A 57,671-nucleotide genomic window follows, 5' to 3' on the forward strand; every position below is an offset into this window, starting at 1 on the left:
GTGGTTCGTCGCTATCAGCGAGAGCATCCTCCAGCGGGCCGACCATTAGCGTGAGTGGAGTGCGGAATTCGTGCGAGACATTAGAGAAAAACGCGGTCTTGGCGCGATCAATCTCGGCTAGCTCCTCCGCCTTGCGTTGCTCATGCTGGTAGGCCACGACGTTGGCGACTGCTGTGCTTACCGCATTCGACAGCAATGCGTAGAAGTCCGAATATTCGGTATCGAGCGCACGCCGTGCACTGACCCCTGCAATGAGGAAGCCGAATGGTCTCTCAGAGCCGACTACCATGATTGGCAGCATCAGTGCGCTCGAAGGTGCCTCAGGATAGGGACCCGACGGTTCATCGCCGAATCGTTCCTGAAGGTTATTTACTGTGGTAATGGTTGATGACTGCATTGCCTTATCAAAAGGCCAGCCCTCGGTATTGCCCAATTCAACATTACCCAGATCAATCAATTGGGGGGCCATTCTTGAGTCACTGGAGAGTCCGGCAATCCCCATCCGTTGCAGCTTATTGCCATTCAGTTGATAAAACATAACGAATGGCAGATCGAGTTCCATCGACTCATAACGCTGTGTCAGCGCTTCGCACAATTCTTCGATAGACAGGCTTTTTGCAATCGCGGCCGACACATCACGTAGCACCGCTGTACGACGCGCGCCGAGGACTTTATCGGTCGTTTCTGAAATCGGGTGAAAGACACCGCCCACTTCGCCCGACTCCACACCGATAGGTGAAAAAGAGAACGTCATAAACGCCTCTTCCAAATAGCCGTAGCGATCAAGAAACATTCGCTGGTCGCGAATGTACGTGCCTTCACCCTCATGTGCGCGATCAAATGCATCGCCAACGACAGGTAATGCGGTAGCCCAACAGATCTTAAAGTTTTGGCCGATGGCTTCAGGATGCTTGGGGCCGCAAATCGGACGATAAGCGTCGTTGTAGATTTGAATATCCTCCGGTCCCCAAGCAATCAGGATCGGGAAGGTCGAGGACAAGCACAAGCTGACCGCCGTACGCAGACTTTGTGGCCATTCCTCGATAGGGCCCAATGGAGTCTTTGACCAATCTTTTGATCGAATAAGATCGCCCGCTTCACCGCCGCCACTTAACCAATTCATTTTTTGTTGTTCACTCACAAGTTCACTCCGGCTGGACTCTTTATGGGCATCGTCAAGTTTCCAGATATTTCTTGAGCAATGCGCTTATTTTATGTGTGTTAATGGCTTCATCACGTGTTCGATAAAACCTGGTTGTAGAGCCCTTTTCCTACAGGCTAAGTCGGTTGTAATTCCGCAACTATCTCAAGCCATAATCGATATTGGTTTTGGGAAAGAAACGAATCTCTGGAGAATGAGATGCTGACTTCCAATTCTTGACGAGTTTTTCGTTAAGGTAATTTTCTCAACAAAGAGTTGATCTAAAGATTTTCAGTGCCCATTTTTTATTTCCGGCGCAGTGTCCTCAAAGGCCGAATGCAGGCATCATTCGTGAAAAACCGAGATCAAATTATCCTCTTGAAAGTCTCCAGAAATTTCAATGCTCGATATGGGTTATTCTGATAGATGGAAAAATTCAAATCTTCAGTTAAAAATAAATTATGAAGCTCAGGTTTCACTTCTCTCAAATTTTCGATGTTTTTATAACCCATTGTCCAGTTGCTAAAATTCCTATGAGTAATAGGCTCTTTCAATAAAAGCTTAACGTCTCTATGACGGCGGTCTTTTTCAATTTTTGTATACAAGGTATCTACAATTAATTCTTCACCTTCCAGCAGTTGCATAAAATTGCCACTATTGAAAAGCAATAATCCTGTTAATCCGTGTTTTTCGTTATTAATCCGGGAGTCTTCTACGATGTTGTTTATCTCACTGTGGGTTAAGCCAAGTTTGGCAGAGCTGATATAAACAATACAAATCATTTGATAACCTCGGGATGTTAATAAAAAATCTTTAAACGATAAAATAAGCTTGTGCACTAGAAGAATTTAGTTGTGACCAAGAGCAGTTGTAAATATTTATGGTGGAATCAAGGTACGAGAATTGCCCCTTAAGACTTCGGTGTGTCATCTAAATGTGATTGCATCGTGAGGCCAATCAATCTTGCTACTACACCAGCTAGATAGAGTAAGCCCACAAACATTTCGACACTTGCCACCGCACGTGCATGCGGGGTCAATGGAATAACATCGCCAATCCCCGTGCTCGACAGAAGCGCAAAGCTAAGATAGTTAAGCTCTGTCCAGGTACGCATTTCCTGCGGGTTGATCGCGGCGCCGTAAGCACCAGGTTGAAGTAGTTGGATCAGCATAAACAAGTGAGTAAAACCCCAAGCCAGCAAAGTAAAGGTCGCACCGGCAGCAAATAGTTCGTCGGTCGTGGCTCGTAGATCCTCCATCATATAGGCGATCAAGCTGCCTGCGGCGTAGAAGTAAAAAATCGCTTCCAAGCCCGAACTCCAAGGCAGCAAGTGATTCATTCCAAAAAAAGTTTGCAGCACTAGCAGTGCGATGATGACGGTGGCTAGAGTCACGCTAATCCAGGTTAGCCCCGGCGTGCGCTTTACCATACGCGTGGTAAGTGCCAGCACTGTCACACCAAAGGCGTTGAAGGCAACCAGTCCCGCCTGCGTTTCTTCAAGGAATGGATACAGCAACATTCCCATCAGCTGGACTAGCAGCAGAATCGCCGAAGGGTGACGTTTGGTGAGATAAAAGACAGGAAGATATGCCATTCGATAGCCAAGTAAATGTATAAATGAGGTAATAGTTTAACGTTAAACAACGTTGAGATTGCAACGAATTATAAGCGGAAATTTTTCAGGAAATAGGCGCATATAATTCTGCCGGTTTTTATTAGAACAGGACTACTTTAACTTTTTATAATTTGTATTTGATCTCCGGTACTGCTTTTGGTCAGAACGAGATGCAGGGCCATGAATGGGTATTTTCTCACATAATTGACGGCAATTTCCTACAGACTAACATTATCTTGCAGGTTAGATTAAACGAGCTAACTTAGGCCGTCCTGAAGTAAATCTAATGATTTACTATGTTCTTTTCACATGCTTATGCTATGTGCGATAGGCCTCTTAATCGATATGTTTTTCAGCGACTATTCATAGGAAGAATGAAATTATTAAAGTGGACTGATGCCGACTTTACGTTTGGGTAATGAAGGTTTTTTCAGGTGTTCTATAGGAGTAGTAAAAATGGGATTTCTAGCACTTGCCTTATTTTCTGTATTCGCAATCTGGCTGCTTTCATCTTCAACGTCAGATAAGTAAAACGCTTTATTGTTATTGATTTTTATGACCGTGGATCTTTACTAAATTTTCCTGTTTCGCAGCCGTGGCCCACGCAAAAAAGCCACCCGGCATTTTGACCCATACAAAACTACCAAAGCGACCTAAAGCCTGTAATTTATCTCCCACAGAAAAATTACTAATGACCGGTGCGGTGTTATTGGGCAAGGAAAAAGCTATATGGTTTTCAGTAAGCGTTAATACTGATTCGGAGGGGGCGCCTGTTAAGTGCCGGGCAATAAATCCGTTTGTACCATTGCCTGTTGTCACCCGTAGCCAATCCCCTGCAACTGAGTCCACTTGTACTAGCTCTGTTCTCACTAAGGAAGCAACAGAACTGGCTTTTGAGGAGGGGCCGCTGCGTAGATTTGCACTCTCTGTTTTGATGGACAACCAGCGCGGGGCCAGTTCAGTGAGTGGTGGAGTGTAAGTATCTATCACTTTTTTTCGACCAACCATCGGCAAAGGATCAACGGCGCCCTGCGCGAATTTGTATATCCCAAAATGCAAATGCGGACTGGTAGTGACTGCATTACCGGTGTTTCCTACGGTTCCGAGAACTTCCCCACGCACAACACGGTCACCGGGTGAAACCGCGATTGAATCAAGATGCGCATAATAAAAAGAACGCTGATCACCCCGAACCCATACATTTTTTCCGCCCCGTGGAGTATCCCCCACACGAGTAACTTGACCTGTTTCAGCCGCAACTACCGGAGTGCCGCGCGGTGCAAAAATATCAATCCCCTCGTGCCGTCTAGTTCCGCCATCGCGACCAACACCAAACAAGCTCTGCACTGCATTTTCACGGTCGGTATCAACGGGAAAGCCATAGCGTAGTGGCGAAGTTATGATGGCATCTATTAATCCTTGCGCCGAGTGGGATGGTTGAATGCGCACCATATACTTACCTGTATGTTCGACGGCTATCTTAAGTTGTTGTTCTTTCGCATCCATACTGCCAATGCGAATTGGTTCAGTGATAGTGTCTTCTGCATAAAACACATCCACGAAAATCTCTGCCCGCGTATTTTGTGATGGAATGATATGAACTTGAATGAGTTCATCCATTTTTAGATTAAACGCAAAAGCGATTGGTTGTAAGTGGTTGGCTTCAAGCAGACGGCGCTCGCTGTATGGTAGGGATATCTGTAGTGGGGTGGCTAAGGATTCATTCGCTTCCATCTTCCAACGCTCAGCAGTCACCTTGAGGTTTTCGCGTAGCAGTGCCGAGTAATAAGCGTCGTGCGGCGATAGCAGCATCCGGTCTTTGAAGTACAGAACTGCTACACCGAGAAGCACAATCAACATTATCAAAATATATCTCAAGTTTATTTCCGCCGTACTGGTTCTACATTATTGTCCGGTTGTTCCAATATGCCCTCACGAATTTTTAAAACGGCGTTGGCTACCGCTTTTGCGATGTTACGAACTTCTTTCTGTACTAATTCATCTTTATCCAAAACTTCATGACTCTCGGCGTAAGATTCGTAGTAACCGATGTAGCGATCCAGTCGGGCAGACGGGCCAGCATCAATCAATCCCATCCAATCAAGCCAGTCTGACAATTCGCGCCGCAAACCTTCGATTCCTGCTACATCCCCGTGTACAAATAAACCATAAGCGCGACCTGCAAGGTGTTTTGGATAATTCCATCCTGTTAGTTCAATTTTTTTTGCTTTTTGTGCATCTTTGCCTTGCGTAAGTGTTGGATCGGGATTTCCTCCGTCCGCGCAAACCAGTCGATCAATCATTAGCTTCAGCACACTGGGCGCTTGATACCAGTAAACAGGAGTGAGGATAATTACTCCATGGGCGGCTACCCATTTCTCGTAAATCTCTGCCATCCAATCATTAGTTTGGCGTAGAGCATGGTTGGGATAGCAACTGCATGGCCAGTGGCAAAGTGGCATTGCCGTTGAGACACAGGCTTTGCAAGGATGGATGTGTTTATCGTAATCCGACGTTAATAGGCTCAAATCAAGTATGTCAGTTTCGATGTCGGCATTTTCGAGCTCGCTAGCCGCCAAAGATAACAGTCGAGAGGTTTTAGATATTTCGCTCGGGCACGTTGCATCATTTCGGGCTGAACCGCTTATCAAAAGGACTCTCGATTTTGTTGCCAGATCTTTTTGTTTTTTCTCTGCTTCAACGAGTCGCTTCTGGGTAATTTTCCATTCAATAGACAAATCATAATTAGGATCATGAAAATCTGGTCCTGCTTTCTCTGTGAGGGGGGCCTTGTGCCCACCTTCAATGTAATTATTCCAAGCTATATTTTCTACACTTGCCAATTCATCTTTTACTTTAATGAAGGTCGGATCAATAAAAGAGTTTTGGAATTTTTCATGAAACTCTTGGCGAGTTAGTTTTTTCTGATGCTGGCCTTTACGTGGCATGGTTGACATGCAGACTCCTTAAGCAGTTAACGGGAGTTATAATGCCTCTAGTATCGCACTTGCAGTGATCTTGGCCTGATAACGCGAAAGCCTTAGCTAGTCTAATTTTCTGGTGTTTTCACGTGGCTTTATTGAAACGCTACTCTCAATAGAGTCCTTTTCAGTTTTACCTACGCTGTCACTTTTAGCTGCTCGGTTTCTTACCCGAATCGCCATTATTACTAATGCGGTGATCACAAGAAAAATGATAGCAATCCAACCAAAATTATCTGAGTTACCCATTGCTTTCCCCTCTAAGTAAAATTCCTATATAAGTTTCGCGTTGGAGAATAGGTTGATTTGATGTGATTGGTAAGTCATTGAATTACTCATACACGAAATAGTTCAACTAAATTATCTCCATTCTAAATGGAAAACAAAGCTGTTAGCGTTCGTTTCCGAACGGTTAATGAATATGTAGTGTTTTATTTTCACTCTGCAAATAATCAACAAGTTTTGCAATTACATCATTTGTCTACTTCGGAGAAAAATTATGAACTACGAAACTCGTGACACTTATGGGATTTATAAAGCTAATCAACTGCATAGCCACGACAAGGGCCCCGGTCCTCGTTTGATGGGGGCAGATACCTTGAACGGGAATGACGTTTATAATCGCGAAGGCGATAGTTTGGGCGACATCAAAGAAATTATGTTGGATGTTGCTAGCGGTAAAATCAGCTATGCCGTGCTTTCATTCGGGACTTTCCTTGGGCTGGGTGGAAAGTTGTTCGCAGTACCTTGGAGTGCTTTGACACTCGACACCGAGAATAAGCGCTTCATACTCGATGTTAATAAGGAGCGCCTGAAGAATGCTCCTGGATTTGATAAAGATGATTGGCCTGATATGGCTGATGAAACCTGGGCTAAAAATGTCCATAGTTATTATGGTCGCCAATATCAGGATCTGACTATTAACAACTGATCCTGATTAAGTAACATCCCTCATTCAATGAGGGGTGTTCGCTTTCATTAATTTTAAAAATTTACACCAAGAATAATTTCAAAAAATAAAAATGGATAAATACTTTCTGTGTTGCATGACTTGATCCTGTGCAAAAGCCATATTATTTAGTCAACCCCTAATTAATTTCCTCCCATAATTGGTCAAAAAGAAGTTGTGGTGAGTGAGCTACACCTTTTACTCTAATTGTTTCTGCCGTTAAGCCTGCAACGAAGCAATAATTATTTGAAAGCCGGGAAATTATTTGTTGCATAACTGCTTTTTTTAATGGTGGGCGTGATGAGAATACGGTTAGGATTTTATAAGCTTTCGAGGATGGGAGTTAAATTGTTTTTGACTTAGGTATAAGTGAGGTCTTCGGAGATGCTGAGCAGTCCCATCGGCGTCTGATCTCGTGTGGCCCCTTCGCATCCGCCCGATGGCTGACTGTATATGGTATAGCCATTATCAATATGTTGGCATGAAAAGTTGCATGTGATTTCTTTTTGAGCGGAATTGACTATCTCGCTCGCATCTTCTAGCGTACCATTCAACACATGTTTGATTCCGCTGAAGCGCTGCGGCTTCACTAAATTCCAGAATCAGGTCAGATCATCCATTATGCCGATGCCCATCGCGTTTCCGCCGAAATCCTATTCCGATCTGGAGGAGGAAAACAACGCTTTACGACTCAAGTTGAGCAAGGCGGAAAGCATCATCCAGAATATCCAGCTTGATGCAGTAAATCAGGTCGGGCGTCAGCAGGTAGAAGAATCGTTGCGTCAAAGTGAAGCGCGATTACAAATGGAGTTGGCGGATACCAAGCTTTTACAAAGTATTAGTGCCCATTTGATATACGAAGAACATGTCGATTCGCTTTATTCTGAAATCACTGACGCCGCTCTGACGATAATGCAGTCAGACTTTGCAAGTATGCAGATGTACTACCCAGAGCGAGGAACAAAGGGAGAGTTGAAGCTACTGGCGTCCAGCGGGCTGAGTCAGGAAGGTAGGGAGTTTTGGGCGTGGGTGGGTGATGGATCGGGTACCCTCTGTGCTGTCGCTATGTGGACTGGCAAACGCGTTATGTCTTCGGACATGTACAACTGCGAGCATGTTATTAACACTCCCGATCACGAAATGTTTGCACGTGCAGGAGTTTTGGCTGCTCAATCTACGCCGCTTTTTTCGCGCAGTGGGGAGTTGCTGGGAATGATTTCCACGCATTGGACACGCAACCATACTCCATCTGATCGTGATCTTAATTTGCTAGATATTCTTGCTCGTCAGGCAGCTGATTTAATTGAGCGAAAAAAGGGTGAAGAAGCACTACGGCAAACTCAAATTGCGCTAACGGAGGCTGATCGTCGTAAAGACGAATTTTTGGCTACATTGGCGCACGAGCTTCGTAATCCTCTCGCCCCAATTCGCAACGCGCTTCAAATCATGCGTGCAGATTCTACTGGCGATAAGGTGCAGGAATTGCTTCCGATGATGGACCGGCAAGTAGTACATCTAGTCCGACTGATCGATGATTTGCTAGACGTATCACGGATACGCCAAGGCAAAATCGAACTGCGCCGGGAGAAAATCACCTTACAAAATGCTGTATATGATGCGGTTGAAATATGTCATCTGTTCATAGAGCGTAACTCCCATTCACTTACGCTCAGTCTGCCGGAAGAGCCTATTTGGATTGATGCAGACTCGACCCGTATCGCTCAGATCATTAGCAACTTACTCAATAATGCAGTCAAATACACCCCTCGTGGTGGACACATTGTTGTTTCCGCTTACAGTGATAGTGGGAATGCAGTGCTTTCCGTAACCGATACTGGGCAGGGTATCCCGGCAGATATGCTGCCGAAGGTATTTGACCTCTTCACTCAGGTTGATCGTAATCTGGAGCGCTCACAAGGGGGACTAGGCATTGGGCTAGCTCTTGTGAAGCAGTTTCTTGATATGCACAGTGGCACTATCAAAGCGACTAGTTCAGGGTTGAACCAGGGATGTACGTTCACAATTTCCCTGCCTCTTGCAACTGCCCCAGACGTCGGTACATCGTGTACTGACCACGATGAAGAGAATCTTGCACTGACAAATGTAGATACATTGCGCGTTCTTGTAGTGGACGACAATGTTGCCTCAGCTCAAACAATGAGTTGGATTCTTGAGCTGGAGGGCCATGAAACCAAATTGGCGCATGATGGAGTTGATGCTCTTGTTTTGGCGAATACATTCATTCCCGATGCCATCCTTCTAGATATAGATTTGCCGGGTATGAACGGCCATGATTTGTGCCGCGAATTGCGGAAAAACTCCCAGTTCAAAGACACACTCATCGTTGCTCAAACTGGTTTTGGTCAAGATCGGGATCGTCTCCTTACTACGGAGGCGGGCTTTGATTATCATCTTGTTAAGCCTTTCGACTTTAAATTGTTATCCCAATTGCTCGTAAATGTTCGTGTTGCAAAAAACTAAGTGATTTAGAGTGTTGGAACTTGCTACCCACAAAAAAATTCCTATGTTGAATTGGTGTAGCAGCATTTATGCATATCAATACCATCCCCATCCAAGCTTCTGCTAATAGTCAACCTGATCTGTATCTCTGAAGTATACCGTTCTTGCATTTAATCCCGATCATTCCCAACTATTCATGCATTTCGTGCAGACGCCCGTTCGATAAGAATTCCCTTTGATGCAACGAGCCATGAGGTGCACATGTTGGGCAAATCTCCGACGCCACCCGGTGGATCACGCTGTACTTTGGGGGGGGTATTTGGGCAAGTTGGTAACAAATTAGTGATGAATGTATTGCTTTATGTGGGATGCCGCACATCTGGTCTAAAAATCGCATTAGCGTTTCGAAGAGTGGCGTGCAAAGTTGCAATTGTGGTGTGATTAGACTTCCAGGCTAGTGTTGAAACTTGGGCAAAAGCCAGCAGCATTGTAAATGACGATTTAAAAAGTAAATCACACAGTTCTTTTTCACTTGGGCGTGATTAATTTTGATAATTGAATGAGCTAAGCATCCAGAATAATGAAATCCTAAGCCATATATTGATGGTAATTTTTACAATTTTTGAAAGTATTGCAGTGTTCCATGCTGTTTCTCCAGATACCATCCTTCGACACCGAGATAAAAATGACAACAACAATGGTCAATATATTAGTCGTAGATGACGAGCGAGCTAATTTGCTTACGCTCGGAGCCGTGCTTAAGGGGCTTGATGTAAATCTGGTGTTTGCTGCATCGGGAGAAGAGGCGCTCAGGCAGGCATTGCGTTATGACTTCGCAGTTATTTTGCTAGATTTTTATCTGCCTACTATCGGTGGGCTTGAAGTTGCCCAGATTATTCGAACCCGGTCCTCCACGCCGATAATATTTATCACGGCATCCGGCCCAGATGATTTTCCTATCGAGGAAGCATATTCATTGGGGGCAGTTGACTATCTGAACAAACCCTATAACTCGACTGTGCTGAAGTCGAAGGTCGCATTCTATATTGAGTTGCACAAACGAACCGAAGCCTTAGCAGCGAGTGAACGCTCCCGTTATCTTTCTGAGCTCAGCGTCAAAGACGGACGTATACGCCTAATTTTGGAGAACGCTAAAGGATACGCATTTATCGTTACCGATATCGACGGAACAATCACTGAATGGGAAGGTGATGCATCTGTTGTAACTGGATGGTCGGCGAACGAGGCTATTGGCCAATCAATTGGCCTAATTTATACAGCGGAAGACCGCTTTGCAGGGTATCCACAAATAGAGTTAAGTCTGGCAAAACTTGATGGTCTTGCCTCCAACAAACGTTGGTACGTGAGCAAGGATGAGCGTCGCTTTTGTGCGGACGGAGTACTGGTGCCATTGAAAGACTCAGCGAATCAGGTTCACGGTTTTAGTAAAATTTTCCGCGATGTAACTGTCGAGCAGCTAGCAGTGGATGAGTTGCGCCGACTTGCGGATAGCCTAGCTGAAGCAGATAAACGTAAAACGGAATTTCTTGCCACTCTTGCACATGAACTACGGAATCCTTTGGCACCGATTCGCAATGGCTTGGAAATATTGCGCATGGGTGGAGATAGCACGATTCCAATGGAAAAAACTCGCGAGATGATGGAACGTCAAGTCACGCACATGGTTCATTTAGTGGATGACCTGCTCGATATCTCACGCATAAACGGTGGGAAGATTGTTCTCAAGAAGGAAACCATCGCAATAAAGGAATTAATTGCGAGCGCGGTAGAGGCCAGTATTTCATTAATAGAGAGTGGTCAACACACGCTAACAATTAATATCTTCGACGATTCATTGATGCTCCACGTTGATGCAATTCGAATTGCTCAAGTCATTACTAACTTATTGAACAACGCAGCTAAATATACCCCTCTTGGTGGGCGGATTGATGTGTCTGTGAAAGTTGACGGACAACAAGTAATTTTGTCGGTGGAAGACAACGGCATCGGCATTCCAGCGGCAGCCCAGCAATCAATTTTTGAAATGTTCAAGCAAGTGGATAGAAATATTGGGCACGCACAAGGCGGGCTTGGCATCGGTTTAACACTAGTTCGACAGATTGTTGAGATGCACGGCGGCACGGTGGATGTTACGAGTTCGGAAGGGCTGGGAAGTAAATTTTCAGTCAAGTTATCTATCGAGGAAGCATCGCTCATTGGTGCAAAAACGCCAGCAGTTGCAGTTCGTAGAACAGAGCCTCAACCACTGCGCATTATGGTAGTGGATGATAATGTCGATGCCGCAGAAAGCTTGTCTGCATTATTGCAGTTCGGTGGTCACACACTCTACGTTGCATATGGTGGAGTGGAAGCAATAAAAATAGCAGAGAGCTGTAAACCTCATATTGTTTTTCTCGATATAGGAATGCCGGATATGGATGGTTATCAAACCGCATCGGCAATGCGAAAAGTGGAAGGGTTGAGAGATACAAAATTAGTAGCGCTAACCGGTTGGGGAGCGGAAGAGGACAAATGTAAATCGCATGAAGCTGGTTTTGATAATCATCTAACAAAGCCTGCACAGCTTGAGGCGATTGAGGCTCTGATAACTACATTGGGTGCAGTGCCGGTTGGCCAAGTTTAATTCATTTAATTTTTTACGCATTTACTAACAGGAGTTTTCATTAGTGTTACACAAAATTTATTCTGCTCGCATTTCGGATGAAAATTCCACTGTTAAATGTGCTGTGTCGAAAAATTTGTCCCATGGGTTAAGTGGCCAAGCCTCTCATGTTTTTGTTTCTCTATCGATTCACCTACCGTTTAAGTAGCTATGAATTCCTCCGAATTATCAAATGAATTGCGTAGATTCATCAACACAATAGTCTCGATCCCTCATCTGGAGATAATGTTGCTGTTGCATCAGTCTCCAGAACAGGCTTGGAATATCGCTGTGATAGCGCAGCGAATGTATGTGAGCCAGTCCCAGGTGGCGGTGATGCTTAGAGAGTTGTGTGATGCAGGAGTTTGTAAATCATCCTCTGGGGTGAACGATGAGTTTATTTATGCTCCCATCACTTCCGAATTGGCTCAGTTAATTGACGAGCTTTCGGAATTTTACCCGCGCAATTTAATACAGGTGACGAATATGATTCATGCGAAATCATCTTCCGGCCAACGTGTTCAAATGTTTGCAGATGCCTTTAAGTTGCATAAGGATAAATGATGGCACCCTTTATATATGCGCTTTGTGCAGTGACCTCGTCGGTATGCGCAATATTGTTACTCCGAAGCTATTTTGACAGCAGGTATCGATTGTTGTTATGGGCTGGGCTTTGTTTTGTTGCATTAACCATCAACAACCTCTTGATGGTCGCCGACAAGTTGATTTTTCTGGAAGAGCATATGCTTACACTTCGGCTCTCGGTTTCTTTGGTCGCGGTGTGCTTTTTATTATATGGATTAATATTTGACGAGTAATGCGTATGAACGAAATGTTAATTGGAGCCATTGCGGCTTGTTGCTTTGTCATCGGATTATTCTTTTTGCGCTTTTGGCGGGCAACTTCTGACAAGTTTTTTCTATTTTTTGCACTCTCTTTTTTCATTGAAGGTGCAAACCGTGTGTCATTGGAACTGTTTCCTAATTTGCATGAAGCTTCGCCGAGCTATTACATCATTCGGGTAATTTCCTACAGCTTTATCATTGTGGCCATTTTGGATAAAAACCGACGTCGAAAATCCAAAAGTAACTTTAAATAAAATTCAAGCGCTCCCTGAAAATCAACCAATTTACCTTTCCTTATATTTATAAAACCAGGAGACAGTTATGGAACTCGCTGTGCAATTGGATGAGCAGCTAGATGTTAAAAGGTTGCTGCACGTGCTGATGGCGCTTAAGAAAGGTGATTTTTCTGCGCGTATGCCAAGTGATCTCACCGGAATGCCAGGCAAGGTAGCTGACACGCTCAATGAAATTATGGAATCTAACGAGCTGTTGGCAAAAGGAATTGCGGAAGTGAGCCGTGAAGTAGGCCGTGAGGGACGCCTTTCGCAGCGTGCGGTTATTTCATCTACCTCGGGTGGATGGACCACAATTGTCAATTCTGTGAATACATTGATCGACGATCTTGTGCGTCCCACTACCGAAATGGCCCGAGTTATTGGCGCAGTAGCAAAAGGAGATTTGTCACAAACCATGGCGCTTGACGTTGATGGTCGTGCACTGAAAGGACAATTCCTTCGCTCTGCAACTACGGCAAACACCATGGTGGAACAGCTATCGTCATTTGCATCGGAAGTAACGCGCGTTGCGCGTGAGGTGGGCACAGAAGGTAAGCTTGGTGGGCAAGCAAATGTTCCCGGTGTTGCCGGTACCTGGAAGGATTTGACCGACTCAGTAAACTCAATGGCCGGTAACCTGACGTCGCAAGTGCGTAATATTGCTGACGTAACTACTGCGGTTGCTAATGGCGACTTGTCTAAAAAAATCACCGTGGATGTACGCGGCGAAATTTTGCAATTGAAAGACACCATCAACACCATGGTGGATCAGTTGCGTTCATTTGCATCGGAAGTAACGCGTGTAGCACGTGAAGTGGGTACCGAGGGTAAATTGGGCGGACAAGCGTATGTACCGGGTGTGGGTGGAACCTGGAAAGACCTCACCGATAACGTGAACTTCATGGCATCGAACCTAACGGATCAGGTGCGTAACATTGCTAACGTAACTACAGCGGTGGCAAATGGTGATCTCTCTAAAAAAATTACTGTGGATGTAAAAGGCGAAATTCTGCAATTAAAAGACACCATCAACGTGATGGTGGATCAGCTTTCTTCATTCGCATCGGAAGTAACACGTGTAGCGCGAGAAGTAGGAACAGAAGGAAAGCTTGGCGGGCAGGCACAAGTAAAAGGTGTTGCAGGAACCTGGAAAGATTTGACCGATTCGGTAAATTCCATGGCGGGAAACCTGACATCGCAAGTACGTAACATTGCCGACGTAACGACGGCGGTGGCGACAGGCGACCTCTCCAAAAAAATTACTGTGGACGTAAAAGGTGAAATTCTCGAATTAAAAAACACCATCAACGTGATGGTGGATCAGCTCAACTCATTTGCATCGGAAGTAACGCGTGTAGCGCGTGAAGTGGGTACAGAAGGAAAGCTCGGTGGTCAGGCGCAAGTAAAAGGCGTTGGTGGAACCTGGAAAGACCTCACCGATAATGTAAATTTCATGGCCTCCAACTTAACGGGGCAGGTGCGCAATATTGCCGAGGTAACCACCGCTGTAGCGCGGGGTGATCTCTCTAAAAAAATCACCGTGGATGTAAAAGGTGAAATTCTCGAATTGAAAGACACCATCAATGTGATGGTGGATCAGCTCTCGTCGTTTGCATCGGAAGTAACGCGTGTAGCGCGTGAAGTGGGTACCGAAGGAAAGCTCGGCGGGCAGGCAAATGTGTCCGGTGTGGCGGGAACCTGGAAGGATCTGACCGACTCGGTGAATTCGATGGCGGGTAACTTGACCGACCAGGTACGTAACATCGCCGAGGTAACTACGGCGGTGGCAAATGGTGATCTCTCCAAAACAATTACCGTAGATGTAAAAGGCGAAATTTTCGAATTGAAAAACACCATCAACGTGATGGTGGATCAACTCAACTCGTTTGCATCGGAAGTAACGCGCGTTGCGCGGGAAGTGGGGACAGAAGGTAAGCTCGGCGGGCAGGCAAATGTATCTGGCGTTGCAGGAACCTGGAAGGATCTCACCGACTCAGTGAACTCGATGGCCGGTAACTTGACGGGGCAAGTACGTAATATCGCCGACGTAACTACAGCGGTAGCGCGTGGTGATTTGTCTAAAAAAATTACGGCCGATGCTAAAGGTGAAATTCTCGAATTGAAAAACACCATCAACGTAATGGTGGATCAGCTCTCGTCGTTTGCATCTGAAGTAACACGCGTTGCGCGTGAAGTGGGAACAGAAGGAAAACTTGGCGGTCAGGCGCAAGTAAAGGGTGTTGGTGGAACCTGGAAAGATCTCACTGATAACGTGAATTTCATGGCCTCCAACTTAACGGGTCAGGTGCGCAATATTGCTGAGGTAACCACCGCCGTAGCGCGGGGCGATCTTTCTAAAAAAATCACCGTGGATGTAAAAGGTGAAATTCTCGAATTGAAAGATACCATCAACGTGATGGTAGATCAGCTTTCGTCGTTTGCATCGGAAGTAACGCGCGTTGCGCGTGAAGTGGGGACGGAAGGAAAACTTGGTGGGCAAGCAAACGTGTCCGGCGTCGCAGGAACCTGGAAAGATCTTACGGATTCAGTGAATTCCATGGCCGGTAACTTGACCGACCAAGTGCGTAACATTGCTGAAGTAACTACAGCCGTAGCAAACGGTGACCTATCCAAAACAATTACGGTAGATGTAAAAGGTGAAATTTTTGAATTGAAAAATACCATCAATGTGATGGTGGATCAGCTCAACTCATTTGCATCGGAAGTAACACGTGTAGCACGGGAAGTGGGAACAGAAGGGAAGCTCGGTGGTCAAGCGCAAGTAAAAGGTGTTGGCGGAACGTGGAAAGATCTTACCGACAATGTGAACTTCATGGCATCCAACTTGACCGGTCAAGTACGTAACATCGCCGACGTAACTACAGCGGTAGCGCGTGGTGATTTGTCCAAAAAAATTACGGCGGATGCAAAAGGTGAAATTCTTGAATTGAAAGACACCATTAACGTAATGGTGGATCAGCTCTCGTCGTTTGCATCGGAAGTAACGCGTGTAGCGCGTGAAGTGGGAACGGAAGGAAAGCTCGGTGGGCAAGCAAATGTATCCGGTGTAGCGGGAACCTGGAAGGATCTTACCGACTCAGTAAACTCAATGGCCGGTAATCTGACCTCACAGGTGCGTAATATCGCCGATGTAACCACCGCAGTAGCAAACGGTGACCTCTCTAAGAAAATTTCGGCCGATGCCAAAGGCGAAATTCTGCAATTAAAAGACACCATCAATACCATGGTGGATCAGCTGCGTTCATTTGCATCGGAAGTAACGCGGGTAGCGAGGGAAGTAGGTACTGAAGGTCGTTTAGGTGGGCAGGCAAACGTACCGGGTGCATCGGGTACCTGGAAAGATCTCACTGATAACGTAAATTTCATGGCGTCGAATCTGACCGATCAGGTGCGTAACATTGCAGCGGTAACTACGGCGGTAGCGCGCGGTGATTTGTCTAAAAAAATTACCGTAGACGTGAAAGGCGAAATCCTTGAATTAAAAAATACCATCAACGTGATGGTAGATCAGCTCTCGTCATTTGCATCGGAAGTAACGCGCGTTGCGCGTGAAGTAGGGACTGAAGGAAAACTTGGCGGACAAGCGCAAGTGGAAGGTGCAGCAGGTACCTGGAAAGATCTGACCGATAACGTGAATTTTATGGCTGCAAACTTGACCGCACAGGTGCGTGGTATTGCGGGCGTGGTAACAGCGGTAGCCAATGGCGATCTCAAGAAAAAACTAACGGTAGCAGCGCAAGGTGAAATTGCGGCACTCGCCAACACCATTAACGAAATGACTGACACGCTTGCAGTCTTCGCCGATCAGGCCACCACTGTGGCGCGTGAGGTGGGTGTAGAAGGAAAACTGGGCGGGCAGGCGAGCGTGCCCGGTGCGGCGGGAACCTGGAAAGACCTCACCGAAAATGTAAACCAATTAGCGGCAAACCTTTCAACGCAGGTGCGTGCAATTGCAGAAGTGGCGACGGCGGTAACACGCGGTGACTTATCCCGTTCGATCCAAGTTGAAGCACTTGGTGAGGTATCGGATCTGAAAGATAACATCAATGAAATGATCCGCAACCTGAAAGAAACCACACAAAAAAATGCGCAGCAAGACTGGCTCAAAACTAACCTTGCGCGCTTCACGCGCTTGCTACAAGGCCAACGCGATTTAGAGACGGTGACCTCATTGATCTTGTCTGAATTGGCGCCGCTGGTGAATGAACATCACGGCGTGTTTTACATGATGGACTCCAGCACAAAAGATTCCCGACTGCGCATGATTGCAAGCTACGGCTATCGTTCAAACCGTAAATTGCCAACATCTTTCCTTCCTGGCGAAGGTTTGGTGGGGCAATGTGCAAAAGAAAAAGCGGGCATTTTGCTAACTGACGTTCCTGGTGATTACATTCAGGTTTCATCCGGGCTTGGGTCAGCAACTCCAAACAATATTGTGGTGCTGCCGATTTTATTTGAACAGCAAGTAAAAGCCGTTATTGAGATTGCCTCGCTAGATCGTTTTACTGAAACACATTTGTCGTTTCTTGATCAGTTAATGGAATCCATCGGCGTAGTATTGAATACCATTGAAACAAACAGTCGCACTGAAAGTTTGTTGACCCAATCGCAATCGCTTGCGCAGGAATTGCAACAAACCAACCAGGAACTTGCTGAAAAAGCACGCTTGTTATCAGAGCAAAACTTTGAGGTGGAAAGAAAAAATACCGAGGTTGAACAGGCTAAAATGGAATTGGAAGAGAAGGCGAGCCAGCTTGCACTTTCTTCCAAATATAAATCTGAATTCCTTGCCAATATGTCCCATGAGTTGCGTACACCGTTAAATAGTTTGTTAATCCTTGCGCAGCAATTGAGCGATAACCCGAACGGCAACCTCTCCGATAAACAGGTTGAGTTTGCACGCACTATCCATGGTTCTGGTAGCGACTTGTTAACGCTCATTAACGATATTCTTGACCTGTCAAAAATTGAATCAGGGACCGTTACTCTTGACATCAGCGAATATCGCTTCCAAACCATCCGTAATTATGTGGAGCGTACCTTCCGCCATATGGCGGAAGCAAAACAACTTGGCTTCTCCATTGAACTTGATAATTCACTGCCTCCGTCAGTAATGACCGACAGTACTCGGTTGCAACAAATCCTTAAAAATTTACTATCTAACGCGTTCAAGTTCACTTCGCGTGGGCGGGTGACATTAAATATCAGTTTAATAGATGGAGGATGGACGGCAGATCATCCAACTTTGTCACAAGTTGATGCCGTATTGGCATTTAGTGTAACTGACTCGGGTGTCGGCATTGCCGCAGACAAACTCCAATTAATTTTCGAGGCATTCCAGCAAGCAGATGGTAGTACCGCCCGTCGATACGGTGGTACTGGCTTAGGCTTATCAATTAGCCGCGAATTGGCGCGTTTATTAGGCGGAGAAATTCGTGTTGAAAGCGAAATAGATGTGGGTAGTACCTTTACACTGTTCCTTCCCTATCAAAGGAATGAATTTTCACATGAGGCTTTCACCAATTCGAGCACGACTCAGTTTCTTACACAGCACAAAAATGCTCACGTAGATCGTGCTGAGCCAATGCGTAGGTCAGTAAACCATAATGAGCAGCCAGCTGAAAGTAATATTGTTGTTGCGGATCTGACTGTTAATCCGGTATTTGATGATCGAGCTTTGGTCGTCGCGGGTGCTCCATCGGTGCTGATTGTTGAAGACGATTTTGATCGTGCGAGCTTGTTGTTGGACACGGCGCGCGCGCAAAACTTTAAAGGGATTGTTACTTCTTCCGGTGAATCTGTTTTAACACTAGCCCGCGACTATTTACCTAGTGCCATTTTACTCAAGCTCCGGTTGAGTGATGCGGATGGATTCACCATTCTGGAGCGTCTTAAACGTGATCCTGCTACACGTCACATTCCTGTGCATGCTATTTCTGGTTCGGATGAAATTACTGTGGCATTACAAGACGAAGATCGTGAGCACATTGTTCGGCTCGGAGCTGTTTCATATCTCCCGGAGCCAATTTCCAATGAACGTTTGCAGCAGGAGTTTTTACGAATCCAGCGTTACGCGCAGCTCGATAAGCGAAGACTATTGGTAGTAGAGGACGACGAAGTTCAGCGTAATAATGTTGTTGAGCTTATCGGCACTGCTGACGTTGATATTCATGCAGTTGCGAGTGGTAAAGAGGCACTTGATGCATTGTCTAGTGCGCAATTCGATTGCGTAGTGTTGGATTTGACGTTGCCTGATATTAGTGGCTTTGATGTTATTGACACGATTGTGAAAGACGATGCGTTAAAAGATATTCCTATTGTTGTGTACACAGCGAAAGATTTGGAACGCAAGGAGCTAACCAAACTAAAGCGTCTCGGAAAAACAATTATTATTAAAGATGCTAATTCACCCGAGCGTCTTCTTAATGAGACTTCATTATTTCTGCACCGCGCCCATGCAAACATGCCAGAACCCCAGCGTCGTATGATGGATGCAATGCGTGCAGCGGACAGTGGCTTGGCTGGCAGGAAAGTGCTTGTGGTAGATGATGACCTGCGTAATATTTTTGCGTTGAGTTCTGTGCTTGAGAGGCAGAATATGAAAGTGTTATTTGCTGAAAACGGTCGCGATGGAATTGAAGTTCTGAAAAAAGATTCTGATATCGAGATTGTTCTAATGGACATCATGATGCCCGAGATGGATGGTTACGACACAATGCGTGCAATTCGTCGTATCCCGAAGTTCAAAGCCTTGCCAATCATTACACTTACCGCAAAAGCGATGAAAGGAGATCGAGACAAGTGTATTGCCGCAGGGGCGTCTGACTACATCACTAAACCTGTTGATGTCGCACAGTTGCTTTCGTTAATGCGTGTTTGGTTGCATTAAGAGCGGTGTAGTGTTTTAGCAACAAACGTTTCTATTGGAGTGCGCCGACCATTAATGACGGTGAGTTGAAATTTTGCTATTAGTCACTGTTGTTCTTTATTCGGTATTGCGATTATTTCATTCTGATCCGATTGATGAATATGTATGGTTGGCATCCGATGCTGAATTTGCTTCGGTGTAATAGAAACACGTGAATAAAATCGGAAACACTTACAGGTAAATATGAGCTCTTTCGATTTACAACGAATATTGATAAATGAACTTCCAGTTTCATTCCTTTATGAAGTAGCCTTTCGGGCGAGCTTAGCGTTTATAGCTGTGTTCCTATTTTTAAAATGCAGCGGACGGCGAGGGATAAGGCAGCTTTCGTTATTTGAGTTGGTGATAATTCTCACGCTAGGTTCTGCTGCTGGTGACGTATCTTTCTATCACGATGTGGCTTTGCTGCCGGTAGCAGTAGTATTTCTAACACTACTGTTAATTTACCGCTTAACAATTTTTGCTATTGGCCGGAATAAGCATCTTCATGCTTTGATCGAAGGTGTTCCTATCACCGTTGTAAAAGATGGTCTTTACCAGCTTGAATCTTTAAAAAAATTAAATATTTCATCAGGCGAACTGTTAATGGAGTTTCGTCAGCGAGGTGTAGAACACTTGGGGCAAGTGAGATTAGCGATAGTAGAAACAGATGGAGACGTTAGTCTTTATTTCTTTTCCACAGAAAATATTCGCTCTGGTCTTTCTGTATTGCCTCCCGAACATCGAGATGAATACAAAATTGCTACACAATCCGGTCTTTATTGTTGTGTAAATTGTGGGTTCCCTCATTTAATTGAAAGCGGATGCGAAGCTCAGTGTGATCGGTGCAGCAAGGAAATCTGGTCCCCAGCACTCACAAATCATCGTACCAATTAGATTGTCGATCAGCATCTAGTCTTGCGCAATTGGCACTAAAAAAACCTCAATATTAATGACTACCTAAAGGCGCTTAGCGTCATATCTCTACGAGTTTTTTTCAATAATAGTAGTGGCGTGCCTTTATATGACTTTGGGCTTTCCCGTCTGAACAACCCATTCATTGGTAATTTTTTTCCAGTTAAAACTACTACAAGTAACGCTCCCGTAGTGATGCAAGCTGCGGTAATTGACGTCAAGCTTGATGTCATGGACTGCTACGCCGAAAGCGGAAATCGAGTATTCCACTATAAATATTTATTTTTAATCATGGGATAATAGTTTGAGTGCGGGTCATTAACTGAGGTGTTAGCGGATTGGAAAATGAAATATGAAGGTTACTACATTATTATCAATCGTCATTTGCCACCATTGTTTCGATTTTTTTCGATGCTTTAAAATTGAAGGTGAGTCGACGTTTACTTTTGGTCGAAATTAAATGCGTGGATGACTTTTTAGATAGCTGCCTGTTAATAAGAATTGCCAGCTTTGAGTGACAATTCTTATCCAAGGCCAACATGCGATAACGAAGTCTACATCATGAATAAGAAGATAATTTAAGTCTTTTCATTTGGATCAATAACAAGCTGGAAATAAATAGTAGCCAGATTGATGGTTCAGGAACTTCTGCCGGCCTTCTTTTAAGTGAATCAATCCTGAAATAATACTCGTGTCCTATACCCAGATCGTTTAGCTGATAAATCCAGCCATAGTTATCATGATTGGCGAACTCGGGTTTTATGATGACATCATTGTAATTGGCACTGCTAGTTAACCAGCGCGCATTATCATCGACAGCTCTGAGAGATAAAGCAGCGCTATTTCTTGGATAGGGCACAAAATTATTGTATATGCGCTGGGCATAAAACCCGCTGTCTCCATATAAGTAAGATTGATGGGCGAGGTGTGTGTAAGCATTGTTTCCCTCAAGATCGGGTTCGGGGGTAATTGGAATTGAATCTGAAATGTCAAGAATACTGCCATCCGGATTCGTCACGCTAAACGACATCCAGTCTGCGTAGGGATAAATATCCTCTTGGGTGGAGTACTGGGAATAGCCTAGGCCGTTGTAGGGACTTGCTGATGATTCATCCAAATCCATAGTTACAGTGCCGGTGACTTGTAGACCATTCCATTGTGGATGTGACGTGGCTAGTGTTTGTTGTATTTTGGAAATAAGAACGGTATTGCTAATTGTACCGGTAAAATCAAATGTCAGAGGAATTGCCCAGCTGGGTGCAGTGAATGTTGTTAGTGCAGATATTAACGCTAGCGTAGCTAATCGATAAAAATTTTTGGTGATAATCATTCTATGTACTCCTTTAGCGCTGATTATAGAAAATGTATCTTTGTTGAAGGGCGAACAGTAAGTGCCGATAAAGTATACGCCCATGCTTTTTTCAATCCAATCGGAAGAAAATGTGTTAATAAGTGACACACAATGGGGCAGTAATAATTTGGATAGGAAAACTAGGTTGATGCCATTTAGCACTTAACTGCTATTAGCTACATTCAAAACCATCGGCGGCTTGGGCTAAACTCGGCGTTATGTATCCGAGTTACTTACAAAAAAATAGATATAGAACTTGGGCGTTTGATCATTATTTTGCGCGTCTAAGTTTGAGCCGAATGAAGGCTACACTGAACTGAAAGAATGTTATTTACGTTCAAGTTGACCCGTCACGCGATGAGCGAAAAAATTTCAAAAGTTCAGTGTGAATGTGCTCATAATTGATCTCGTCGCAGCTCACGTTCACCGGAATCCTGTCGTTAATAGAGCGGATATTTCCATGTTCGTCGTAATGAATCACAAGTTTGAAAGAGTCAGTTTGGTCAGGTCTTTTTGATGTGCACCTGATGTAAATAAGCTTCCCACTACGGCTGAAGCGCGGGAAGGCTTCCAGATATCTGTTTCTACATGTTAGAGCATCAGTAACGCATATGATCAACTGGTCCTTAACGGGTAAGGCCTTCATATTTTTTAACGTTGGCATTTTTATCAAATTTAGTAGTTATGAGCGCAATATAGGTCGTTATGTATAAATTTTCGCCAAAGCTCTGGCTGTTCGTGTATACGAACCGGGGAAGGTTTTAGATCACCAAATTCTGGGGTTACAGCTGACATTTTCTTTCTGTCATTGCTGTGCAATCAATTAAGAAATTTTTCTTTATTTTAGGGGGGTAATGCGTACCGAAGTTTTTTTTGAAAATATCTCGTTCACAAGATAGCGATATATGTCTCTATCCAGCAGAGGTTCTGAGGTGAATGGAAGGATTTCAGCATGATCTGCGGGTGAGTCAGCAATACCCAATACGCACCAATTATCAACCACCAAGTATTTCTGCTGACCTGAGGCATCCTCTTCAAGTATTGAAACCGGTCCTTTATATGGCCAGGTTTTCAACGCTAATAACGCCAGTCCATCTAAAAGCTCGACGTTATGTTGCAATGCAAGTTGTTTCCCGACGCAGAAGCCTTTACATTTTTTCAGTTGATGGCTTGAGCATGCACGATTGTTGGTCTTTTCAAAGCCACATACTTGATAACAAAGGTTACGTTCGTTGCAGATAGATTGAATAGCCTGATTGGCTTTTTTAATTGAGGGAAATAACCCATATAGTTTTTTTCTTGTTATTGGCATTTCGGATATCGACACTATCTGTGGCTTCAATATTCCATCGTGTCCTTCTTCTAGCTGAATGCTGTAGAAACTACTTATTCTTCGTAGTTTGCGGTTGTAAATCGGTTGGAGCTCTTTTACTTTTCTGGATTCAAGTATTAACGCTGTCAATTCGCCAGTGGTTTTGTCAAATGTGATATTTCGAGTCTGTTGGCAAATTTTCATTTCCCGAGATGACTTATGGTCAGCGGTGAAATGTGAAAGAACTCGTTTGCGAATGTTGATGCTTTTTCCTACGTAAAGAAGTTCCTTTTTTTCTCCCCAGAAATAATAGACTCCTGGCGAATTGGGTAATTCAAGAATCAAGGTTGAATCAAAATTTGCGGGCATGCTTTCTTTACGATATTGGTGTTTTATTGCTTCCTTGACTAACTCTTCACCTTTTTCCTCTTCAGCAATCGCCATGAATTTAAGCGTGGCTTTTGCATCGTCGAGCGCGCGATGACGATGGGTGACATAGATTTGATGGCGAGCGATTATTTTTTCAAGGCTATGGCCGTTGCTATCCGGGTATAAAAATCGGGAAAGCTTTACTGTACACATAAGCTTTGATTTGAATGAATAAGCTAAACGAGCGAATTCGTTACGAATAAAACCATAGTCAAAACGTACATTGTGAGCAATGAATAATTTACCTTGAAGGCGCAATAATATCTCTTTTGCTACTTGTTCAAAGTAGGGCGCGGCGAGCACCATTTCGTTTGTTATGCCGGTGAGTAATTGTATTCCTTCAGGTATGTGAGCGCGTGGATTAATTAGAGTGGACCATTCTTTCACTCCATCTTCGGTGACTTCGATTATTCCGATCTCGGTAATACGATCATGGGTCACGTTACCCCCAGTTGTTTCTATGTCCACAATTACGCATGGGGTAGGGATGTATTTAAGCATCTAATTCTCAACATTAAAGAACGTCTCACAAAACTGAAGCTAGGTTTTTAAATAAAAGCTCTAAGCACTAATAGGAACAAACACTTCCACTTTTCGCTCACGTCCATCATCGATCAGCGGAATTTTGTCACCTTCTGATTCAACGCCATCAAGTACAACTTTGCTGTTGTTTTCCAGCGTATGAATAACATCAATTCGATAAAGCGTCTGACCGAAACGGTAATCAACTGAATAGCTCGTCCACTCTTTTGGCAAGCAAGGTTTAATTTGCAGATGCACACCCTGACGGGAAATGCCGAGCAGTGATTCGGTCATCAAACGATACAACCAGCCCGCTGAACCTGTGTACCAACTCCAGCCACCGCGACCGGTATGAGGTGCAATAGCGTAAACATCGGCGGCAACAACGTAAGGTTCTGCTTTGTAGAGAGCAACAGCATCAGCACTATTACCGTGGTTAACCGGATTGATAATGTTGAGCAGTTGCCATGCGCGTTGGCTATCGCCAAGTTGTGCAAACGCCATAGTCGCCCAAATAGCGGCGTGGGTATACTGCCCGCCGTTTTCGCGCACGCCGGGAACATAGCCTTTGATATAACCGGGGTTCATAGCGGATTTATCAAACGGTGGATCAAGTAGTTGAATGATGCCGTGGTCGCGGCGCACTAAATGCTTGTACATGGAAGCCATGGCCAATTGTGAACGCGCCGGATCGCCTGCACCAGAGAGCACCGACCAGCTTTGGGCGATGGAGTCGATGCGGCACTCATCATTGACTACCGAGCCGAGCGCGACACCATCGTCGAACCAGGCGCGCCTGTACCAATCGCCATCCCATGCATGTTGTTCGATGTTCGCGCGCAATTCTGCGGCTTGTTCCTGACAGCGAACGGCGAATGCATGATCTTGTTTGAACGTGGCGATTTCGGCGAACGACAGCAGCACTTTGTAGAGCATAAAGCCGAGCCAGACGCTCTCGCCTTTACCGTGAATCCCAACCAGATTCATGCCGTCATTCCAATCGCCCGAGCCCATCAATGGAATACCACGCTCACCAAAACGCAGTCCGTTTTCGATGGCGAGTTGGCAGTGGAGATAAAGGCTGGCGGTATCACTGCTTTGTCCCGGCAGATCGTAATAGGATTCTTCATCGTCATTGAGTAAACGGCCGGTGAGGAAATGCAGCGGCTCGTCGAGCACACCGGTATCGCCCGTGCTATTCACGTAATGGCAGGTGACCAGCGGTAGCCATAGGTAGTCGTCCGAACAGCGAGTGCGCACGCCGCGCCCTTGTGGTGGATGCCACCAATGTTGCACATCACCTTCGTGATATTGACGCTGCGCTGCGCGCAATAGTTGCGTGCGGATCATGGCTGGTTGGCTGTGTACCAGCGCCATGGTGTCTTGCAGTTGATCGCGATAACCGTAAGCGCCGCCAGATTGATAGAAGCCGCTGCGCGCCCACAAACGGCAGGCCAGGGTTTGGTAGAGCAGCCAGCCGTTAGCGAGCACATTGAATGCAGGATCAGGGGTTTTAACCTGCACCGCGCCGAGGGTTTGCGTCCAATATTCATGGACTTTGGCGAGTGCAGCGCGGGCTGAACCGAGGTTGCGCATGCGTTGTGCCAAGTGACGCGCTTGCTCCAGATCCTGCCCGGCACCGAGGCGGAAAATAATCTCGCGTTCCTGGCCTTCACCTAACTCAAACGGCACTTGGATCGCACCGCAAGGATCAAGCCCCGCACCTAATCGACCGGACAAGCGCACACGGGTGAGTGCGTCTGGATTGGCAAGCGATCCATTGCGGCCGAGGAATTCAGTGCGGTCGCCACTCAAGGTGCGAGCGTTGTCATCCACATCGAAGAAGCACACGCGTCCACCAAACTCACTGTTGTAGGCATTGCGCGCAAAAAGGGCGCCACTGCGGGCGTCAATCTCGGTGACTAAGTGCAATGCGGATTTAGTGCGCAAATCGCCCAGCACCCATTCAACATAACCAGTCGCGGACAAGCGCCTTCTGCGGCCAGAATCATTACGCACTTTTAGCACTGAGAATTTGACCGATGCTTCCAGATCGACATACACCCATAACTCCGACGTAATGCCGTCTTCCGTGTGCTCAAATACGCTGTAACCAAAACCATGACGGGTTGCATAAGGCGAAACGCCACGTGCTGGCAATGGAGTAGGCGACCAGAAATGACCGGTCTCGTCATCGCGCAGATAAATTGCCTCGCCACCCGAAGTGCCGACCGGGTCATCGCACCAAGGCGTGAGGCGGAATTCGTGAGCATTTTCAGCCCAAGTGTAGGCCAAGCCGCTTTCCGAAATGACGGTGCCGAAACCCGGATTCGCCAGCACATTCACCCAAGGCAACGGCGTCACTTGCGCAGCAGTCGTAGTGATAATGTATTCGCGACCGTCGGTAGTAAATCCACCCAAATGATTAGTCAGGATCAAGTCGCTACGCGGGCCAATCTGCTGGGGTTGTTCGTTCACCAATCCACGCGTGCGAGTGGGTGTGAGGCGGGCGATTTTTTTGTCTCCCAGACTGCGTCTGTTGACCTGCTCGGCCAAACTGCCACGGCTGCCATCGACAATTACGCGCGCTACTGTTTGCAACAAAATGCGGTCTTCATGGGAAATCTGCTCACCTGAACGCACAAAAATGCCGCCCGGACGATCAATCGCATGGCTCTCACTGCCGGTGGCGATCAAGCCCATAATTTGGTCTTGCAGATGTTGCCGATAGCCAACGTGATCTTCGTTCCAGATCACCAAATCCACCTTCAAGCCTTTCAAACGCCAGTAGGCATGGCATTGGATCATTTGCCGCGCCAACTCAATGTGGGCGGCGGTGGCGATCTTGAGCAGCACAATCGGTAAATCGCCGGAGATGGCGTAGCCCCAAAGTCCTGACTGTCCACGCCGATTCTGGATTAACAGGCTCGCATCCGCACGCAATGCCGATTGAGCGTAAAGCACCGGGCCAGCCAGCTTGCGATAGAGCTGGGCATCGGCCTCGTTCGCGTTAATCTGGCGCAGAGTCACGCCGCTGTGGGTAGCGGCAAGGTCAAACACCCGGTCGGCAAAATGCCGCTCCTGATATTTATTTACCAGCGCCATACAGGCATCGCGATTTTCCGCAGCACCGGAAACCAGATCGAGCGTCGCCACTTGCCCTGCTTCCAAGGTGATACGGCAGCGAATCGCGACTACCGGGTCTAATACCGAACCTTGGCTATCGCTTAATTGGCCGCCATTGGTTACCGCTTGCGGCGCCGCCAAAGTGCAACCACGACCGGTAAATTTCAGACGATCTGTCTCGTAAGATACTTGGTCTACATGCTTGGCGTTGCTGGCGAGTAGATGGAACATCCAGGGCGTTTGTTCACCCACCGAGCGCGGGCGCCGGGTGCAGAGCAATGCGTGGCGGTCGGCAACAATTTCGGTTTGCACAAACAAATTGCCAAATGCAGTTTGGGTGGCATCGGCGGCGGGAACTGCGAGAACGACTTCGGCGTAGCTGGTGATCTCGATGGTTCTTGTGCGTGGCGAACGGTTGGTGACGCGCAAGCGCCGCAGCTCGATATCATCCTCGGGCGACACGACTAACTCAGTGTAAGTCTCGATGTCGTGATCGCGGCGGCGATATTCAGCGCGCCCCTCCGAGAACATCGCCTCATAACTGTCGGCGCGTTTAACCGTGGGCTGATGGTTGGCCGACCAAAAGTCGCCGTTATCGGCATCGCGCAGATACACAAACATACCCCATTGATCGCGGGTTGCATCCTCGCGCCAGCGGGTGACGGCCAGATCTTTCCAGCGGCTGTAACTACCACCGGCGTTGGTCACCATCACCTGATAGCGGCCGTTGGATAACAGCTGCACTTCCGGCGTCGGAGTTTCCGCTGCAAAAGGTACATACGCGGCGCTTTCCACTTGATCGAAAATGGCGGCACCTTCGGCATGCTCCGCCACATGGGTGTGCAGGACAGAGGCTTTGGGAATCCGCTCTTGCAGTAGGAGTAACGTCGCTTGAAAAAGTGGATCACTTTCAAAGCGGCGCTGCATGGGTTGATCGAGTAATAACTGGGTTAGTGCCAGCAAACTCATGCCCTGGTGATGAACCATAAACGAGCGGACTATAGCGCTGGATTGGCCCCGCGCTAGCCGCGAACTGGTGTAATCCACCGCTTCATAAAACCCGAACCGCCCCTCCATCCCCATCGCCGCCAAGCGTTGCAAGTTGGAGCAGGCGGCCTCGGGTGCGACCATTAATGCGAGTACAGACGCATAGGGCGATACCACCAAATCCTCTGCCAAACCGCGTTTGAACCCGAGACCGGGAACACCGAAAGCATGGTACTGGTAGTTAAGGCTGGCATCGAAGGTGTGATAACCGGACTCAGAAATCCCCCAGGGCACACCGCGCTGCTTGCCGTAAGCAATCTGGTGGGCGACGGACGCACGACAGGTCTGGTCGAGCAGTGATCCCTCGTAACTCGGCATCACCAGCATCGGCATCAAATACTCAAACATCGAGCCACTCCAGGACACCAGCACCGGCTCACCACTGACAATGGTGCGGATGCGACCCAACGCGAACCAGCTTTCCTGCGGTAACTGCCCTTGCGCGATGGCGACGAAATGGGCCAAGCGCACTTCCGAGGCGAGCTGGTCGTAAAAGCTGTTATCGCGGCGATAGTCGTCGAGGTTGTAACCCACCGCGAGCAGATGGCGGCTGGAGTCGTACAAGAACCCGTATTCCATCGCGGCAAAGTCAGTTGCTTGGGCAATCAGAAGGTCGCAGCTAGCGATGCGCTCACTGGCGCGGGTGCTGGTGGTGGCAACCAGATTGCGCAGCTCCAGCAGCCAATCCCGCTCAAGTTGGGTACCCGGTTGCAACATCTGGGTATCTAACAAAGGCAGCACTTTGCTGCTGTGCTCCGCCAGCGAGCGCAAGCTCGGAATGGCATTCATATCGCTAGTGAAGGCAAGGCTGGCCATAAAGCTGTTGAGGGTCGGTGGTGGTGGACGTAGGCCCAGCCAGGGAACACAAAACAGCAATTCATCTAATGCATCGCGACTTTGTCGCAGCAAAGCTTCAGCCCAAGTTTTTGCTTCATTGTCTGCTGTACCCAATCCATCACCCGGCAAGCCGCCACTTAAGACTAATTTGCTAACAGGCTGTGCAGCAAGGTAAGTGTTGATACTCTCCGCCGCATTCACCACGGCTTCAAGACTGTGGAATAACAGCGGAATCTGGGCGCCGTCGCGCGCATGGCTGCAACCAACGTTGAGCAAAGTGCGCAAGCGGGCGATATAGGTCTGCACGATATTCGGCGTGTTATGACCATCTGCCGGTTGGATAAGGCTGAGACTGTCTGTCAGGATTTCCAGTGTGTCCGACAAGCCCTCAAATACTCGTGTACAAGGAATGCTCTGGGCGGGTAAAGCCAGTAAACCGGCACGCAAGGTCAGCAAATGCCCGGCAAGGTTGCCGCTGTCCACGGCGGAAATATAACGCGGCGCCAGTGGCAATAGCGTCTGGGTATCGTACCAGTTGAAAAAATGCCCGCGATGCCGCTCCAAGCGCGCCATCGCATTGAAGGTGTTGGTGGTGCGTTCGAGCAGAGTATGGGCGGAGATAAAACCAAAATCGTACGCTGATAAATTGCCCAGCAGCGCAAGCCCGATATTGGTCGGTGATGTGCGATGTGCGATGACCGGGCCGGGGCTTTCCTGATAATTATCCGGTGGCAGCCAGTTATCACCCGCAACCACAAAGCGCTCGAAAAAGGCCCAGGTTTTACGCGCGATTTTGCGTAAAAACAGTGTTTGCTCAGCCGATAAACTCGTCTCGTTGCGCTCCAGCGGACGACTCAACCACCACACCAGCACCGGCGCAAACAGCCATAAACTCAATACCGGCACCGCCAGCAACAGCGCATCCGGATTTAATAGCGCAATCCCACCGGCGGCGAGTAATGCAAACACCGGCGCTGACCACACCAGCCGTAATGACGCCAAAAATCCGCTTTCAGCGCGGATTTCCTGCTCCGCCGAAGAACTCCACTCTAACAGTAACTGCGGTGCAAAACACAAGCGCCAGCAACTGCGCAAAATCGCCGCCAAGCTGTAAACCGCCTCATGGGGCAAGCAACTGATGCGGAACAACACCTGTGCGAGATTGCGGCAGGCTGCGACCGCAACGTTCACAATATGTTGCTGAAAAAAGACTTCACGTGGTTTGCGCAGGGAATCGATCAAGGTGGCAAGTAATGGCGGCAACACAATGATACCGAGCAACGCGAGCGTCCAATAAAGAGGCGTGGGCAATAACCAACCGATTAACAGCAATAGCAGCAGTGCGACAGGCGCCAGACTACGCAGCAGGTTATCGGCAATTTTCCAGCGCGATAAAGCTGATAATGGATTGGGCAGTGTCTTCCCGTCTGCACTCGGAACGCGGGGCAATAGCCAACTGGCGATTTGCCAATCGCCGCGAATCCAGCGCTCACGGCGGCTGACATCGGACGCGTAACGGGCGGGGTAATCCTCATACAGATGCACATCGCTCAATAAGCCAGCGCGGGCATAACAACCTTCGAGCAGATCGTGGCTGAGAATCCGGTTATCCGGAAAGCTGCCATGTAACACGGTTTCAAAAGCATCGAGATCGTAAATCCCTTTGCCGATGAATGATCCTTCGCGGAACACGTCCTGATACACATCAGAGACCGAGCGGGTATATGGATCAATACCCGGTTCGTTGCCGTAAAGCTGCACATAACGCGACCGGTTTGCAGCCGACAAGCTTGCCGCCATACGCGGCTGCAAAATGCCGTAACCCTGGGTGATGCGGCGGCGCTCTGCATCGTAGATCGGGCGATTCAGTGGGTGCGCCATGGTGCCGACAAACTCGCGTGCTGCATCACGCGGCAATTGTGTGTCGGTATCGAGGGTGATGATATAGCGGATGGGCGGTAGGCTATCCACATCCCCGACAATCAGGGAAAACGCTTCACGGCCTTTACCGCGCAGCAAGCCGTTCAAATCTGCCAGCTTGCCGCGCTTGCGCTCCACTCCCATCCAGCAGGCTGCCACTTCATTCCACTGGCGTGAACGATGGAACAGGAAAAACTGGTCGCCGCTAACTCCCTCTGCTGCGTATTTTTCATTGAGCTGTTCAATGCCTTGCTGCGCCCGTTGTAACAAAGACTCATCGCCGGGAAGTGATTCAGTCAGTGCATCGCCAAAGTCAGTGAGTAAAGCGAAAAAGAGATTGTCATCGCGGTTGCCTAGAAAGCGCACTTCCAGCGCTTCCAGCAAATCATCCACTCCGTCGGGACTGTTAAGCAGAGTGGGTACCACTACCAGTGTTGCAACATCGGTAGGTAAACCGCGCGCAAAATCCATTCGCGGCAAGCGCTTGGGACGTACGAATAATGTGATAAGCCAATTAACTAACGCGGTAGCAAGCGGTGTTGCAGCAACCAACGACAAGAGCGCAATTAGCCCTAAGTGAGCATCACTGAATCCGGCATTTTCCACCATCACCAACAACCCGGTAGTGGCGGCTAGGATTAATCCAATGATTCCTAGAAGATAGAGCGACAGCGGCGCATGCCCACACCATCGCCCCAACTGAAAACCGAGAGGAACGCGGGCGGAAATGCGCTTTTCCAACTCGGGCAAGCCGCGATCAACAAGGTAATAACCAACATGGGCTTTGGATACTGTGGTTGAATCCGCGCTTGTATGATCGCGTGCGAGAGTGAGTGCCAAACGCGCGACTTCGGCTTCCGAGGCTTTACTGTGTTTCGCCAGTCGATCAATCACGCGGCGATATTCATCGCGCGAAGCAAAATCCATATTGCGATAAACATCGACTGGATCTTCGCGCAGGATGTGCTCAACGATACTCATGTTTTCCACAAATATCCGCCAATCGTGCGCACCTAAAAAACGCAGGCTGCCAATGGTATTACTCACCGAAACCTGATCGACTGCCTGCTGCTGGTTTTCCGCCGATACCAATTGCTCGATGGTCTGGCTTTCCTCTGCCAAACGTTGCTCAATCCATGTGAGCGGCATTGCCAATGCCGGGCCATGTCCCTGCAAGCGACGCACTAATTCAGCGATAAAGGAACTAACCATTGGTGGACGCGAGCGCGCCATATCGGCGATTACTAAAATCAAACTTTTAGGATCGGTGCCCGCCACTTCAATCATTTGGTTTGCCCAATGTTGCGCTTGATTTACGTATGCGCGGGCAGACGTAATTCGCAAGCTTACACGGCGCAGGTTTTCTATTAGCGCCAAGCGCAACATGATTGGAATTGCCCAGAGTTCACCGAGCGTGAGCGGAGTTACCGTTTGATAAGCAGCAACAAAGCGGCTGAGAACTTCACCATCAATGCGGCCATCACCGTGAGCAATTGACGCAAGCGCTAAATCATACACACGTGGCAAGCCTGCTGAAGGCCCTGTTGCCAAGCGCGGTAGTTCGCGTGCAAACCCTTTAGGTAAATGGCGGCGTGCGGTGCGAATTTGCTCTTCAATCATGTAAAAATTATCGAGCAGCCATTCACCGGCTGGAGCGATGCGGGAATGCGATTTGACTGCTGCCGTCAGCATGTCACAGCCGCTAATTAATACCTGTTCGTTTTCATCCAGGCGTGCGAGTAAATCATCACGTGAGCGGGATTTGCTGATGCTGTGCATTCCCGCCAAAGCTTTACCAAATTGCTCCATTTGATCCGCGCCAAATAATTCGGCGCGCAAAGGCGACTGATCATCATGCTGATGAGGATATTTGCCTAAATAAGTGCTGCCTTTATTAAATATTCTTTGACCCCAACTAAGTTTGCTCATTTTCATATCCTTGGAAATACTACTTTTGGGTTGTACGCGAAAGATTTCTAGAGATACGAGGTCAAATTGACCAAAGAGGTGCCTGTGCGACTTTCATCGCTTGCAACTATTTAATCGGTCTATAAAAATTTTATAGTTTGGTAAGGAGCTATTTTTATATTTAATGGCATGGCATTTCGATCATGCTCAATCCCAAGTTTCAGAGCTTGAAATTAAAGGTGTACTCGCGCACGTTGAATTTAACGAACGTTAAAATTAAAGCGATATTCCATCATTCGCGAAAATGAGGTATTTATCGGTTCGCTAGCGCACAACCATGGAGTGACTTTGAGCAAGCCTGTGCCATCGCGAACTTGCATGCTGAGTCTATCCAGGCAATATGAGATGAGTGAATATGTGGTTTAGAATGTTGATGAGGTTTCAAAATTATTTGTGCCGTTGTTCTTCAACATCTCTTTTTAACCAAAAAAGATAAAAACCTTTGGCCCATGCGAATGTGTAGAAATAAAGACAATATAAAAATTCCCCATTGTTCAGCTTGATAAGTGGTGTAAAACCAAAAGGGTTGGCCAGCAAGGCCAAAAAGGCAGGCATACTTTCTAACTGAGTGGCGCTGATCTTGAGTTAGCCACACAGCTAAAATACCTGTAAAAGCAATAGCAAGTTGCTCAAACATGTGGTGTCAACAGTTGTTCCGCATTAATCGTATTAATCTCTGGGTAAGATTGTATTTTTTCATAAACATCAGGTAGCGATAGTATCGCGTGAATAGCAGAGGATTTTCTGACGGAGTTTCTTGAGCCTTCGAATTTTTTTGTTTCACTTAATAATCGGTATCCATTTTGTGTTTTTAACCCGTAAGCGAAACAGATAACGCCACTGAGACAATCATCGGATTCTGCCATACCGGTGATCGCAACGATGAGATTGGCGGCGCTGCGATGGAGAGCCCCAATGGCCATTTCCATAGCCACTTCCTCACTGGTAAGTCCGAACGCGTGGATGGTTTGTAGACGCACACCTAGGCAAGTATTTTTAGCCTCTTCGGTATAAACCACGTACCCACTGTGTAGCGCATTGCCACACCCAGAAACGTCTGCCATGAATGCAGCAACTAGCCCGGCTGTACAGGACTCCGCTGTTGTTACGGAAAGTCCGCGCTCATTAAGAAAACGTATAACCTTGGTGATATCGTCCATCATCTCCACTCATTAGATGATAATTATCGTGTATTGAACTGTCTTAAAAAGAAGAGTTATCGGTCTCTTAATATTTCATCCCTCTCGAATTACGTCATATCCGATTTGCGGCGATATTTTTGCAGTAGCTCATAAGCTGCTTGAATTTTTCTGAAGCGTTCTGTGGCTGCGCTGACAAGATCTGGTGGCATGCCTTGGCCCACCAATTTGTCGGGATGAAATTGATTTACTAATCTTCTATAGGCTTTCTTTATCTCAACTTCAGACGCATCCGGTGATATGTCTAGCGCTCTGAATGCCGCACTTCTATCAATGGTGACGTGTGCTTTGAAATTGTGTTTTTGATAATCAGTGTTTGTGCGTTGGTATTTGTCATTGTCGGCCGGTGGTTCAAATTCATCTTGTGCTGTAATAATTTTTAGTAAATGGTCAAATACTATGCTGGTGTAACCTAATCCTCCGGCTACCTTTTGGACCACTTCCATTTCTTTTTTTACAAGCTGTCCATCCGTCCGGGCCATGCTAATAAGATAGACAAGCAACACTTGGGTTATATTAGGATTTTCACCAGCAGCACTTTTAAATTCTTCAAGCGATGAGTTGATATCAAATGCTGGATTAGATCCGGATCTGAAAAGATGGATAGCTTCACTTCGGCAATGAGCTGATAGCTTCATCTTATCCATATACACTTGCGTGCGCTTGATTTCGTTACGATTAATATATCCATCACAGTTAGCGATATGCCCCAGCAAGCTAAACACAGTCGTGAAAAAAGATTCGCGAATCGCTTTAAGTTGAACGGCTGACATATCTCACCTAATGGTTTTCCACATGGATGTCGAGAAGGTTTTTATTTAAAACATCCTTGTTTCCTTTTAATTAAGGTCGAAGGATAACTTTTCTGCAATCATCCTCTTTTTTGTCAAATATTCTGTAGCCCTCAGCAGCTTGGTCGAGCGGCAATCGATGAGAGATAATTACATTGGGATGTAATTTCCCTTCTAAAATATTTTCGAGCAAGATAGGAAGGTGAGACTGGACATGGGTCTGTCCGGTGCGGACGCTTAAGCCTTTCTCAAATATGTCACCGAACAAGAAACCATGGATGAAGCCCGCATACACGCCAGGGACACTAATGATTCCACCGCGTCTTACTGCTGCAATACACTGACGAAGGGCTGCGCCGCTACTACCTTCAATTTTAAGATTAGTTAGCACCGTTTCTACTTTGCTACCTTTAGCTTCAAAGCCCACAGCATCTATTGCAGCATCAACCCCTCTGAAGCCAGCCGTTTGCTCAATGATCGCCGCCGCTGGGTCGTCAACTTCATCAAAGTTAATTGGAATGACGCCATAGGTTTGTGATGCGAAGTCCAATCGATATTGATGGTGATCAACCATAAAAATTTGACTTGCGCCTAATAATCTTGCGCTGGCAGCCGCCATGAGTCCTACTGGGCCTGCGCCGTGAATGACTACGCTACTGCCTGATTTAATGCCCGCATTCAATGCAGCTTGATATCCAGTCGGAAGAATGTCAGAAAGAAATAATACTTTTTCATCATCTAACCCCTCCGGTATTTTAATCGGCCCTATATTTGCTTTGGGCACGCGAACATACTCTGCTTGGCCACCGGGAATCCCTCCATATAAATGACTAAAGCCGAATAGGGCAGCGCCTGGAGGAATCTGCTTTTTATTAATAATGGAACCGCGCCCTGTATTAGTGGTTTCACATGCTGCATACAAATCAAGTGAGCAGAAGAAACAACCACCACATGCAATGACAAACGGTACAACGACTCGATCCCCTTTTTGAACCGCTGTCACACCACTGCCAACTTCCTCAACGATTCCCATAAATTCATGACCAAAAATGTCGCCATCTTCAGTTTGCGGAATTTTCCCGCGATATAGATGCAGGTCTGAGCCGCAAATTGCAGTGGCCGTCACCTTCAATATAATGTCATCTGTCTCCTGGATTACCGGGTCAGGCCTATTATCTACTCGTACATCATTGCTGCCGTGATAAGTTAGTGCGCGCATTAGGTAATCCTCTAAGGGTGAATGTCATGGATCAAACTACGTAATATAGAAATAATATTTACCGGTTTGGCTGCAAGCTGTTTCAACAGGTTGAATTCTGGTGAGCCGCTCTGTCGTAGATCGAAAAATACAATTCTGCTGAGGGCAAAGCACGCTGTACCAAGTCTGAAACAAATCAAACCAATATTCCGGTGCATTTTAGGAAACGAGTTGTGAGGCTTTAATTCACTGCTTATGATGTCCTTAATTTGCTCAAGCATTTTTTCCGCCGATGATTCAGCCGCAGAGATCTCTGTAAATTCTGGACCGTATACCCACAAGATTCGAGCCAGTCCATCACCAATCTTTCGTTGGTAGCCAATTAATCCTGTATACCTGTTTTTATATTTCATCGCGTCTGTCCATGCGACATGATGCGAAAATTCCTTAATCATCGTAAGAACCCTTTGCCGAATTGTAAAAACCTCTTCAACAAAATTAATTCCAACTTATGCATTCGGGCATTAGAGGTAAAGGTTTCAGTAACATTTACTTAAAAAATCTCTAATACATTCAATTAACGCTTCGCCTTAAAGGTTGGTATGCCAAAGAGGCGATTGATATGCCATTTATCAAAGGTGGCCCCATTATTGCACTTTGAGAAGGTGTTATTAATAAAAATATATTTTTGTAATAAATTTAATTTGAAAATGTAGATTTTATTTTCTCAATAAAATTTATTCGTAACCGTGAAAAATTGGAGAAATATTATGCCTAATTCAGCCAAGAAAATTATCCCTATTGCAGGTAAAGCACAGGAAGCAACACGCCTCTTAAGAGCTGACCATAAACTGGTAAATGATCTTTTTGAACAATTCGAGTCAGCGCGTTCGCCGGCAAAAAAGCAGGCTTTGGCGACCGAAATATGCCAGGAGCTTACTGTTCATGCGCAGATTGAGGAAGAGATTTTCTATCCTGCGATTGAAAAGGTGCTAAGAGACAAATCCTTGGTTCCAGAAGCCAAGGTGGAACATGAGACTTTGAAATATCTCATTGCTCAAATTGAGAGCGAATCTCCTGGTACAGAGCTTTATGATGCAAAAGTGAAGGTGCTGTCTGAATACGTTAAACACCATGTTAAAGAAGAGCAGAACGAGATTTTTCCAAAAGTTAAAGAGACAAAGCTTGATTTGATTGAGCTGGGTGCTCAGTTAGCTGCTCGTAAGGAAGAGTTGAAGGCAGCTTTAGCGTGATTGAAGTGTGACGTGGAAAAGGGGCCATGGCCCCTTTTTTATTTTTGAAACGACAGCGATACAAAACGTCTTTTCTGGTAATCAGCAATCTTGAAGATATTAGCGAAGTGATACATGTCAGATAATCACTCTACCGGGATTTATAATGTACTGAAGGACGGTATTGAGAGAACCAGGTAGTTTAGGCTTTCTTTTTTAGTGGCGGAGTTACATTCAGATCTGAAGCGGTCTTATCAGTCATTTTGCGCAAGCGCGTGGATAGTTTACGGACATGAGATGCAGCGTCTTCCTTGTTTGCGAACGAGCGAAGGACTACGCCGCTAGGTCCCATCACAAGATATATTTCCACTTCAGAACCATCGTCCAGAGTGTGAAAAATCGGATCAATTCTAAAAGTTGACATGAAGATGTCCTTTTGAATTTCTAACTCGGAAGAGAGATCCTAGTGGATAAATGAACTATTAGCTATCGCAAAAATATGTCTAAATGATCTTCTGGCGTTTAAGTTTGCATTAATGCGGTGAATAAAATTCTATAAATAATGATTTTGGGATTATAGATTCAGCATCCTTTGAAGTGTAAGCGCATTGTTATAAGCGTCACCTATGGTGTTGTTAAAATAGACAAATACGGTTTTCCCTTCATTTTTCCATTGTCGTATCCGTTGGGCATAGTCTTCAATTATTCCTACATCGTAGGTGCCTGTATATTTCCCTGATGAGCCATGGAACCGCACGTAGATAAATTCAGTTGCAGTTTGATCCATCGGAGTTCTCGATCCGGGCATATCATGAAATACGAGTGATGCATGATGTCGTTGGAGCGCCGCATAGAAATCATTTGTATACCAACTTTTATGCCGAACCTCGACCGCTAATTTCCAGGAGGAACATGTATGCAACGATGTTAAGTGGTGAAGTATGTTTAGCACCTTTTCAGAGTAATCTACGGTTATGTTTGCAGGAAATTGAATTAGCACGGCGCCTTTGTGCTTTTCCAATTCTTTTGTTGCGGAAGTAAATTTTTCAATATCTTCTACTTCAAAATTTAATTTATCAGCATGGGTTATCGATTGCGATAGTTTTACACTGAAAGTGAAGTTTTCTGTAACTTCGTGACTCCATTTAGCGAATGTCTTAGCTTGAGGAAGTTTATAAAAAGAACTGTTTATCTCTAACGAGTTAAATATTGAACTGTAGTATTGCAATCTAGTGCTTGATCGAAATTCTTCAGGAAAAGTGGTTTTATTGCCTAGTAATACAATACCGCTAGTTCCGATGTAAATCGATGATTGATCTAACGTCATGCTCACTTATCCAAGCTGGGATCAGTTTTGATTTTTAGGTGGCACCTTAATAAATTGTTTTCACTAAAGATTGCAGATGAAGTATTTATTATGATTATCAAATTGTTCCGGGGTCATCCTTTATTTCTGCCTCTCTGGGACGAGGCGAGCTGGCGGTGGGTTGCGTCAAGCATTTTTTAGCTTGTTTTTTGTGAGGCGCACATGGGTCATTAATCTCTATGTCATCTGTTAAATCGCCTCCGGTCATACGTTTAGCTGGACCAGTTCTAGCGCGATTAGCATGTTGGTAATCTTCGTCTTTTTTTGAAGTCATTTTCATCACCTATAAAATGGTAGATTGATAAATTATTCAACCTTCTCTTGTTCTTTAATCGTATTGTTACAATCCTCCGGATCATAGGTCTTTTGAATGCCGCCGGTCACAAATCCCACCAGGAAAGTTAATATCAACACTCCGCCAGCAACGATAATTGGTTTGATCGATTTCTTTTGATTCATATCTAGTCCCTCTCAGCTAACAAGTAGTAATTCGATTTGTATTTGATACATTTGATCTTCCGCCAAATTTACATGTATATCTGTGTGTAATCGTACATTTTCGATGTTGTTTAACGGAGTAGTATCGAAGGCTATCGTTTAACGCTGACACTTTTTTGTTGATGTGGCATTTGGCCTCTTCATCACCAATTGTAGGTATCGCAAAATGATTAAAGAATTTCAACATTACATGGCTTGGACCGACAGCATGAGGTATGAGCAGGGATATGCAGGGCTGATCGGATACCAACGTAAAGCACCAAATGGCGTTGCACGAATACTGTGGGTGATTGCACCTAACATTATTTCTGAGTCAGACGCAGAAGACTCTGCGGACAATATGCTCAGCCAAATTCAAGATATAAACCGTTTTGGAAGAGTCATATTCAAAGACGGAGTATCCCTCTAATTAACGTAATCACAATCAACTGGCGGGAATAGCTATGGCTCGTTCAATTTGGAAAGGCGCGATTAGTTTTGGTCTGGTTCATATTCCGGTAGCTCTTCAGTCAGCCACGGCTTCAGAAACCATTGATTTTGACTGGTTAGACAAGCGCACTATGGAACGTGTTGGATATAAGCGCGTTAATAAAGTCTCAGGTAAAGAGGTTAAGAAGGAAAATATCGTGAAGGGAATTCAGCACGAAAAAGGGAAATATATTTTGTTAAGCGATGAAGAAATAAAGTCCGCTCATCCAAAATCCACACAAACTATTGAAATATTTTCTTTTCTGAATAGCGCTGATATTCCTCTCACTAACATCGATACACCTTACTATTTGGCACCCGATAAACGAGGTGAGAAGGTATACACTCTTTTGCGTGAGACACTTTCGGATACGGGGACGGTTGGCTTAGCGAGTGTGATATTACACACCAAACAACACTTGGCGGCTGTGATGCCAATTGATTCGGCCTTGGTATTAATTTTATTGCGTTGGCCAAGCGAAGTACGAAGCCTCGATACACTCGAATTAACTACTGCAACTACCAAAGTAACCCTGTCCAAAGCGGAAAAGGATATGGCAAAACGGTTGGTCGCCGATATGAAGGGCAATTGGAGCCCGGAAGAATATCGAGATACCTTCCAGGAAAAAATTATGGCCTTAGTCGATAAAAAGGCAGCGGAAGGCAAGATTGAGGATGTTGAAACAGAAGCTGGAGAAGAGCCTCGCAAGACTGCGGATATTATTGATCTGACAGAATTACTTAAACGCAGCCTTGGTGGCAGCAAAGCGACCAAGCCTCGTGCAAAACCATCGACTGTTGTGAAGAAGACAGCCACATCAAAACCAGCGGCAACAACAGCTCGCCCAAAAAAAGCTACTGCCTCCACCACGAGCAAGTCAGCAGCACCAAAAAAAGCTGCCGCTGCTAAGCCAAAACGCGCGCCAAAGAAAGCGTCGAGCAAATAGTCTTCGGAGCAATTAACTGTGGGCGCTGCGCTGTAACCCTGGAGGTGAACGATGGCTCGGCTTGAAAGCGAATATAACAAGAAACGTAACTTTGATATCACTCCAGAGCCAGCAGATGAGGATGTTCCGAGTCGTAAGCGTGGCGTTCACGCTTTGCAATTTGTTGTGCAGAAGCATGATGCACGAGGACTTCATTACGATTTTCGTATCGAACTTGATGGAACACTAAAAAGCTGGGCCGTTCCGAAAGGGCCCAGTTTAGATCCTGTACACAAGCGCATGGCCATCCCCACTGAAGACCATCCACTAAGTTATGCAAAATTTGAGGGACATATTCCCCACGGCCAATACGGTGGTGGAGATATGATTATTTGGGATCAGGGAATTTGGAAACCGCATGGCGATGCAGCGGCTGCTTTTAAAGCGGGGAAGTTAAAGTTCACGCTAATCGGAGAAAAGCTCAGTGGTGATTGGGCGCTCGTGCGTACGCGAGGCCGTGGTGATAGCGATAAAGCACAGTGGTTGTTAATTAAAGAGCGGGACAGTGTGGCTCGCCCCTCTGCCGAGTACGATATTCTATTTGAGCGGCCTGAAAGCATAATCACGGGGGATGTACTCCCTGGAGAGCAGGGCACAATAGCTAAATCAAAGGTAACCTCCACCACGCGAAACAAGACTAATACCCAGTTAAAGAAAACTTCCGCATCGATAAAAAAAGTAGCTACTGATACAAAAGCGAAATCCATTTCTATTCCTGAGTCTTTTTCGCCACAGCTCGCGACACTTGTCAGTGAGCCACCCATGGGCGATTGGGTTTATGAAATAAAATTCGATGGTTACCGAATGCTCGCAAGAGTATTGAAAGGGAAAGTAAGCCTATTCACCCGAAACGGGAATGATTGGACTCATCGCCTGCCAGTTCAGGTAAAAGCGATTGAAGGTCTGAAGCTTAAGGATAGTTGGCTTGATGGTGAAATGGTTGTACTGAACGAGAATGGGCTACCCAGTTTTCAAGCATTGCAAAACGCATTTGAGTTGAACCTGAGTAATGACATCATCTTTTATCTATTCGACGCCCCTTATCTGAATAACGAGGACTTGCGTGAGCTGCCGATGGAGGAGCGAAGGAAACGATTAAAAAAAATTATCCCTCGTAGCTCAAAAAGCCCGCTCCGCTATTCAGGTACTTTTGAAGCTGATCACCGCAGTATTGTACAAAGCGCTTGTGCTATGTCGCTTGAAGGGGTGATTGGCAAGCGAGTTGGCAGCACCTATGTTTCCCGGCGCAGCGATGATTGGATCAAACTCAAATGTAGGCTCAGGCAAGAGTTTGTAATAGTAGGTTACACCGATCCTCAGGGAAGCCGCAGCGGCTTTGGTGCAATTTTATTGGCCGTGAATAAGGAGCTGCACTCGCCCGAACTCATTTATGCTGGTCGTGTCGGCACGGGCTTTGACACGAAACGCCTGGATGATATGCATAAGAAAATGAAAGCCTTAGAGCAAGCAAAATCTCCAGTGACAACCAAATTGACCGGAGTGCAAGCGCGAGGTGTTCATTGGATTAAACCAAAACTCATCTGTGAAGTGGAATTTGCTGAATGGACCGGGGAGGGAGTTCTTCGTCAAGCGTCCTTTATCTCCCTACGTACTGACAAGCCTGCAAAAGACATTATTCGCGAACAACCGAAATCCGTCGATCAAATTAGCTCAGCACCTTCTAGCAAGGATGCAAAGAAATCAAATGAAATACCTACCACTTCAACAAAAGCTAAGGGTGGTCAGGTTGAGGTTGCGAATATTCCTATAACCCATCCTGAAAGAATTATTGATGCCGCCAGCGGTGGCACTAAGTTCGAACTCGCAGAATTTTACAATACTATTTCTGAATTTATCTTACCTCACCTAGAAGACCGGCCTGTTTCCCTTCTTCGCGCACCAGATGGAATCGCTGGTGAGCAATTTTTCCAAAAGCACGCTGAAGGTAGAGGTATTCCACATATAGTTCATTTAGACCAAAAGTTTGATCCAGACCATGCACCATTAATGGCTATCGATAGTGTTCAATGTCTGATCGGCTGCGTGCAGATGAATACCATTGAACTTCATACCTGGGGTTCAACCACCAACAACATTGAAGCCCCAGACCGATTTGTTTTGGATCTTGACCCTGATCCTGCACTACCTTGGCGTAGTGTTGTGGAGGCAACCAAACTCACGCTGGCGGTATTGGATGAGCTAAAACTTACAGCGTTTTTAAAAACATCGGGTGGTAAAGGAATGCACATTATCGTTCCATTAACGCCAGATGCTGGTTGGGATGCGGTGAAGCAATTTGCCAAATCGATATCAGAGTTTATGGCTCGGCAAATTCCAGAACGATTCGTTGCCAAAATGGGGCCGAAAAACAGGATTGGAAAAATATTCATTGATTACCTTAGAAACTCACGTGGCGCTAGCACAGTATGCGCTTTCTCTGTGCGAGCTAGGCCTGGTCTTGCTGTATCGGTCCCGATTGCCCGGGAAGAACTGGATAAAATCAAGATACCAGATCATTGGAATATTCATAATCTTCATGAATGCTTCGATAAATTGAAATCGAATCCGTGGGGAAATTATTCCGGAACACGCTATCAAAAGAATCAAAAAATCACGGCGGCTATGTGGAAAAAATTAGGCGCTAAGCCTGCCATGAAATAATGATTACCTGATGAATCGTTAAACTATTTATTGTAGAGAGGAATATTATGGAGGCTGGAAAACAACATAAAGTGTTTACATCCGATGGATTGCCATTCGGCTATTTCCTGGATAGTCGCTTGTATGAATATCCCACGAATACATGCGTAGGTATTTTAAATGAGTCCGGGCAGCTGGTTGATGAGGATGAGATACTGGGATATATGGATGGAGATCAATTGTTAAAAAGCGACGGGACGCTTTTAAATATTCAGTCTTGATGGATTAGACAGCAAGCAAATATCGATCAGGTGATTTTATGAAATCAAAGGAATTCCAACTTGACCGCTTCCTTGATGCGCAGAAGGACTCTTACGATATTGCTTTGGAAGAGCTTCGCGATGGAAAAAAGCGTTCGCATTGGATTTGGTATGTCTTTCCGCAGCTAAGAGGGTTGGGGGCTAGCTCCGCTTCTCATACTTATGGTGTGGAGAGCTTGGCAGAAGCCCGCGCCTATTTAGTTCACCCGATACTAGGGCCGCGCCTCAGAGAAGCAACCAACGCGATGCTTGCGCACCGGTCTATGGCAGCAGATTCAATTTTAGGTGAGCTTGACGCTTTGAAATTCAGATCTTGTCTTACACTGTTCACGTTAGCAGATCCTTCCGAGACAATTTTCACTGGTGCTCTCGAATATTTTTTTGGTGGCGCGCGAGATGCGCGCACAATTAAAATGCTGGCTGATAATCTCAAAAGTTGATGTCAGTATTACTGTCGCGATTCACGCAAATTTCAGGCATACAATTAGCTTTTCAATTCACTAAAACTTGCCTTTCGAAAAGTCAGATTGATTCGTTGTTCTCCCAACGTTGAGTGAGTATTGTTTTTGATTGGTAGTATGCCGTGATATCTCAACCGATCAGCCCCTCCCCAAACTACCACGTCCCCGTGGAATAACGGAGTCTTGGTTTTTGGATCACTCCGTTCAAAACCGCCAAATTGAAAAACTGCTGGTATTCCAAGTGATACAGATACGATGGGTGCCCCAAGATCTTGTTCGTCTTTATCCTGATGAAGAGACAGCTTGGTGCCAGGCACATATCGATTAATTAAACATGCGTCTGGAATGAAGTCTGCAAATCCCACCTCATTGGCGGCTGCCTGAGCTAACTCCAAAAATTGTGTTGGCATTGTGGGCCAAGGATTGCCCGTGATGGGATCGACTGATGTGTATCGATAACCCCGCCGATCCGAAGTCCATCCAAGCTGGCCGCAGTTAGTTAGAGCTACTGACATTGTGAAGCCGCCCGGTGTCATCATATGTCGAAATGGGGATATGGTTTCGATAACCGCCACCGTTGCTAATAAATCATCAGCAATAGCAAGTGAAAAGCCCTTTAAAACAAACGCATCATTGCCTAGCCTTTCTCGGCTACCAACCTTTTCGTTTTCGAACAAATCATTCATTTTTACGTTTCTTGGCTGCTTCAAATATTACTAATTGTAACGTGATCAGTGGTCGGAAATGTGAGGTAATTGACGCCAGTGAGTCGGCGTGATATCAGTCTCCTTCGTGCCCAAAGCGGACTTATGCCGGAGATAAAAGTCAGTACCATACATCTTCAATATTATTTTGCTTTTAACGATATACCTATGAATATTGAAGTAGTTGTCAAGTGCCATTGGAAAATAATTAAACCGATACATAGCTATAACTATCCAATAAGTTGTTAGAAATCAGGAAGATTTATGACGAGTAGATACATAATTGATACGAGCGTTTTACTGCAACATCCACAGATATTGTCTAGAGCTGGAAATCGGAAACTAGTTATCCCAAGAGCTGTACTGGAAGAGCTTTCTCTTAGAGGAAGGGGGAGCAAATGGTCAGATATCGCTGATCTTGTCGTATCTTCAATCCCTGCTGGTGTAGATATAGTTGAAGCGCCTGGAAAGCTTAAAAACGATCTTGTTCAATCCGACAGAAATGTCCAGCGCTTGAGTGGGGCAGACTTTGATATTGCACGAATAGCTATCGCTTATGTTGAGCAACAAGGAGTCGGTGCTACTTGCGTAGTGACAAATGATAAAGCGTTAGCATATTTTCTATCTAGTCGAAATATTACATCTATTACTGGCTCTGAGTTTATCGATGAGAGCAAAGGTGATTCTTTAAATAAAGAAATCGAAGATAAAGCAAAAAAAGTTGTTTCCTCTCAAAAGCGTTATCTGATAACCAGTTTTGTGCTTGGAATGCTTGCTTCTGGGGCCGCAAACATCGGCTACGCCAACATAGAACTACTGGTATCTACAATTACTGTTTGGGGAACGATGGTTGGATTACCAATTCTAGGATTGGCGTTATTTTGGTATAGAGAAAAATTCCGCCTTTCGTATGGTGCCTTCGAGTTCTGTGTTGGTGTAATTATGTCTTATTACGTCTTTTTCCCAACATTTAGCTATTCGGGCCTAGGGGTAACCGAAGGAATTCAAATATTAGGTGGTTTATATGTAATGGTTCGTGGGCTAGACAATATTGGCAAAGGCGTGATTGGTACGCGAATGGAAGCCTTATGGAAGAAGTTTTTCTAGAAACTGAAATGTCTACATGCTGCTGTCGTGTGCGACGACAGGCTCCCTTATTTGATAATTAATAAAGGCCGCAAGATATCCAAACTTCCTGAAAATATTCCCTAATTGAAATCGTATCGTTTGAATAAGCCTTTTACCGAATGTACCGGAGAGTCTCATGAAAATAGATTGGGCGGAGGTTCGCCAAACCCTAGTATTGATTTTTAGGCCCTCATTGGCAAAAGCGCTTAGTTTGCCTTTGTTGGCTGCGGGTATAGCTATCCTTAGTGAACCGTTTTGGCTAGATGCTTTTAATTATTTTCTGAGCCAACAGGAAATTTTCCCAAATTTTAGGGAGCCAATACCTACTCCTGAGAAGTACATAGGATGGATTTTCCTAGCAATAAGCATTTTGATTTTTCTGGTTGATTCATATCGTCAATACAAAACATTCGAACCAATAAGTGAAGTTAGGATATTGGAGGCTGTCACACAGCAGCCAGAAATTACAGCCACATTATTAATCGAAAAATTAAGAGCTCCAGGATTCTTGGTTTCACATCTACAAGACGAAAAAATAAATAAGTTGATTAACGAAATAACTCTATTTCGATTTTTCAAATCTTTCAAAACAGAGAAAAAATCCATTTCTTTGGCTGATAGTATTTTAAACGGTGAGTTGTTTGGTGGGTCTTCTCTCGTAAAAGCAAAGGCATTGGCTGTGCTGGCTCGGTATTTGTCCGTAGACCGTTACATAGATGCATCACAATACTTACAGGAATCCAAAAAACTTTCGATAACGCAAGAGGCCGAAGTGGCTCAAGCATTTATCGATGCTTATGAGGCAAACAGTACTGATCCTGCATCGATTTTACTAAAGTCAGCTACTCCTTCAAATTACGGGGCGTTCTTAATAATAAAAAGAAAAATTGAAGGGGATGAATCAGCTATTAGATGGTTTTCTGATTCGCAGTTAAACATACATAATCTAGATGACGATGGGAAATTTAACCTTGTAGTTACCTTACTTTCGGCCAAGAATTGGATTAAAGCTTTAGAGGTTGTGAGGTCTATTGATTGTCCTCTTCAGACAGGGTTTCCTGCACTAATTCAAGTTTGCGCGTTTACATTTCTGACAAATGCAGTCAAAGCCGTCGAGCTTCGCGAATCAGTGATGCAGCAAGTACCCCTTGCTGCTGATAAATTTCCTTTGGCAGACGACCCCATTTCAATATCTTTGAGAAGGCGATCTGCTGAGCTGTTTAGGGACTGCGCAAGATTAGCTGAGAGCCTTGGCGCAATGGACGTATCGGATTTGTCTAACCATTACGCTTTATGGTTAGAGCTAAGGGATTCCGATTTACATGAAAACTCTATGAAGCTTCTTCGAAGCTATTTTGCCACTTACACCAATAATGTATTGGAGTATCTTCCTCTTGCATTTGCATTTGGAGTTAAAATTGATTATGAGTCCATAGAGTGCGAAATAGATCGCCAGACCGCTTTAACGAATAACTCCAATCCAACTCTGGGTATTGCTAGATTTGTGTTAGCCCAAGTTCAAGACTCATTCCCGAAAACACTTGAATACATCAACACCCATCGAGTACAGCTAGAGAAGCATGTCAATTCAGTTGCCATACATATGCTTGAAGTTGAGGTATTGGCAAGATCAGGATTAATTGAAGATGCCGAGGAACTCGTAGAGAGCTTGGTGACTAAGGGTATTCCTACTGCTGATATTGCAAACTTGAATAACCTCATTGCTATGGCTAAAGGTAACGATCCTGTCGCATTAGCAATTGCTCATTATGAAGAGACTCAATCCTTAAACGAATTAAATTACGCAGTTAATCTACTAGAAAATTCCGGCTTAAAGGACAAATTCTATCAATATTGCAAAAAGCTTTTTGATCGTACAGGTCAGGAATTAGATGCTATCAGAGTTTGTAACGCAGCAGGAGCAGCTGGGCAATTTCATGAACTTCACCAATTCCTAATAAGTAATAATGAATTGGTTGTAAGAAGTAACGGACTACAAGTACATAAAAGCGTGGTCTTTCTTTAGAAAGGGAAATTTGCTGGAAAGTAAGAAGCAGATTTCACTTCTCAAGCAATCTTACTCAAATGAAGTTGAGCTTCAAAAGCTTGAGATAAATTTAGCTATCTACAGTGGGGACTGGGAGGCGTTGAACGTCTTTATTGAAAGAAATTGGAGGGAACGGGAGAGCTTAGGTGCAAATGATTTGCTACAAGCCGCTTTATTAGCGAAAGCAATATCACCGTCCCGTGCAAAGCAAATTTTGGAATTCGCTACGAATAAATACCCTGATGAGCCAGAGTTACTGGCGTCTGCTTATTTTACTGCTACTACAATGGGGTGGGAGGATAATCAGGAGGTGTCTTCATGGCTCAATAAGGCAGTTGTCCTATCAACTGATGACGGACCGTTGCGTCCTGCAACCCTACAACAGTTGAAGGATATTATGACTGACGGTCGTCAGCGCAATGATCGAATATACGAAGCTTATGAGGACAGTACAGCTCCTGTTTTTACTGTTATGGAATTATTAAATAGAACCATGTCCGACTTCTATCTCATTCAACCTATTGAAAATATTAAGGAGTTAGATGTACGGCGAAAAAAAATAATGGCGATCATTAGTTCTGTCAGACCAAAGAATTTTATAAGTGGAGGTGTTATTGCTCTTGATAGATCGAGTTCATTAGTCATAGGTTTTCTTGGTCTGCTTAATCATCTATTCGATTGTTTTGAAAAAATTGTTATCCCACACTCCTTTATGCGTTGGTTATATGAGGAGAAGCAAAAGGTTTCGTTTCATCAGCCGAGTCAAATCACAAGGGCGAAGAGATTCGAAAAGTTAGTTTCGGATGCTCGAATTTCTATATTCCACCCTAAAAAAGCTGGTAATCCGGAGTTATCAATTGACGTGGGCGAAGATCTTGCTTGTATGCTGGAGCAAGCGAGATCAGGATCAGCAAATGAGCCAGTGTCCTACGTTGTATGTTCCAATCAATTTTATGAGTTAGGAGATTCCTTCAAGGACATAGAAATTGATCTTTCGGCTTACAGTGGCCATTTGATTTCCTGCTCTCAATTGATAAAGAAAGTAAATGATCTAGGGGTGATAACTGAAGATCAATGCTCACGAGCACTTAGATATTTAAGCAGGCATGAAAAAGAATGGCCGGATACCATAGAAATAAAGGACGGCGCAATCTTATACCTTGATTCGTTATCGATAACCCATCTAATGACAACTGATATGTTGGAGCGAATTGCTGAAGCGGGCTTTAAAGTTTATGCACACAAAGATGAACGTGAAAAATATAAACGGCTGATTAGTTTTGATCTAGCTGTAGTTGAAGCTGGATCAATGTTAGAGGATATAAGGAAGGTTTTCTGTAATGGTATAAATGAAGCAAAGATTATATTGGCTGAAATGCCATTAATCGCGGACCGTTCTTCTTCAGACCCCATTGGATTCGGATTGCCATCAGAGGAAATCTTAGAAATGCTGAAGATTTGCGATGACGCCCTCATTGATGATCGATTCTTCAATCGGCATGAAAGAATCATAGTTGGGGATCGGAGTGTTCGTGTCCATACCAGTCTCGACTTTATTGAATCCCTTTACCAAAAGCAAATAATCACAGTTCAACAAAAATTTGATTTTAAATCAGCGCTCAGGGACGCCGGATTTTCATTCGTTTTCATCGACCCAGAAGAGCTCAGTTTTCATTTATCCCACTCTCCTGTTGTGAGTGGTGAGTTAAAACAGACGAAACAGCTACGAGCATTCAAGGAAAACTTCCTTTTGCTTCGGATTTCTGGTCTGGTTCAACTGCCAAGGGACGCTCAATGGTTGCATGAGACCATGAAAATAATGACTCAGCAGCTAAAAAACTTATGGTCAATGGATAGTACGTCAGAGCAATGTTGGGTGAGATCAAATTGGCTATACGAACTGTTAGATTTCCGAGGGTGGGCTCAATACCATGATATTAGAGGAGATGATGGTATGGCTACTTTGGGTGAACTTATTAGGATTAGCTCTATATTCATTGTCCCGGACACATTATCTGCTGAAAAGAAGATTGATTATAAAATGTGGTTGGATACAGCGGTGCTGGACCCGCTAAAGGAATTAGACCCCTACAGCTATATCAATTTAATGAAATCAGTTAAATCTCAGATGAGTGACTTTTGTAACTTATCGACTCAGGGAGATGCAGATGTCCAGAGTTAATTTTGTTCGAGAACAACTAGCGTCTCATTTTATGAGTCTTTTGCCGGAATCGATTAACTCTCACTTATTGTCAGACAAGGAATTTGTAGAGGCTTTAGATATATCGCTTGATACATCAATAGTCTTTAAAGAAGAAAACGTGTCTTTCTCTAGAGATATTTTATTCGATGCGGTTCGCAATTCTTTTTTAGAAATTGGAGCCAAATTTCAATTGACTGACAAGGACGGTAATGCTTGGACAGTATCATCAATACCAAATGAAAAATCTGCATTTTCTTTAGTTAAAGGCAATATCGAGATTAAAAATTCCACATTCTGGCCGCTAATTTCTCAAGTTGAGAAACGGTTAGAAATATTTGAGGAAAAATCAAAGGTTGGAATGTTTTCCTCAATTGATGCAGCAAAATGGACAGAGATTCTGTCAGGCTCATTTATTTCAGATCAGAATGTTTCTGATTTACTTCTCGATATTGATTGTAGTCCCGCACATGTGGAAGAACTCCTCAGAGAGGAATTTTCCGGCTCCACCAATAATGTAAATACATTGGCACCAGATAGTGCTGGCTATTATAGTAGATTAATTGGGCGGTATACCAAGAGTGCAGGTATTGATGAATTTTGCGCTAATGAACTAAAAGAATTTTTCGAAAATCGAGTCGATAAGAAGATAGATATTAATGATCTTCTGATTTGCTCTCATAGCTCAATATCAAAGGTCGTCGCTGAATACTTGATAGATCCTATTGAATTTCTCCAAGTCGCTAAAATTGCACTTGACCTCGGTCATCCGATACTTTTAATAGCATGCCTTGAAGTTGGAATTAAGAACTTTATTGGTACTGCGGCTACTGAAATACGGAGTCTTTATAGACGACTAACGTCTCAGGATGTTTTAGATAATTTACGCCTATTTTGCTCTATGACAATATTTGTTGATGGTGAGTTAGCTAGATTACAAATATTCAAAGACTCCCCCCCATTCTATAGACGATTGGCTTCGTTGACTCAGTCGGCATTGATTGTGAAAGTTGCCTTACTAGAAGGAATTGCATTCGGAAAAATCGAGCATTGGGCCTCTCAGCAACGAGGCCTGTTTTTCTTCTGTCAATCATTTGTGGATCTGAGAAGTGAGCACCGATGGTTGCCGTCGTATTTGACTGCTGAACAACATATCAATGAATTGTATGGGCGCCTGTCAAATATATGTGATATAGCCGAGAAAAATGAATGCATTAGGGAGATTGTTGAAGATTTGGTGCAAGGAAAAAGGTTAACTTTAAGTGCATTTTTACCGGGTCCATTGGAGGGGAATTCTAAGCCAATTGCGATTCCGGATGAAATTTCAAATTTGCTTTTTAAAAAAATCGACAAAAATCCAACCCCAGAATCATTTGTAGTATTGATTAATTCTGCGCCCTTTTGGAAGATTGATGAGGAGCATTTAGATCGAATAGTTACTTTGCTGGAGGAGGCGCAGCACCAATTACGGTCTGTTCATGACAAAGATTCTGTATACCAAGTACTGACAGGATTGGCCCATGTTTCATGTGTGTCGAGAAACACAAAGCTCGCTTCTTCATTGTTTGTTCTGAGTAGAATTTATAGGGACTTTTTAGAGGTTGATTCGGACCCTCAAAATTATTTGGCCATGGGCATTGTGGCTGCGGCTGCTCATGGTGATATTGATGGTTGGGCCAACTATATTGGTCGTTGGAGCACCGAATTGGTATATTTACCTTTAAGTACTAATTCTGCTTTGAAAATCCATTCAATGCTTGAGCGACTTTGTATTCAGGAGCCTTATCTATTTTATACATGCTCGAAGGCACTCGATATATTAAAAATGCTTTCTGAAAAATAGACACCATTTTTATCAATTTTGTGTTTAAAAGATGATTATCATTTTGCTTTATCACTCCATATAGATTCTACGGCTATATGGTCGCCGTCTTGAAGTAATCGGTGTGGGAAATTTCACTAAGAAAATTTCACGAATGTAGTCCTTCCAAACAATTAAAGCTTTAGAATTTATATTGGCTTTATCGAAATTTTCAGCCAACGTAGCAATTGATTAAAGTAATAGTGGCTAATGTCCGCAATTGGCCGGTCAGCGACGTTCGTGCCGTGACCGACCAAAGCGTTATATGAGTTTGATCCTAGGGGTCTGATGTTCGATACATCTATACCTTGTGAAATCGACGCAAGACAGTATTAGTTGGGCCACTGGGAGTTTCGAATAATACTGCAAAAATTTCCGGGTTTGAATGAAGGTTCTTTAGTGGCGATAACGTCTGCTTTGACGTTGCCAAACGTCGTTTCAGGCTTATTTTTAATGCCATCATAGAATGCTTGAATAATATCCTCTTTAAAATTGCTACCTCTTGGATGTGCTTTTACGATTGCGTCACGATCCGCATCGCTGTATTCAGGGTAAGTAAGCCCGAGTACATCCATTTCAACTCCGGCCGTTACCAGTGCTACCACAGGGTGCATATGCTGTGGAATCCCTGGTGTGGTGTGTAAGGCAATTGAAGTCCACACGGTGTCAATATCGTGCTGATTTATTCCTTTGCTTTTTAAAAATTCGCTAGCCGCGTTTGCCCCGTCAACTTCGAATCGATCACATGCACTACTGTGTTTGTGAGTCAGCCCCATGTCATGGAACATACAGCCGCAATATAGTAGTTCCGCATCGTATTTTAGCCCGAGCTTTTGGCCAGCCAAGGCAGCAAAATAAAACACCCGGCTTGAATGGTGGAACAGTAACGGCGAAGCCGTTTCTCTTACTATTTCCGTAATATCGCGAGCTAGCGCAGAGTCAGGAATTTTTACGCCGTTAAGGTTCAAGTTCATTTACATACTCCAGTGGAAATTTGGTGGAGTACAAATCTTCATTGATATTGCATTTGGCATCAATTGGCGTGTTGTTTGAAATTCTGCCATTATCCGTTGTATTGAGACATGGGTGGAAATATGACAGTAATGAAAGAAATCGCCATTCTTGCTTTGCCAGGGGTTCAATTGTTGGACGTCGCGGGTCCATTGGACGTATTTGCACAAGCCAACTTGCAAGCAGGAAGGGTTTTGTATCAATGCATTGTTGTTGGTATCAGCGCTGGTGCTATTCGAAGCTCCTCAGGTGCCAGGTTGTATGCGGATGGCTCAATAAAAGATGTCGTAAGGAAGTTAGATACGGTCCTTATCGCTGGCGCCCCCAATGCTGGCTCCCGCAAATTGCACTCCGCTACTATCGAGTGGATTCGTGAGTCTGCCAACCGCGCCCGACGTTATGGCTCCGTCTGTACTGGTGCCTTATTGTTGGCGCAATGTGGGTTGCTGAAAAAACAACGAGTTACTACCCATTGGGCTTGTGCTAAGGAGTTATCTGAAGCTTATCCTCTTCTCCGCGTGGAAGAGGACGCGCTCTATGTTCGCGATGGCAAATTAAGAACGTCGGCAGGCGTCACTGCTGGGCTCGACCTTGCTTTGTCATTGGTTGAAGAGGACTGCGGAAGAGAGATCGCAAAGCAGGTGGCCTCCCATTTGGTGATGTACTTCAAGCGCCCTGGGGGGCAATTACAGTTCAGCCGTGCAGGTGAATCCAGTTTGGGGGGGCGGTCTGCATTGCAAGAGGTGCAGCGTTGGGCTCTTGCTAATCTTGCTTCCGAACTCTCGATTGAATCCCTCGCAAACCACGTAGGATTAAGTCCTCGACATTTTGCTCGATTGTTCACATCTGACATAGGTGAAACACCGGCCGCCTGGATCGAGCAAGCACGCGTAAAAGCTGCTCGCGAATTGCTTGAGGAGTGCGGTGATTCACCTAAACAGGTTGCAGGTAAAGTTGGGTTTGCCAACGTGGATACTTTTCGTAGGTCATTCGTAAAGCATGTGGGCATTACACCTGCGGTCTACCGTAAGCGATTCCACTCTACCTGAGGCCTCCAATCGGCAGAATACCTTTGTAGCTCTTCGGATTAGGTCTCAGAACTCTACGCACCACTCTAAACATCTGTTGAATGTTCTCAGCCATCTTTGATCTTATGCCGATTCAATATTTTGGTTTGTTTATGATGAATCTTTTAAAAAGACGCTGACTGGCGCATTTCAGGCGGCAGAAATATAGCGTAATTGACGTCAATTTCTCTATTATGACTGCTTTTGGTCGGTTGTGTTCGTTGAGTTTGAGTGAATAGCGGCCTTGGCTGCACGTTAGGATATCTGCTTTTTTGTGGGCGAGACGATACTGGACCGTTAAAGCGTTGAGCCTGAAAGACCCAATAAATTTTTCATCGCTAAATATCCCGCTCGATCTTTTGAATCAGTATTATTAAAGTTTAGCTACCGAGTATGATAATTTTAGGGACGTTGCTATGAGCCAATCGAAGTCCACAAAAATGCCAAGTGCAGATTTAAGCTTGGATCAGCAGATCGCCTACCTGCGAAAATTTGGTGAGGATTGGCCTCTGCGGATCGTGGCCGTTGTGTCCGCTTTGATCGCAACTGCCTGCGCATATGCGTTTAGCCAATCGGAGCATGTGCAGCTAAATGTACTCTTACTATTTGTTGCCGGTATAAGCGGTTTACTAGCCGTTGCCATCTCAATACAACTACCGGAGTGGCAACGAGCTGCTCGGGCAACGAGGGTAGGCCGCCGCGTTCAAAGTTCACTAAAACTCATCGTGGATCGCAGCGATTCGGACAATGTCGTGATTTCAGGTGAGGCGAACGAAGGGCGTGTGGTGTGGCACCTGCAATTCAGCAATCCTATCGGCTGGGCGCCTGAAAGTGGTGAATGGCCATGTAAAATGGTGATGCTTTCAGACGAGCCCGTTCCGGCACTTATCGAATTAGAACACGGGTTGTTGATACCGACTCGGAGGTCTCGGCGGACTGAAAATCTTCAAAAGTAATAGTTCGATTTTTTTACATAGATTCCAGTATTTTTTTAATTGCGGACATAAAACCAGGTTTAAATATTTGATTGTTGCGTGATCCCAAAACTTGTCCTCTGTCATCTACCTGCCAATGATTACGTTCAATCACCTCACTTGAAATGCAGTGTTCAAGGGCTCTTCGTTCTATCTCGGTAAGCATAACTGCACTGAAATTCGAGCTAGATTGGGGAGGGCGAAGATCAATATGAAGTTCTGTAATTTGCTTCAGATGATTTAATTCATTCCTCTGTGCAATGAACTGGTTATAGAGATCCTCAGCATGCCATTTTAAATTAGGCCGTTCAATCTCCTCGATCCAGGAATTTTCTGATGTCTTCTTTTTGAGCTTTTTACTTGCTGGTGCTTTCTCTCGGTGCCATTCATTGATTAAGGTTCGATAAATCGCACCGGACGTGTTTCTAATCGCCTGAACACTCGGACCGCCCATAGCTGTACTCAACCTCCCAATCATTGCTATAGACAGATTCTGGCTTCCTCGTTCGATTTGATCTTTGCAAATTGAATTTATTAGATCAAGGGAACGTTTCGTTTTCTCAGTTTTGCCTGACTTTAGCTGTTCGAGAAATTCGTCCATTTGAGATAAATCGGTCAATTTAGCCTCCGATTCTATCGGCGCTTCGTTGCAGTCCATTTGATTTGAGTTGCAAGATATCAACTAACTCAACTTCACATGATTTTAAGCTTTCGTCGTCCATCAGCTCTCGTAGTGTATTTATACCTTTGACCGCTCGATCAAGTTTTTCCTGGCTGCCAAGCTTATGTTGAAGTAGGTTGGCTATCTGATTTCCAGCTTTCAACTGATCCTCAACGCTCAACTTAAAGAAAACAGGGGCGAGGCCATTGTTATCGAGTAAGTGGTCAAATAGCTGCGAGCGACGAGGTACAGCACGAGAAGGATTAGAAAAAATGTATAAGTCTGCGTTTTTACAAATGTTGTTGAGTTGGTTAAATTCATATGTCTCTTCAAGTCCGATGGAAAATGTTTGCGCATCTGATGCGATTAGCTGAGTTCGATTTTCTCCTTTGTTGGACTTATTGAGAATTTCTGTAGCCGTGTTTGCAATTCGATAGCACATAATTAAATCGATTGTTAACGAATCTAATTTTGTTGTTTCTCTAGCTAACGCATCTTTGTTCATAACACGTTCAGAATGTTTCTCAAAAGGGGTATTCGATTCGCTTAAATCAAATTCTTCTTCATCGAGCCTCTTTATATTTAGTTCTAATTGCGCAAGTTTTTCCGCATGCTCATTACAACTCAATATTATTTGATTGGCTAAAGCGGTGAGGCCGCCAAGGAATGCCGGTCCACTGATTAAAAATCTACAATGTAGGCAGTTTTGAGATCCGAGAAAACCTTTCGGAACTGGCTCATATCCACTACCTTTTTCTTTTTTCGCACCACCTTGATCGCATCCCGCACCTGACATTGCGCATATCCCCCAATCAAAAAACGTATATGATGCCCTAGGCCATTTCTCATTAAGCGAATTTATAAAATCCCCTGTTACTGAAAACAGTTCACTTCTAGCTTCATCAATTTTCCCCGCCAGAAATATGTCTTGAATTCGGTCGGCTGACTTTTTAAACATTTTTTGTTCCGCTTCAGCAAATTGTCTTGCCATTTCTGGTTGCGAAATCTTCGTGTAGTAGATAGTCATCACGATTGATGCATGCCCGACCAACTTGGATATGAACGGAACTGCAATTTCTCCATCTAAGATGTAACTGGTGATCAAGCTGACTCTAAGCGAATGCGGAGTATACTCAGAGCTAAATGTTGCCAAGGCCCCAGATTCGCCTTGCTTGGTCGCCAATGGTAATTTTTCAGACTGTATATTCCACAGCACGCACGGTAAAACGCTGCCAAATGCTTGGTTTGTAGACATTGGTGAATGCGATTTTATTTCCTCCACCTTGGTTGGATCTCTAAATAAAAATGTCTGGGTACCTCGTGCATCTAAGACGGCTTTGTCTATTGTCCGAGGCAGAGAAATTTCGGTCCATTTGGTCGGAGTGCTTATTGGATTGTATTTGGCTTGCCAGTTGCGTAATTTTATTATCCAGTACGCTAACTGCATCGGAATCCAGGAGACGTCGTAGCCTTGACCGCCTGTTCCTGATTTATTTGTTGTGATGTTCATGCCACTAAGTTCGGTGTCATGGCGGACAAATCTTTTTACGAAGCCCTTGGCGTTGCCCTGCATTAC

41 protein-coding genes (1 of these 41 running past the window's edge) are annotated in these 57,671 nt (G+C 45.1%); 19 read left to right on the forward strand and 22 right to left on the reverse strand.

The annotated features are described in order from the left end of the window. From AAGC78_RS12745 to AAGC78_RS12770, 6 genes are all read right to left on the reverse strand, one after another. A partial coding sequence (locus tag AAGC78_RS12745; protein WP_435784467.1) for a hypothetical protein occupies positions 1–1,141 on the reverse strand: 1,141 nt, incomplete at its 3' end. A gap of 365 nt (positions 1,142–1,506) precedes the next feature. After that, positions 1,507–1,923, reverse strand: a complete 417-nt coding sequence (locus tag AAGC78_RS12750; RefSeq protein ID WP_435784468.1) for a BLUF domain-containing protein — start codon at positions 1,921–1,923, stop codon at positions 1,507–1,509. A gap of 128 nt (positions 1,924–2,051) precedes the next feature. After that, positions 2,052–2,735, reverse strand: a complete 684-nt coding sequence (locus tag AAGC78_RS12755) for an ion channel (RefSeq protein ID WP_435784469.1) — start codon at positions 2,733–2,735, stop codon at positions 2,052–2,054. Between the two features lie 564 nt (positions 2,736–3,299). After that, positions 3,300–4,634, reverse strand: a complete 1,335-nt coding sequence (locus AAGC78_RS12760) for a peptidoglycan DD-metalloendopeptidase family protein (protein ID WP_435784470.1) — start codon at positions 4,632–4,634, stop codon at positions 3,300–3,302. A 2-nt stretch (positions 4,635–4,636) separates the two neighbouring features. After that, positions 4,637–5,713 carry a flavodoxin family protein gene (locus AAGC78_RS12765; protein ID WP_435784471.1) on the reverse strand — a complete coding sequence of 359 codons (1,077 nt, stop codon included), beginning with the start codon at positions 5,711–5,713 and terminating at the stop codon, positions 4,637–4,639. Positions 5,714–5,800: 87 nt separating this feature from the next. Next, a complete protein-coding gene (locus tag AAGC78_RS12770) occupies positions 5,801–5,986 on the reverse strand; it encodes a hypothetical protein (protein ID WP_435784472.1) in 186 nt (61 codons plus the stop codon). A 250-nt stretch (positions 5,987–6,236) separates the two neighbouring features. Here AAGC78_RS12770 and AAGC78_RS12775 point away from each other — a divergent pair, with 250 nt between their 5' ends. The 8 genes from AAGC78_RS12775 to AAGC78_RS12810 all read left to right on the forward strand — a co-directional run bounded on the left by AAGC78_RS12775 (position 6,237) and on the right by AAGC78_RS12810 (position 20,753). Next, the gene (locus tag AAGC78_RS12775; protein ID WP_435784473.1) at positions 6,237–6,668 is read left to right on the forward strand and encodes a PRC-barrel domain-containing protein; all 432 of its coding nucleotides are present in this window, start codon (positions 6,237–6,239) and stop codon (positions 6,666–6,668) included. 534 nt (positions 6,669–7,202) lie between these two features. Further along, positions 7,203–9,167: a hybrid sensor histidine kinase/response regulator gene (locus AAGC78_RS12780; RefSeq protein WP_435784474.1), complete on the forward strand. Its 1,965-nt coding sequence runs from the start codon at positions 7,203–7,205 to the stop codon at positions 9,165–9,167. 664 nt (positions 9,168–9,831) lie between these two features. After that, positions 9,832–11,790 carry a response regulator gene (locus AAGC78_RS12785; protein ID WP_435784475.1) on the forward strand — a complete coding sequence of 653 codons (1,959 nt, stop codon included), beginning with the start codon at positions 9,832–9,834 and terminating at the stop codon, positions 11,788–11,790. A 189-nt stretch (positions 11,791–11,979) separates the two neighbouring features. Next, positions 11,980–12,372 (forward strand): hypothetical protein, encoded by a 393-nt coding sequence (locus AAGC78_RS12790; RefSeq protein WP_435784476.1) that lies wholly within the window; start codon positions 11,980–11,982, stop codon positions 12,370–12,372. Further along, the gene (locus AAGC78_RS12795) at positions 12,372–12,626 is read left to right on the forward strand and encodes a DUF5985 family protein (protein WP_435784546.1); all 255 of its coding nucleotides are present in this window, start codon (positions 12,372–12,374) and stop codon (positions 12,624–12,626) included. Before AAGC78_RS12790 ends, AAGC78_RS12795 begins: the two co-directional genes overlap by 1 nt. Positions 12,627–12,631: 5 nt before the next feature. Then, positions 12,632–12,907: a DUF5985 family protein gene (locus tag AAGC78_RS12800; protein WP_435784477.1), complete on the forward strand. Its 276-nt coding sequence runs from the start codon at positions 12,632–12,634 to the stop codon at positions 12,905–12,907. Positions 12,908–12,974: 67 nt separating this feature from the next. Beyond that, positions 12,975–19,838 (forward strand): HAMP domain-containing protein, encoded by a 6,864-nt coding sequence (locus AAGC78_RS12805; protein ID WP_435784478.1) that lies wholly within the window; start codon positions 12,975–12,977, stop codon positions 19,836–19,838. A 222-nt stretch (positions 19,839–20,060) separates the two neighbouring features. Then, positions 20,061–20,753 (forward strand): DUF421 domain-containing protein, encoded by a 693-nt coding sequence (locus AAGC78_RS12810; protein WP_435784479.1) that lies wholly within the window; start codon positions 20,061–20,063, stop codon positions 20,751–20,753. A gap of 577 nt (positions 20,754–21,330) precedes the next feature. Here AAGC78_RS12810 and AAGC78_RS12815 read toward each other — a convergent pair. From AAGC78_RS12815 to AAGC78_RS12850, 8 genes are all read right to left on the reverse strand, one after another. Continuing rightward, positions 21,331–22,101 (reverse strand): hypothetical protein, encoded by a 771-nt coding sequence (locus AAGC78_RS12815; RefSeq protein WP_435784480.1) that lies wholly within the window; start codon positions 22,099–22,101, stop codon positions 21,331–21,333. A gap of 859 nt (positions 22,102–22,960) precedes the next feature. Further along, on the reverse strand, positions 22,961–24,364 hold the full coding sequence (locus AAGC78_RS12820) for an exonuclease domain-containing protein (protein ID WP_435784481.1): 1,404 nt from the start codon (positions 24,362–24,364) through the stop codon (positions 22,961–22,963). Between the two features lie 60 nt (positions 24,365–24,424). Further along, entirely contained in the window at positions 24,425–33,244 is an 8,820-nt protein-coding gene (locus AAGC78_RS12825) for a GH36-type glycosyl hydrolase domain-containing protein (RefSeq protein WP_435784482.1), read from the reverse strand. A gap of 445 nt (positions 33,245–33,689) precedes the next feature. After that, positions 33,690–33,920, reverse strand: a complete 231-nt coding sequence (locus AAGC78_RS12830) for a hypothetical protein (protein WP_435784483.1) — start codon at positions 33,918–33,920, stop codon at positions 33,690–33,692. Beyond that, a complete protein-coding gene (locus AAGC78_RS12835; protein ID WP_435784484.1) occupies positions 33,913–34,446 on the reverse strand; it encodes a CinA family protein in 534 nt (177 codons plus the stop codon). The genes AAGC78_RS12830 and AAGC78_RS12835 overlap by 8 nt, the downstream gene beginning before the upstream one ends. A gap of 86 nt (positions 34,447–34,532) precedes the next feature. Further along, positions 34,533–35,255: a co-chaperone DjlA gene (djlA, locus tag AAGC78_RS12840; protein ID WP_435784485.1), complete on the reverse strand. Its 723-nt coding sequence runs from the start codon at positions 35,253–35,255 to the stop codon at positions 34,533–34,535. Positions 35,256–35,325: 70 nt separating this feature from the next. Beyond that, positions 35,326–36,492, reverse strand: coding sequence for a zinc-dependent alcohol dehydrogenase (locus AAGC78_RS12845; protein WP_435784486.1), 1,167 nt, complete (start codon positions 36,490–36,492; stop codon positions 35,326–35,328). Between the two features lie 11 nt (positions 36,493–36,503). Next, a complete protein-coding gene (locus AAGC78_RS12850; RefSeq protein ID WP_435784487.1) occupies positions 36,504–36,926 on the reverse strand; it encodes a hypothetical protein in 423 nt (140 codons plus the stop codon). Between the two features lie 315 nt (positions 36,927–37,241). Between AAGC78_RS12850 and AAGC78_RS12855 the strand changes: the two genes are divergently transcribed. After that, positions 37,242–37,724: a hemerythrin domain-containing protein gene (locus tag AAGC78_RS12855; protein WP_435784488.1), complete on the forward strand. Its 483-nt coding sequence runs from the start codon at positions 37,242–37,244 to the stop codon at positions 37,722–37,724. A gap of 181 nt (positions 37,725–37,905) precedes the next feature. On the opposite strand, the gene AAGC78_RS12860 is transcribed toward AAGC78_RS12855, so the two are convergent. The 4 genes from AAGC78_RS12860 to AAGC78_RS12875 all read right to left on the reverse strand — a co-directional run bounded on the left by AAGC78_RS12860 (position 37,906) and on the right by AAGC78_RS12875 (position 39,528). Continuing rightward, on the reverse strand, positions 37,906–38,127 hold the full coding sequence (locus AAGC78_RS12860; RefSeq protein ID WP_435784489.1) for a hypothetical protein: 222 nt from the start codon (positions 38,125–38,127) through the stop codon (positions 37,906–37,908). Positions 38,128–38,277: 150 nt separating this feature from the next. Then, positions 38,278–39,030 (reverse strand): DUF72 domain-containing protein, encoded by a 753-nt coding sequence (locus AAGC78_RS12865; RefSeq protein WP_435784490.1) that lies wholly within the window; start codon positions 39,028–39,030, stop codon positions 38,278–38,280. Between the two features lie 97 nt (positions 39,031–39,127). After that, positions 39,128–39,343, reverse strand: a complete 216-nt coding sequence (locus AAGC78_RS12870; protein ID WP_435784491.1) for a hypothetical protein — start codon at positions 39,341–39,343, stop codon at positions 39,128–39,130. Between the two features lie 32 nt (positions 39,344–39,375). After that, entirely contained in the window at positions 39,376–39,528 is a 153-nt protein-coding gene (locus AAGC78_RS12875) for a hypothetical protein (protein ID WP_435784492.1), read from the reverse strand. Positions 39,529–39,733: 205 nt separating this feature from the next. Between AAGC78_RS12875 and AAGC78_RS12880 the strand changes: the two genes are divergently transcribed. The 4 genes from AAGC78_RS12880 (at position 39,734) to AAGC78_RS12895 (ending at position 44,421) form a co-directional block, all read left to right on the forward strand. Continuing rightward, positions 39,734–39,976 carry a hypothetical protein gene (locus AAGC78_RS12880; RefSeq protein WP_435784493.1) on the forward strand — a complete coding sequence of 81 codons (243 nt, stop codon included), beginning with the start codon at positions 39,734–39,736 and terminating at the stop codon, positions 39,974–39,976. Positions 39,977–40,010: 34 nt separating this feature from the next. After that, positions 40,011–40,982 carry a Ku protein gene (locus AAGC78_RS12885; RefSeq protein WP_435784494.1) on the forward strand — a complete coding sequence of 324 codons (972 nt, stop codon included), beginning with the start codon at positions 40,011–40,013 and terminating at the stop codon, positions 40,980–40,982. Between the two features lie 51 nt (positions 40,983–41,033). Next, a complete protein-coding gene (ligD, locus tag AAGC78_RS12890; protein ID WP_435784495.1) occupies positions 41,034–43,682 on the forward strand; it encodes a DNA ligase D in 2,649 nt (882 codons plus the stop codon). A gap of 298 nt (positions 43,683–43,980) precedes the next feature. Then, positions 43,981–44,421, forward strand: coding sequence for a DUF1810 domain-containing protein (locus tag AAGC78_RS12895; protein ID WP_435784496.1), 441 nt, complete (start codon positions 43,981–43,983; stop codon positions 44,419–44,421). A 44-nt stretch (positions 44,422–44,465) separates the two neighbouring features. Here AAGC78_RS12895 and alkB read toward each other — a convergent pair whose 3' ends face one another. Next, a complete protein-coding gene (gene alkB / locus AAGC78_RS12900; protein WP_435784497.1) occupies positions 44,466–45,128 on the reverse strand; it encodes a DNA oxidative demethylase AlkB in 663 nt (220 codons plus the stop codon). Positions 45,129–45,410: 282 nt separating this feature from the next. On the opposite strand from alkB, the gene AAGC78_RS12905 reads away from it, so the two are divergent. The 4 genes from AAGC78_RS12905 (at position 45,411) to AAGC78_RS12920 (ending at position 52,364) form a co-directional block, all read left to right on the forward strand. Beyond that, positions 45,411–46,253, forward strand: coding sequence for a PIN domain-containing protein (locus AAGC78_RS12905; RefSeq protein ID WP_435784498.1), 843 nt, complete (start codon positions 45,411–45,413; stop codon positions 46,251–46,253). A 157-nt stretch (positions 46,254–46,410) separates the two neighbouring features. Then, positions 46,411–48,300, forward strand: a complete 1,890-nt coding sequence (locus tag AAGC78_RS12910; RefSeq protein ID WP_435784499.1) for a hypothetical protein — start codon at positions 46,411–46,413, stop codon at positions 48,298–48,300. 10 nt (positions 48,301–48,310) lie between these two features. Beyond that, on the forward strand, positions 48,311–50,503 hold the full coding sequence (locus tag AAGC78_RS12915) for an HTH domain-containing protein (protein WP_435784500.1): 2,193 nt from the start codon (positions 48,311–48,313) through the stop codon (positions 50,501–50,503). After that, entirely contained in the window at positions 50,490–52,364 is a 1,875-nt protein-coding gene (locus AAGC78_RS12920) for a hypothetical protein (protein WP_435784501.1), read from the forward strand. The genes AAGC78_RS12915 and AAGC78_RS12920 overlap by 14 nt, the downstream gene beginning before the upstream one ends. 350 nt (positions 52,365–52,714) lie before the next feature. Here AAGC78_RS12920 and AAGC78_RS12925 read toward each other — a convergent pair whose 3' ends face one another. Continuing rightward, positions 52,715–53,356, reverse strand: a complete 642-nt coding sequence (locus AAGC78_RS12925; RefSeq protein ID WP_435784502.1) for an HD domain-containing protein — start codon at positions 53,354–53,356, stop codon at positions 52,715–52,717. Between the two features lie 129 nt (positions 53,357–53,485). Here AAGC78_RS12925 and AAGC78_RS12930 point away from each other — a divergent pair, with 129 nt between their 5' ends. Beyond that, complete coding sequence (locus AAGC78_RS12930) at positions 53,486–54,442, forward strand: GlxA family transcriptional regulator (RefSeq protein WP_435784547.1); 957 nt, start codon at positions 53,486–53,488, stop codon at positions 54,440–54,442. Positions 54,443–54,876: 434 nt separating this feature from the next. Beyond that, complete coding sequence (locus AAGC78_RS12935) at positions 54,877–55,416, forward strand: hypothetical protein (RefSeq protein WP_435784503.1); 540 nt, start codon at positions 54,877–54,879, stop codon at positions 55,414–55,416. Between the two features lie 13 nt (positions 55,417–55,429). On the opposite strand, the gene gmtX is transcribed toward AAGC78_RS12935, so the two are convergent. Further along, positions 55,430–56,053, reverse strand: a complete 624-nt coding sequence (gene gmtX / locus AAGC78_RS12940) for a gamma-mobile-trio protein GmtX (protein ID WP_435784504.1) — start codon at positions 56,051–56,053, stop codon at positions 55,430–55,432. Between the two features lies 1 nt (position 56,054). Next, on the reverse strand, positions 56,055–57,671 hold the end of the coding sequence (gene gmtZ, locus AAGC78_RS12945; protein WP_435784505.1) for a gamma-mobile-trio integrase GmtZ. Its footprint extends 1,764 nt past the window's final position; the window shows 1,617 of its 3,381 coding nt (coding positions 1,765–3,381); its start codon lies off the right edge, out of view; the stop codon is at positions 56,055–56,057.

It is taken from the genome of Cellvibrio sp., from assembly GCF_039207905.1.
Taxonomy (GTDB): domain Bacteria; phylum Pseudomonadota; class Gammaproteobacteria; order Pseudomonadales; family Cellvibrionaceae; genus Cellvibrio.

Bases quoted from the DNA above. Each gene is read 5' to 3' on its own strand.
- djlA (WP_435784485.1), bottom strand. From the start codon at position 35,255: ATGTCAGCCGTTCAACTTAAAGCGATTCGCGAATCTTTTTTCACGACT.
- AAGC78_RS12800 (WP_435784477.1), top strand. From the start codon at position 12,632: ATGAACGAAATGTTAATTGGAGCCATTGCGGCTTGTTGCTTTGTCATC.
- AAGC78_RS12855 (WP_435784488.1), top strand. From the start codon at position 37,242: ATGCCTAATTCAGCCAAGAAAATTATCCCTATTGCAGGTAAAGCACAG.
- AAGC78_RS12895 (WP_435784496.1), top strand. From the start codon at position 43,981: ATGAAATCAAAGGAATTCCAACTTGACCGCTTCCTTGATGCGCAGAAG.
- AAGC78_RS12810 (WP_435784479.1), top strand. From the start codon at position 20,061: ATGAGCTCTTTCGATTTACAACGAATATTGATAAATGAACTTCCAGTT.
- AAGC78_RS12865 (WP_435784490.1), bottom strand. From the start codon at position 39,030: ATGACGTTAGATCAATCATCGATTTACATCGGAACTAGCGGTATTGTA.
- AAGC78_RS12835 (WP_435784484.1), bottom strand. From the start codon at position 34,446: ATGATGGACGATATCACCAAGGTTATACGTTTTCTTAATGAGCGCGGA.
- AAGC78_RS12820 (WP_435784481.1), bottom strand. From the start codon at position 24,364: ATGCTTAAATACATCCCTACCCCATGCGTAATTGTGGACATAGAAACA.
- AAGC78_RS12910 (WP_435784499.1), top strand. From the start codon at position 46,411: ATGAAAATAGATTGGGCGGAGGTTCGCCAAACCCTAGTATTGATTTTT.
- AAGC78_RS12795 (WP_435784546.1), top strand. From the start codon at position 12,372: ATGGCACCCTTTATATATGCGCTTTGTGCAGTGACCTCGTCGGTATGC.
- AAGC78_RS12805 (WP_435784478.1), top strand. From the start codon at position 12,975: ATGGAACTCGCTGTGCAATTGGATGAGCAGCTAGATGTTAAAAGGTTG.
- AAGC78_RS12925 (WP_435784502.1), bottom strand. From the start codon at position 53,356: ATGAACTTGAACCTTAACGGCGTAAAAATTCCTGACTCTGCGCTAGCT.
- AAGC78_RS12770 (WP_435784472.1), bottom strand. From the start codon at position 5,986: ATGGGTAACTCAGATAATTTTGGTTGGATTGCTATCATTTTTCTTGTG.
- AAGC78_RS12830 (WP_435784483.1), bottom strand. From the start codon at position 33,920: ATGTTTGAGCAACTTGCTATTGCTTTTACAGGTATTTTAGCTGTGTGG.
- AAGC78_RS12875 (WP_435784492.1), bottom strand. From the start codon at position 39,528: ATGAATCAAAAGAAATCGATCAAACCAATTATCGTTGCTGGCGGAGTG.
- AAGC78_RS12790 (WP_435784476.1), top strand. From the start codon at position 11,980: ATGAATTCCTCCGAATTATCAAATGAATTGCGTAGATTCATCAACACA.
- AAGC78_RS12755 (WP_435784469.1), bottom strand. From the start codon at position 2,735: ATGGCATATCTTCCTGTCTTTTATCTCACCAAACGTCACCCTTCGGCG.
- AAGC78_RS12750 (WP_435784468.1), bottom strand. From the start codon at position 1,923: ATGATTTGTATTGTTTATATCAGCTCTGCCAAACTTGGCTTAACCCAC.
- AAGC78_RS12825 (WP_435784482.1), bottom strand. From the start codon at position 33,244: ATGAGCAAACTTAGTTGGGGTCAAAGAATATTTAATAAAGGCAGCACT.
- AAGC78_RS12815 (WP_435784480.1), bottom strand. From the start codon at position 22,101: ATGATTATCACCAAAAATTTTTATCGATTAGCTACGCTAGCGTTAATA.
- AAGC78_RS12920 (WP_435784501.1), top strand. From the start codon at position 50,490: ATGTCCAGAGTTAATTTTGTTCGAGAACAACTAGCGTCTCATTTTATG.
- AAGC78_RS12765 (WP_435784471.1), bottom strand. From the start codon at position 5,713: ATGTCAACCATGCCACGTAAAGGCCAGCATCAGAAAAAACTAACTCGC.
- AAGC78_RS12775 (WP_435784473.1), top strand. From the start codon at position 6,237: ATGAACTACGAAACTCGTGACACTTATGGGATTTATAAAGCTAATCAA.
- AAGC78_RS12905 (WP_435784498.1), top strand. From the start codon at position 45,411: ATGACGAGTAGATACATAATTGATACGAGCGTTTTACTGCAACATCCA.
- alkB (WP_435784497.1), bottom strand. From the start codon at position 45,128: ATGAATGATTTGTTCGAAAACGAAAAGGTTGGTAGCCGAGAAAGGCTA.
- AAGC78_RS12870 (WP_435784491.1), bottom strand. From the start codon at position 39,343: ATGACTTCAAAAAAAGACGAAGATTACCAACATGCTAATCGCGCTAGA.
- AAGC78_RS12850 (WP_435784487.1), bottom strand. From the start codon at position 36,926: ATGATTAAGGAATTTTCGCATCATGTCGCATGGACAGACGCGATGAAA.
- AAGC78_RS12845 (WP_435784486.1), bottom strand. From the start codon at position 36,492: ATGCGCGCACTAACTTATCACGGCAGCAATGATGTACGAGTAGATAAT.
- AAGC78_RS12880 (WP_435784493.1), top strand. From the start codon at position 39,734: ATGATTAAAGAATTTCAACATTACATGGCTTGGACCGACAGCATGAGG.
- AAGC78_RS12885 (WP_435784494.1), top strand. From the start codon at position 40,011: ATGGCTCGTTCAATTTGGAAAGGCGCGATTAGTTTTGGTCTGGTTCAT.
- AAGC78_RS12860 (WP_435784489.1), bottom strand. From the start codon at position 38,127: ATGTCAACTTTTAGAATTGATCCGATTTTTCACACTCTGGACGATGGT.
- AAGC78_RS12935 (WP_435784503.1), top strand. From the start codon at position 54,877: ATGAGCCAATCGAAGTCCACAAAAATGCCAAGTGCAGATTTAAGCTTG.
- ligD (WP_435784495.1), top strand. From the start codon at position 41,034: ATGGCTCGGCTTGAAAGCGAATATAACAAGAAACGTAACTTTGATATC.
- AAGC78_RS12785 (WP_435784475.1), top strand. From the start codon at position 9,832: ATGACAACAACAATGGTCAATATATTAGTCGTAGATGACGAGCGAGCT.
- AAGC78_RS12930 (WP_435784547.1), top strand. From the start codon at position 53,486: ATGAAAGAAATCGCCATTCTTGCTTTGCCAGGGGTTCAATTGTTGGAC.